Raw genomic sequence first — 57671 nt, 5'->3', positions numbered from 1 at the left:
AGAATCCACCCGTCGCAATAGCACCGCCACCTGCTATAACCTCTGCCCCCCCACCAGCACCAGCCCCAGCCCCAGCCCCCGTACCAGCGCCAGCACCAGCGCCAGTACCAGCCCCCGCACCAGCACCAGCACCAGCCCCCGCACCAGCACCAGCCCCTGCACCACAGGCCCAAGCACCATCGCCAGAACCGGAACGCATCGCAGCTAGGGAAGCGCTATCACCTGCGGAGTCGGCAATTAGTGCAATGGTGCGCGGCCAGCAAACCTATGTGGTTCGCAACCGCGATTTTCTCAATTCTGTGCCGTCGATCGCCAAAACCTTTAGTATTTTATTGCCGCAGGATTACAACTTTGCAATTCGCACCACTACCAGAGGCGCTTTTCACTACGCAATACCGAAATCTGCGGACATGAAAGCTTATGTCGGAGCAATTTTCTTGGAAGAAAACGCCAGTTTAAAGAATCCGACAACTGTCTCGATTGTCTGCGAAGCCACAACAGCAATCAATGTTCGCCCTTCCGATCCGAATTACGGCAGAAATAATTTAGCTTGCGGTGTGGGTACGCAGCTCAGAAATGTCAGCAGTTTGCCGCAGCAAAATGTAGTTACCCAGCCTGCACCTGCGACAAGGCCTGCACCTACTCCCGCAGCCAGAGTAAATCCACCTCAAACTAGAGCCGCAGGGCCGATCGGGTTTTTGAGTTTAGTTAATGTTTGCAATACTTACGACCTCAGCGGTCAAAGTCCTCACCAAGAGAGAGCTTTGGAGTGGTTGCAGGGCCGGATTCCGGCGCCAACAATGCAGAAATTTGCTGAAGAGTGGCGCACTCAATTAATAGCAAGAGTCGGTAACAAGCCGATTAATTTGGTCGATGTTTGCAAAGTGTACGATCGGGCCGGCCTTCACCCGCACCAAAATCGGGCTTTGGAATGGTTGCAGCAGCAAATTCCCAAGGAAACGCTGACAGATTTCGGCAAAAAGTGGCAAAATCAAGCCGGTTCGTAGTAAGGACTGAAGTCCTTTCGTAAGGACTGAAGTCCTTTCCAGGTTCGTAGTAAGGACTGAAGTCCTTTCCAGGTTCGTAGTAAGGACTGAAGTCCTTTCCAGGTTCGTAGTAAGGACTTCAGTCCTTTCCAGGTTCGTAGTAAGGACTTCAGTCCTTTCCAGGTTCGTAGTAAGGACTTCAGTCCTTTCCAGGTTCGTAGTAAGGACTTCAGTCCTCTCTCCTCTGATAAAATAAGGACTAAAGTCCTTACTACAAACAATAGAATTAGTTTATCTCAAAGGAATTCATCATATTTTCAGCGGTTTTCAAATATTCCGAATACTCTGATTTCTCCGCAGTGTAAGTAATCACGTAAGCTTTGTTATTCATCAAAGTCCAAGTTTGCATTTTTTTTGTATTGGTTTGTCCGTCTTTATCATCAAAAACAACTGTATAACCTCGATGATTGGCAATAGTTTTAGGAGTTTCTTCTAAAATTTTAACATCAGTAAAATTTGTTTTAATTTGCTTGAGAGACGATTGATTGTATTCATCGAGAGACATCGGTTTTGGCAAATCTTCTATGCTGACAGTAATTTGTTCTTGATAAGCATCAGCGGTGTTCTTTTTGGGGGCTATGAATACAACCACATCGTTAATTACTGGATTTTGTAACTCTTGTTTTTCCCACTTTTCAGGGTATTTGATTTTAAACTGATGGGCCGAACTTTGATAACTTAATAAATTTTCAACTTGAGTTTTAGAGAAATGTTGGATTGCGAAGGCGGAAATGGCGATCGCCCCAGCAACTCCGAGTCCCATTAAAGCCGGCTTCCATCCCAAAGCAAATCTAGGAGTTCTGCGATCGGGAGATGGCGATGGCGGGCGATCGCTCAGTTTACCAAGTCGCTGCAAAAGAACTTGAGTATCCTTCGGCCTGTCTTTCGGAAAATAAGCCATCAAATCATCAATCAAATCTGCTAGTGGCTTCGATGTTTGAGTCGCCACATTCCGCCAAATCAATTTACCCGATCGCGGATCTTCCTGCAAATTTCTCGGTTCTTGAGCCGTCAGCAAATACACAAAAGTCCGGCCCAACGCAAAAAAATCAGAACGCGGCTCAGCCTTGCCCTTTTTTTGTTCTTCGGGAGTGTAACCCATGGAAGAAATGCGAGTTACTTCTCCAGTTGCTCTCTGAATAGTTTCTGTAACTTCCCGCACCGCCCCAAAATCAATTAATACTAATTTCCCATTCGACCGGCACATGACATTTTGCGGCTTAATATCCCGGTGAAAGTAATTTTGATTGTGAACGAGATTCAAGATTTCCGTCAGTTGTGTCAACCAGTCAATAGCCTGTTCCGAGGAAATAGGTTGATAGTTATGAGCTTCCAGCCACTGCTGCAAATTTTTACCTTCAATTTTCTCCATTACCAGACAGTGCAAAGGTTTATCAGTACCCTTAACCCTGAAAGTAAAATAGCCCTCAGATTCAACTGTGGGGAGTCCCGGATGCTTCAGCCGCTGCAAAACGTTAGCTTCTCTCTGAAAAAGTTCCACGCCCAGAGTATCGTTGTTCATCAGAACTTTCAAAACTTTCTGAGTACCGTCTCTGTCTCTGACTGCAAAAGTTTTACCAAATCCTCCTTGTCCCAAAACAGTAATTACCCGATAGCGTGCGTTGATTAGCAACTCAGATCCGCAAGATTGGCAAAAATTGATAGTTTGAGGATTTTCAGGATGCCGGCAGTTGGGATTAATGCAGTAGCTCATGGTAGGGAGAAATTAGTTTGGTAAAAATAGTATCTAGTGCCACAGCAGCTTGATGATAGCTATCTGAATTAGCAAATAGCTTGGGATTAGTGGGGTGCTTGTCAGCATTGATTATTAAACATGGTATAACATTACTCATGTTTTGAATACTGAGTAAGAGAATCTCATTTTTGTAAAAAGCATTTTTTTTGTTGGAGTGCGAGCTGGGACGCTCGGGAGTCTTATATCACCGGGAGCATCTGAGTTTTGTAAAAAGCATTTTTTTATTGTAGTGCTGTCCCCGCTCGCGTATTGTACAATACGCGAGCGGGGACAGCACTACTGTAAATGCAAAACTGAGATGCTCCCTATATCACCTGTGCGATGGCGGACGATCGCACTAAAAAAGCTGGCACGCTGGATGCTGGATAATAAATTCTCGCACAATCTAAAATTCTTCAATTCTTCAATCTAAAATCCTATGACAGGTCAAACCCATAAGAAAACAAACTTAATCGCCAGCCCCTATTTAGAAATCGACTATCAAGGCGAAGTGGTACGCTTGGAACTGACCAAGACAGAACACGTACTGGGGCGGAATCCTGACAAAGCTGACTTGCTGGTTCCCCAAGATTGGGGAAAGCTGTCCAGATGTCAAGCAATTTTGCGCCAAGAAGGAGACGACTACCGCATCTATGACGGCGATGGCCTCAAAGCCAGCAGTAGCGGGTTATTTGTACTTCCGAATGAAACTCCTGTAACTCCGACTCAAGGCTGCATTTTGCGGCACGGAATCGAGTTGCGCGTCGGGAAAGATTTGAGGAATCCGGTGCGGGTGACTTATTTCAATCCCGGAAGTCCGGCGCTGGCGAGTTTGCGATCGCGGGAATCTGTGTCTCTGAGAAATCGATCGGTCGTCTTGGGGCGCGATCGCAATTCTACGCTACAGTTAAATTCGCCGATCGTCTCCCGCAGCCATTGTGCGATCGACGCCAACAAACGCGGAGACTACGTTCTCACAGACAAGAGCGCTAACGGCGTTTTTATTAACGGCAAACGAGTTAAAAATGAAGCTATATTGACCGAAGGTGCAAAAATTCGCATCGGCCCTTTTCTGCTAATTTATCAAAATGAAGAAATAACAGTTATCGATCCGGGAAATGCGATCGGCTTGGAAGCCATTAACTTAAACCGACCTTTCGTCAACGATATTTCCCTAGTAATTGAACCCGGACAATTAGTGGCGTTAGTCGGAGGAAGCGGCGCAGGCAAATCTACATTAATGCGAACCTTGCTGGGAATTGAAACCACAAATCGCGGGATAGTTTACGTCAACGGCGAAGAACTGCGGAAAAACTTTGAATGCTACAGTTCTTTAATCGGTTACGTGCCGCAAGATGATATCGTTCACGGCGAATTGACAGTTACAGAAGCCCTAACTTACGCAATTAAATTGCGCTTGCCGCCGGATGTCGATGTCGAGCAAGTTTTGACAAAAACTCTGACCGATATTGAGATGTTGGACAAGCGAAAAACCCTTGTAAAAGACCTTAGTGGCGGACAGAGAAAGCGGGTTAGCATCGGCGTCGAATTGCTTGCAGATCCGAAGTTGTTTTTCTTGGACGAACCAACTTCTGGACTAGATCCGGGGCTGGATAAAAAGATGATGGAACTGCTGCGGAATTTGGCAGATAAAGGTCGGACGGTGGTTTTGGTGACCCACGCTACGGCAAATGTCAGTTTGTGCGATCGCCTAGTTTTCCTCGGCCGCAACGGCTACCTTTGCTACTTCGGGCCGCCCGCAGATGCCGCCAATTTCTTTGGAGTGAATCAAGCAGACTTTGCCAACATTTACAACGAATTAGAAATCGGCGAAAAGGTCATCAAAGAATGGGCGAATACATACCGCAATTCCGCTTATTACCAGCGGTACATAACCGCGCCCCTGAGTCCAAAAGCACCGCAAAAACAAGCACCTCCCGTCAAACTTACCCAACCAGCCCGAGTTTCTCCAATCAAACAACTGTTCATCCTCGCTCATCGCTATTTCCAGCTAACTTTACGCGACCCAGTTAACGTTGGCTTAGGACTGTTAACTGCCGCCGTTTGCCCGATTTTGCTAGCGGGAATCAAAGATATAGAACCGCTAGTTACTGGAACAGCAGACGATCCAGCGCTGGCTTTTTTAGCCCTGCGAATTTTGTTTGTATTTACATCGGCAGCTATTTGGGTAGGTTTGTCAAGTTCTCTGCAAGAAATTGTTAAAGAATCAGCCGTTTACCAGCGAGAAAGATTGGTCAATTTAGGTTTACTGCCCTATGTCGGTTCCAAGTTTTTAGTCCAGGCGGGATTGGCATTGCTGCAAACGCTGTTAATGACCGCAGTAATTTTAATTGGTTTTAAACAGCCGTCACCGGATCTAATCGCTTGGCCGCTGGGTTTAGGAATTACAGTATTTTTAACGCTGCTGGCTAGCATGAGTTTGGGGTTGATGGTATCGGCATTTGTGAAGAATGGCAGTCAAGCGAACAGTGCTTTGCCTTTGCTGTTGGTGCCGCAAATTATTTTTTCGGGAGTTCTGTTCAGTCTGGGAAGCTTGTTTAAAATCGAGAAAATCGGTCAGTATATCTCGTGGTTGACGGTAAGCCGCTGGTCTGTGGGTGCTTACGGTAGCTTGGTTAACGTGAACGCGATGGTTCCGAAGCCGATCGAATTGCCCGATCGAACAATCTTACCGCAGTTATTCGAGAAAAGCGCCGTCTACGAACCGACTTGGCAAAACTTGGCTTTGAATTGGGGAATTTTAGGATTGCACGCAGCAGTTTATTTAACTGCAACTTTGCTGCTGCAAAAGCGGAAAGATATTATTAAATAAGTAGGTCATCTAGCTACGGAGATTACGCGAAAACCACAGCTACGCGAAAACCGGCGAACGGGGAGCGAAGGCCCACCCAACCCATGGCACGATAGGCACTGCGGCAAAAGATCGCAGTATTGAACCAGGAACTGCCACGCCCCACTCGACCATCCCTTATGCCGTCAGTTTCCCAGGAACTTCCGTCAGTTGGTCCACCGTTACAGTCTTGGTGCCACGTATCGCTGCACCACTCGAAAACATTGCCGTGCATATCGCACAGTCCAAAGGCATTGGAGGGAAAACTCCCGACATCGGTTGTTTGTTGACGGGAAAGTCCTGTGGGGGCCTTTGCGTAGGGCCCGTATCCGTTATAGTTGACTAATTCCGGGGTAATGGTTTCCCCAAAATGAAATGGGGTTGTTGTACCCGCACGACAGGCGTATTCCCATTCTGCTTCACTCAATAGGCGATATTTTTTTCCGGTTTGTATCGAGAGTTTGCCACAGAATTCGACGGCATCATCCCATGATACATTTTCTACAGGACGTTTTTCACCTTTAAAATCCGATGGGTTGTTTCCCATGACTGCTTGCCACTGTGCTTGAGTGATGGGGTATTTTCCTGCATAAAAAGCCGGTACTGTGACTTGATGCTGGTGACTTTGCTGATAATTTACTCCCTCTTCGTCGTTGGGGCAACCCATCATAAATGTGCCGCCGGAAATGTAAACCATTTCTAGTACAATTGAGTTACCTAAGTCTTCAGGAAAAAAGTGAGCAAATGACTTAGTGCGGCTGTTTTCTCTGCCATGCGAATCGACTGTGATGACATCAAATTCAAAGATAGGAAAATAGTTTTGTAAACATTGTTTTGTCTTCTCCTCATCCCTATCTTTCAGCAGTAAAAAAGCAGCAGATTTCACCTGCATTGACTTATCCTGCAATGCTCCAATTATCAAATCTACCCCTGCTTCTCCATATTTCAACGCTTCAGAGAGTGCGGCGATTCTAACTTCGATCGCGGGCGCAGCCAAGCGACTTTTAACGCCGGATATGCCTCCGAGTACCGCAGCATTGAGAGGAATTGAATTTTGACCGCCCTTGACTGCATCGTATTGTCTAGGTTCATTTTGATTGTCTGACATAATTTCAACCAAGGACTTTTGCTAGTTTATCCGGCGACAAAGGAGGCATCGCCAGCAATTCCTCAACAGAGAAAGGTTGGGGTTGAGGAATTGCAGCTTCAGAGTCCATGAGTTCTTTGATTTTATCAAAAATCAAAACTGCTTCTGCTTCGCCGTCAGTTAGTTTATCGTAAAAATAAGGTATCGAAAACCAATGCTCAAAAGCAATCTCTAACAAACCATTAGTTGCTAATTGCACGTGCCAGTACCGAGAATATCTGCCATCAATTATCTCAAATAACGGCGCTGGATTCTCTATAGGATAATAAGTATAGCGCTCATCGCAAATATAGTACCCTAAATTTCCTTGCCATTGGGAGATAGCATAGACAGTATACTCTTTACCGACTATCAGTTTAAATTCAGTTTCTTTGGTAATGTCTAGCGGTGGATTTAGGTAATTATCCGGCAAGTCTGCTCCTTTGTTGGCAATGCAGCGAATTTTCATATTATATTAACCTCACTGGTTTTTAGGTGCTGTTTTAGGGTATGTGCGTTTAATTTTGTACTCCACATTTTGGAGAGTGCAGGCATTTCTATACCAATGGATTTCAGCCACATATCCCTCGATAATTGCGGTTTGGTTACTAGCCATTTTATACCAATCTTCAGGCTTGCCGCCATAGTGGGCAACCAATCTGGGAGCATCTCCTAGCGGTCTCCTAGAGCCACCTTGAATCATGATGGCAGGTTGAGCCTTAGCGTCTTGCAGCAGTATTTGTTCTTGTAAATTGGTGGGAATATCATCTGGAAGCGCACCTCTTATCATGTTGTTATTATTGAAAAATATTTAATCTACCAAATCATCTAAGGAAAGCTTAAAAAGGTCGCACAATGCTTTCGTCTGTTCTAGATACAGCTTTGGAATATGTCGGCCCGCTTCCCAATTTTTCACCGTCGTTACAGTAACGCCCAATCGATCGGCAACTTGCTGCTGCGTCAAAGACAGCGATTGCCGTCGCTGTTTGAGTTTTTCGCCCACACTACTCATTCACTGTACCGATTTCAGAATTTTTATGGTTAACTTGACTTAACCCAAGATTGTCCGTAGTATGAGAGGAGAACATTGCGTTCGTCAGAAAGCCAGTGCATCCCGGCTACCAACCTATCAGCACTGGCTCTGGCTCCCATACGTATGGAGACAAGTTAATTATGCCTTACAAAGAACGACTTTATCCTTGGGTTATGGTTCGTTTGCTTCCCAAAATGCAGCGGTTGACAGTTGGTCAGTTCCGCACTCGATCCGATGCTGACGGTCATCTAGAGATTCTCCGTCGCTTGGTTCCGGGCGCGAAATTCGTGGTGATATTTAACCCCGACTTGCTAGAGTCCCAGCAACCTGAGACTTGCTACAGAACATTCGATCGCTAATTCTCAAAAAAAGAAATCCCCTGAGTCAGGGGATTTCTCATATTCAAGCCATCGCTAAATCTACTTAGTCTCCGGCATCAAACACTTATCAGAATCGCATCCCGCAGGCCCGGAATCCATCATTTCACCCATGTCATAACGCCTCAAAGCTACGTGGAAAACTTCACTTTCGCGGCGCGCTAAAGCCTCTGCAACCATCTTGGTGTAAGTTTCCTTGTTTATCGGTTCAAAGGGCAAGCGCGGGAAGGTTTCCAAAGCATCAAACCGAGCTAAAAGTGCTGCGGAAATGTAGCCTTCGTCATCGCGAATTGCTTCGTAAATCCGAGTTCCCAAACTTTCGACTTCATTTTCCCGCAATTCAATCGTGGCTGAAGTATTGTGTCTGACATAGAACTTTTGCACCTGCATATAAAAGTCCATTTGTGCCGCCGCCGAGAATTTGTTAATGTCAATTTCATCGGCACCGGGTAAGTCAGCCCAACTGACAGCAACGGGTATTTCTACCAGCCATTCCGTGCAGCGTTCATCGAAGGGATTGTTGAGCAAATTGCCGTTTTCATCTTTGTCAGATTGAGACGGAATTACGTTGTATCCGTAATCGATGCAGGCGAGGGCTACGGGGTCGCTCTTGCGGAAAGTGATTCGGCGAATAAAACGCTGGGCTTTCGGCGGATGCCACCCCGGAGAAGCGCCTGTGAGCAGAGATTTGGTACCGGATGGTTGGACGGTTGTGCAGCGATTTGGGCGTTTTAATGAATGGCGATCGCAATAATCCCATACTACCCGATTCACAATCTCCCGCCAACCAGTCAAATACTCTTCTTCCCGCCGTTTAAACGCGATTCCCTGGGGAGTTTGCGGGCGGCCTTCCACCCACCAGCGCAGCCACTCCACGCCGAAAGCGTGAACGAAGAAATCGAACAATCCAGTAAATGATACACCGACGATCGGGTCTAATTCGCGGCTGTATTGGTAGCGCGGTTCAAGAAATTTGTGATTGAGAAGTACCGCGACAGATAGAGCTCCGGCCCTGAAAGCTTCCTCCTGTTCTTTGAAATTGTAAGGGTCAAGTTGATTGAGGTGAACCTCCGAAAGGTTGCAGTGAAAATTCGAGCCGATGATTTCCCCACAATTGTGAGTAATACAACCATTAGCAATGAAAGAGTGAGTTAAGGGAACATGGAGGTCATAGACTGGTTCTTCTCCGAACTCTTCTACACTTTTAACTTTTGAAGTATAGCGCTGTTTGACAACTGCTTCGCTGTAATTCCTGGTTTGCGGTTTGATAGCAAGTTGCTCTAAACGCTGCTGTTTTTCTGGTACAAGTGGGAAACCAATCAATTTACAGAAGTTTTTGGCTCCATCTCCTGAGTAAATTATGATTCGCCAACTCCCTCGGTTATTACTGACTTTCTCAGTGCCATCCTTTAAAGTATATGGAACTCCTTTGCCACCTGGTTTTTCCTTGATTTTTAAACTGCTTTTGATTCCCAAGTTGAGCAGCAATAGTTGAACTTGTTTCAGTAATTCCTGAGAACGGTTGCGAAGTTCTATGTGCTTTGCTTTAATACTCACGCTACCGTCGGAACAAAACAATCCCTGAAGGAAACCAATGATTACCTCTTTTGATTGAGATAGAAATGTATTCGGCAAACAGTCTTTAGACTCAATCCCTAATTCTTCAAAGAATGAGTGCATCAAAGGTGAGCCACTGTGAAAAGTATAGACTCCTTTAACTATACTGGGCTTGTGGCGATAGCCTGTCAAAGATTCAACGGCTTCAAATAGAACAGGAAATACAGTTGAATATTCCTTTTGATTCATGTAGAATACTGCGTCTAAGCCTTTAGCTCCTTGGTAAATTGAACCATCTCCATACAACCAACCTAACATTTGAGCTTGAGTGACTGCGATCGTACTTTTGCCAAAACTCCCTTCTCCTCTCTGGATGAAGATAGCGCGATCGGGGGTTAAGTCTTTGGTTGCTACCCAACCTAGATCGGTAAAATGTTGATGGTCAGCAGTACATCTCATCTGAAGCCCATTTTCTAGTGTGATAGAGTAGGTATTCTGTACACCAGTAGAGAAGGCGATCGCATCAGTTAATTTCAACCCATCTAGTCCCACAGACCGCAAATCAACTAAGGCTTTAAAATGCTTGCCAACTAAATCTTTGATAGGGACTAATCCTTGGTCAGTTGAAACTAATGTGTCGCCCGAATGACAAGGGTTTAAACCATAGCGAGCCAAACGGTGATTGATTTCAGTTTCAGAAATGTGAGGATAATGCTTTTGCAACCAATGCTTACTGTTGCCAAGAGCGTAGGCTTTGAGAAATTCATCCTTGAGTTCAGGACTTGTTAAGATATCACAGTTAGATCTTGCTATGGCTTCCCCAGACCATTGAATCGCACCTTCTCCGCTGTAATACTGTTGGCGAACGGCATCAATACATTCTTCCCGCGTCGGTTTGTGATGAAAAACGCGAGAGTGATTTGCCATTCTCAAAGCATCTCGCTCGGGGTCGATTTTCCAGTTGCCATTTTCATCTTGCTGCCACAGATTATTTTTAGCATTTGCGCCCAGTTCATCACTAGAATCAAATTGACGAATCCCCGCGCTGCGCCTAATATTTCCGGCAACGATCGTGACCGCCGCTTCGTCAATCAATACGCAGCATTCAACTGAATTCAACTGCCGCCCTTGAGCTTTATTCAAAATTGCCGCGCACCGCTGATAAAGGTCGGGCAATTTCACCGGATTTGCTACTCCGCCAAAGCCTTTTAAAGGCTCTCCCACCGGGCGAACGTCACTCAAATCGATGAAGATTTGAACTTCTTTGTCAAATCTTTCATCTGTGGATAATTCGAGCAAAGCTTGATAGGATTTCACCCAACCTTGGCGGGAATCTCCGACATAAATAGTGGCGGTTTTTTCGTCTATTTTTACTTCTGTTTCTTGGCGGCGTTCTAAAGCTGGTGTAGAGCCAATTTCTCCTTGGACTGTCACGGTTAAACGGTTGCGGATCGGCGGCAATTGGTTGATATATTGTGGTTCCAAGACGGCGCCCGTGCCGCAGCCCATCATTGCCAAATCCATCAACAAACCAAAGGCGCGCCAGTCGAGAATATTGGTTGAGGAACAGTTATAGGCGCCGGAAAAGTTCTCTGGTTGTTCGATCCATTTGCTGCCGCCTACCCACAGCCAGCGGCCTGAAGCGAGGGTTTTGAGCTCGTTTTGCATCCGGTGCAGCAGTTGTGTTTCTTCCGGGGTGAGGTTTCCCAGCTTTTGTAGGCCCTTGACGGTTCGATCGCACACATCGGCCCAAGTCTCCCGCCCTGTCTCGGTACGGCGGCTGTACGTCCTGAAAAATACTGGATTGGCTGCGGGTGCTGTGTCGGGAAAATCGGACAGGTTGCGTTTTTCGCTGGCACTCGATCGCTCTAATTCTCGAACCATAGGTTGTGTACTGACGTGTCGGAATATATCAAACTACGAATATACAACAGGATTCAGATTTAGGGTAAAAGCTTGACAAATTTCACAATTTGCACTAAATATGGGGCTTCGGACTCGGGAAGGTCGATCGGGCGATCGGCCCAAAACTTCAGCAAAAAACCCGATTTATTCTAGAAACCGGGTTAAGCACAACTATTGTAAAACGTCAATTATTTGTCAATAAAAACTCTATATTCGGCAGCAGCGGGTCTTGAACAACCCCCACACCGTTAAAGCCCCAACGTTCTAGCAGCTTTTTCACCGATGAACCAGAAATCGATTCTACCCCGAATCGATCGGCAACATCAGCAGCGTGGGCATTCAGATAACTCAAAGCGTCATAGTCTTCGCGAAACATCAGCAGGTAACTAACTGCCGAATCTGGATTGGGATTGGCCGAGAGATATTTGCCATCCGCTCGGGAACGTAGCAAGTAAAAAACTTGGGATAACATCTTATCTTTGTTGTCAAAATAATATGTTACCTCAAATTGGGAATGGGGAATTGGGAATGGGGAATGGGGAATTGGGAATGGGGAATTGGCAATTGGGAATTGGGAATTGCCTAAACGATTAGACTTGCATTCCATAAATTTTTGATGCGAGCCGATCAACCGCAGATGCAAGGTAGATCAACGCAGATCGACACAGATAATTTCAGGGAGCATCTCAGTTTTGCATTTACAGTGCGAGCTCGCGACAGCTCGCACTACCATAAAAAATGCTTCTTGCAAAAGTGAGATGCTCCCTAATTTCAAGACAAGAGAGGGAATAAATGCAATGCAAGTCAATCTAAAATCGCTCTTAATCTAGCAGTTAAATCAAAGTCAGTGCCAAACCTTTAATCGACGATCGCCCGTCGCCAATTTGACCGACGATCGAAGCCCGACCGGTCGTTAAATTAATATTGTACAGGCTCGAAACTCCCCCAACATCGATCGCAGCCAAAGCCGTCTCGTTACCGCCCACACTCCTAATATCAAAGCCGAGAACGCTAGAAGCATCAACTCCCAAAGGCCCGATCGTATTCAACACTCCATTATTCGGCGGATCTTGGCGCACCAAAACATCTAAATTGCTGTCAATTACAAACAGCGTTGTCGAAGTTGCTCCCGCAAAGTTATTCACATACCCAGCCCCCACAGCCGCAGTCGGATTTCCAACATTTGGATCGCCCGCCCGGTAAGCCAAATTCCCGTCGAGTTGAACTCCCCCCGTCAGCGTGTCAGAATCGACAATTGCACCGGTATCCGGGTTGAGGCGGACGTTTTGACCCGCTTGATTGACCAACCGAATGCGATCGACTGTCGGATTGAAATCAAAACCTACAGCCCCCGGAGTCAAAGGAACCGCAAATTGTCCGCTACCGACTTGACTTGCAGCGCCAGTTACGGGGTCGATCGCATACAATCGATTGCTACTTCCTAAACCGTACAGCAAACCGTTAGCGGGGCGAAAATCTATCCCCAGCAAACTTTCTCCCGGCTGCAATCCCGTAACTGCTGTATCGCTGAGAATCGCCCGCGGTGCCGCCTCATTAAAACCGACAATTGTTTCAGCGCCATTTCTGACAGTTAAGGCGTAAGCTGTAGGCAAAGGCAAAGCCAAACCGTTAATCTGTCTTCCGCCGGCAATTTGACCGGCGAAGGAAGCTTGACCAGTAGTTAAATTGATATTGTACAAGCCCGAAACGCCCCCGACTTCCAGTGCCGCCACCGCAACTTCGCGGCCGCCAATACTCCTGATATCAAAGCCGAGAACGCTAGTAGCATCAACTCCCAAAGATCCGATCGAATTTAACACTCCATTATTCGGCGGATCTTGCCGCACCAAAACATCAGAATTGCTGTCAATTACAAACAGCGTTGTCGAAGTTCCTCCCGCAAAGTTATTGACATACGCAGCCCCCACAGCCGCTGGAGAACTTCCAAAATTGCGATCGCCCGCCCGGTAAGCCAAATTCCCGTCGAGTTGAACTCCCGCCGCTAAAGTGTCAGCATCGACAATGCTTCCCGTATCAGGGTTGAGGCGACCGTTTTGACCCGCTTGATTGACAAACCGAATGCGATCGACTGTTGGATTGAAATCAAAACCTACAGCCCCTGGAGTTAGGGGAACAGCAAACTGCCCGCTACCGACTTGACTTGCTTCTCCGGTTCTCGCATTGACAGTATACAAGCGATTGCTAGAACCCACACCGTAAAGTACGCCGTTAGCGGGCCGATAATCAATTCCCAGCAAACTTTCACCCGCTTGCAATCCCGTCACCGGGAAATCTGTGATGACGCTTTGCGGATTGGAAAGGCTAAAACCGACAATCCGATTGTCGGGAGTTAAAGCATAAGCCGTTGTCCGTGCTGGAGGCGGAGGATTGGGAACAATGCTGCTAATATTAGTAGTGAAATCTGTTTGGTCGATCGCATTTCGATTAACACCTCTGAGGATAGCCAGAAATTCTCCAGTTACCCGGTCTTGAATAACAGTATCATTTCCAGCGTCCAGAATATTCAAGTCGCTAAAATTGAGACCTCCTGCCAAACCAATTACATCTGTGCGATCGGCAAAATCTGCGATCGTATCAGCATTTCCCAAACTCGCACCACCGCTAGTACGGAAAGGCTCGGCAGCAGCATAGCGACTCAAAACAAATACATCTCCACCATCTCCGCCTGCCAAGATATCAGCACCTCTGTCCCCCGACAAAACATCATTGCCAGAGTTGCCAAAAATCAAATCATTATCTTTGCCACCAAATACAAAATCGTTGTCTTCACCGCCGTTAACAGTATCGCTCCCTAAATCTCCGAAAAGAGAATCTCTCCCAGAATTGCCATCAATTAAATCGCTATCTTTTCCACCAAAAATGCTATCACTTCCAGCATTCCCAGCAATGATGTCATTGCCCATCAAACCAAAAATAATATCATCTTCAGGAGAGCCTGAGAGCGAGTCGGCTTGTACAGTACCTCTAATTTCTGCCACGATCGAATCCCCTATAAATTTGATAATTCAGTCCCATAAAGGCGACTTGATTCTCCGATGCAAGAATCAAATGTTCGCACTGTCAGAATATTTTTCCCACTCTAGACATCTCCAAACAATCAAATTTTGGGCAGACTGGATGCCTGCACCACAATAATTATTAGAGAGGTCTCTTAGTAAGATACGCTGAATTTATAATTTTGGATCTGTACCTTGATAAATTACTTTTCACCACGATCTCATCTATGACTAAAGCCCCTGTCACACTGCTTCTGATACCAATTTAAAAAAAGAATGCAACAGTATTCTTCCCCCGCAATACAGCGGGGGGGGCTAGGGGGGGTCGAAGAGTGTTGCACGATTTTAAAAAAATGGTATAAATTTGCGCGATCGGGCTTTAATCGATGCAAAAAAGTATTCATAAAGAGTGATGACGAATGACTAAATCTACCTGATAAAGGGTATATCTTCTCAAACTAGAGATTTTCCCGTACCCACTGTCTAAAAGCTTGGATAGTTTGGCTGCTACCGGAAACTTGACTTTGCTGAGCGTAACGATTCACTAACTCTATAATGGGGATATCTGGAAAAGTGGGACTAGAATCGGACTCTACATATTGTCCGCCTTGCAAGACATTAATTTGTAGCCCTCGCCGTGCGTAGCGCCAAAGTTCTGGCACTCCTAGAATTTGATAATTATCCAATTGAGTGCGAGAGGTGAGGTCAATTTCTATGGCTAAATCCGGCGGCGGATCGACACTCATATCCAGGCGATTTTTACCGATAATCGCCGCTTGATTTTGAATGTAAAAACAGGTATCGGGTTCAACGGCTTGAGTCATGCGTTGATTTTTCAAAGTTGTCGAACCCAAGGACTCATAATTAATGCCTCGTTCGCTCAATAAAATTTTTACCATATCGCCAATAATTTCTTTGGCTTTTTCATGTTCGGGCAGGGGAACCATAATTTCTAACCGTCCGTTACTGTAGGAAAGTCTGGAATTGCGACGCTCTCCCAATTCGGTTAAGATATTTTCCAATTGCTGCCAACTAACTTCCTCAAGGAGTAATTGCTGACCTGGTTGAATCCTTAATTGTCTTAACTCCAATAGCATAATTGTTAGTCCCTAGTTTGGCGCATCTTTCAAAGTGGCTGGGGTATTTCTGAAATAGGTTCCCAATGAAGTGTGAATCTTCATCGCCAGTAAAAGGCTGAATGTAGTTGATCATTTCAAATCTTCCAACTTAATCCGAGGATCGATCGCCTTTAGTAACAAATCCGCAAACAAATTACCAACAATCAACATCGTAGCGCCCATCATCAAACTCGCCATTACTAAGTACAAATCTTGATTGTTCACCGCCTCCAAAGTCAGCTTACCCAAACCAGGCCAATTAAAGAAAAATTCCGCAATAAACGCACCGCTCAACAAACTAGCAAACTCAAAACCCAATAACGTCACCAACGGATTAATCGCATTCCGCAGAGCGTGAATGTAAATTACTCGATCGTCCGGCAAACCTTTAGCCCGTGCTGTGCGGATATAATCTTGACGCAGCACGTCTAACAATTGTCCCCGCATCAATCTTTGCAAACCAGCAAAACCCGTGACACTGAGGGCGACTGTTGGCAAAATTAAGTGCCAGCAATAATCGAGGATTTGTCCCCACCAAGGTAAGTCTGCATGATCGATGCTCGTCATTCCTCCGACTGGGAAAAGAGGCGAAGTATTTTGAGCGAAAAATAGCAGCAGCAAGGCTGTGATAAAGCTGGGAAATCCTTGTCCGGTGTAGCTGACTACTTGCAAAATGCGATCGACAGTTTTATTTTGATTGACGGCGGCGACTATTCCCAAAGGAAGCGCGATCGCCCAAGTTACAATCAAAGATGCGATCGCCATCAACAACGTCGCCGGTACTCTTTCCCACAGCAGCGACGCTACGGATCGCTGATACACAAAACTGGTGCCAAAATTTCCCTGTGTCAGAATTTGTTTCAGCCACAGCCCATATTGCACAATCGCTGGTTTATCCAAGCCGAATTGCTGTTCGAGTTGCTTGAGTGTCTCCGGCGAAATCTTCGGATTTTGACTCAAAGTATCCAAGTAATTTCCCGGTGCGAGTTCAATAATTGCAAAACAAAGAGCCGATGCTAAAAATAGGGTTAACAGGGCCTGCAACAGTCGCTTGACAACATAGCTAAATGTCTCGTTGCCAAACAGAGAATTGAACATTCGTAAATTTCGATTAGACTTAATAGAAGTCATTAGTTATGAGTTATTAGTTATTAGTTATTGGTTATGAACAAGACTTAAGAATAACCTCTATTATCTGTAGGGTGCGCACTGCGCACCTTACCACAACGAGTAATCTAACAAGACTTAAGAATAACCTCTATTATCTGTAGGGTGCGCACTGCGCACCTTACCACAACGAGTAATCTGTAGGGTGCGCACTGCGCACCTTACCACAACAAGTAATTAACAGTTAACGAACTAATACTCAACTAGCGTGACGATCGGCACATCGGGCAATTTCTGCCTGCCGCCCAAAGCCTGCAACTCGATGACAAAAGCAAAACCGACAAGCTCGCAGCCCGCTTGCTGCAACAAATTAGCCGTCGCGGCCGCTGTTCCGCCAGTGGCGATTAAATCGTCCACCACCAGCACCCGGCTGCCGGGTTTCATGGCATCTCGGTGCATCTCCAGTCGATCGACACCGTACTCCAACTCGTACTCAGCAAAAAGAACTTCTCCAGGCAGTTTTCCCGGTTTTCGGACAGGAACAAAGCCCACTCCCATTTTATAAGCCAAAGGCGTGCCAAAGATAAAGCCCCGCGATTCCATGCCCACCACATAGTCAGCAGACATTCCAGAGCATTTTTCGGCTAAACTGTCAATAGTGTAATTCAGTCCTTGGGGGTTGCAGAGCAAAGTTGTAATGTCTCGAAACATAATTCCCGGCTTGGGAAAGTCAGGAATGTCGCGAATCAGAGATTTGAGATCCATAAGCTTGCAGGTCGGGGTTGAAGGTAACGAGTCATCAAAAATGCTACAATCATAACCTCAATCGATTTGAGATTTTAAATTTTAGATTTTAGATTCACTATATGTAAACAAATGTCATAATTTCCTAACGAGAGGGTTGAATATCAAGATTTGTCAACCTATGATCTAAAGTCAAAAATATAATATCTAAAATCCAATGATCAAGTTGGCAGCACGAGTGGGTGAGGTTCCTCCTTCTATAACCTTGGCGATCGCAGCTAAGGCTAAAGCCATGAGGGCAGAAGGGATTGATGTCTGTAGTTTGAGTACGGGAGAACCAGACTTTGATACTCCCGAACACATTAAAGCAGCGGCAAAGCAAGCTTTAGACGCGGGGAAGACTAAGTACGGCCCGGTGGCTGGGGAAGCGCAGTTAAAAGCTGCGATCGCCCGCAAACTACGCGACGACAACAATCTCAACTATCAACCGGAAAATATTCTTGTCACCAACGGCGGCAAGCATTCGCTCTACAATCTGATGATGGCTCTGATCGAGCCTGGAGATGAAGTAATTATTCCGGCTCCCTACTGGCTGAGCTATCCAGAAATGGTCAAACTCGCCAGTGGCAAGCCCGTAATTGTACGGACAGATGCTTCTACAGGATATAAAATTACACCGGAACAACTGAGTGGGGCGATTACTCCCAAAACCAAGTTATTTGTGCTGAATTCGCCTTCTAACCCGACGGGAATGGTGTACACTCCAGCGGAAATTAAAGCGCTGGCCGAGGTGATAGTCGATCGAGATATTTTAGTCGTTTCTGACGAGATTTACGAAAAAATTATATATGACGGCGCCCAACACGTCAGCATCGGTTCCCTGGGCCAAGAAATATTCGATCGCACGATCGTTAGCAGCGGTTTTGCCAAAGGTTACTCGATGACAGGCTGGCGGATTGGCTATTTAGCAGGGCAGATCGAATTAATCAAAGCCACCAGCACCGTTCAAGGTCACAGTACCTCAAACGTGTGTACTTTTGCACAGTACGGCGCGATCGCAGCTTTGGAAAGCAGCCAAGAGTCTGTGGAAAAAATGCGCTTAGCTTTTGCCGATCGGCGTGAGGTAATATTTGAATTGCTCGATGCTATCCCCGGAATTAGCTGCATCAAACCAGACGGCGCTTTCTATATGTTTGTCAATATCAGCAAGACAGGAATGACTTCTCTGCAATTTTGCGATGCTTTCTTAGAACAGCATCAAGTAGCAGTTATTCCAGGGATTGCGTTTGGTGCAGACGACCACATTCGCTTGTCTTACGCCACCGATTTAGGCACAATTAAAAAAGCAGCAGAAAGGCTCGATAAATTTGTTCGCAGCATCTAAAAATTAGTCATATCCTGTCCGATCGATTAACAACAATAATATTAGTTTGTAGTGCGGACTTCAGTCCGCAGTCTAAGAGCGGACTGAAGTCAATAATATTAGTTTGTAGTGCGGACTTCAGTCCGCAGTCTATAGTGCGGACTTCAGTCCGCAGTCTAAGAGCGGACTGAAGTCAATAATATTAGTTTGTAGTGCGGACTTCAGTCCGCAGTCTAAGAGCGGACTGAAGTCCGCACTACGAACCGCTTCAGTTCGCAGTCTAGGAGCGGACTGAAGTCCGCACTACGAACCGCTTCAGTCCGCAGTCTAAGAGCGGACTGAAGTCCGCACTACGAACCGCTTCAGTTCGCAGTCTAAGAGCGGACTGAAGTCCGCACTACGAACCGCTTTTGTTATGGTAATCGATCGGACATGATATCATGGGTCATTGGTCATTGATAGTAACTGACTACTGTCAACAGCCAACAGCCAACTGTCAACGGACTAAAGCTGTTTCGTCATAATTTCCTTCAGCAAATCCAGTCCCTTCTTCACTCGCCGAGAAACCGTCACCGCGCTGATACCCAAGCGTTCGGCCGTTTCCTTCTGCGTCAAATCGTACAGAAAAACAAACTCCAATATCTCCCGAGTCCGTTGTTCCAACATCGCCAAAGCTTGCTGTACGCGAATTTGATCTTCTTGGGCCAACTGAAAACTCCGATACTTGCTATCGGGCACCAATTCTCCCAGACAAGTCGCCCCCTCATCTTCATCCTGCACCGGCGCATCTAAACTTAAAGGCGATCGGTTGAGATGGGCTAACTTAATTTCTTGCCATTCTGCCACAGAAACCTCAAGCACTGCTGCTACTTCAGCATCCGTAGGTTTGCGGTTGAACTGTACCTGCAAATCCTTGATCGCTGCGACTGATTTGCGTTCCAGGGCCAGCCAGTGGCGCGGAACTCGCACAGAAGGGCTTTTGTCCCGCAAGTAGTGCTGAATTTCGCCGCGAATGTAGGGAATTGCAAAGGAACTAAAAGCGTGTCCCTTCGAGATATCAAATCGCTCGATCGCCCTAATCAACCCAATACACCCAACTTGCTGCAAATCATCGTAGCTTTCACCGCACTGATTGATCCAGTGGTAAACTTCTTTTCGCACCAGTCCAATATTCAGTTGAACTAACTGATTGCGGACTTCATTCGAGCCAGAATGTTGGTACTCGCGCAACAATTGCAAATTTTCGCTTTTTAGCTCGTTGGGGATTGTGGTAGACATGGTTGCATAAAGGTTGGTAGAGCAGGGGACTGATGTTGCTTTAGACCTAGTTTTTAATCTAGTCTAAAAAAATTAATCTTGCTGTGGTGTAATCCTAGCACTTATATATCTGTGACAGCAGACACACCAGTCAAAATTTGGGACTGTGCATGGATTTGAGGGAATTAGTCAATTTTAAATTTTAGATTTTAAATTTACTCCACCGATTAATTTAGGAGCTTCTATTTGGGTCTAAAATTTGGCGATCGACCCTAAGCGATCGTCAGGGCTTCCGTTTTTGGTCGGGGTCATCCCAGAAGTGTTCAGCAAAATCCGTATTTTTACTGATGTTTATTTTTCACACCATATTGTAGTCGGAAATTTGTTTAAAGGCAATACTTCAATTAATCAAAAATCCTAATTTAATAACTGGCAACTCAATAACACTTTAAGCATAGATTTAGTCATTAGTCAACAGTCTTCAGTTATCTTTCTAAAGACTGTTGACTAATGAAAGGCGAGCAGTAGCTTTAGGACAAAAAACTGCTCAAGTTCGTTGGCGAAGCCCTCGCAGAGGATCGATCCAGAAAGACAATTTTACGAAACTGAAGGCTCAATCCGAGCGTAAAACAAACCGCGAATTTTCACGTCGAGAGCAGGTCTAGCTCCCAAATCAGTATCAGAAGGCTGCGTGCTCTCAAAAATCCCGCCAATTTCGCCAGTGGCGCTGTTGACTTTAGCAATTTGGAGAGAAATTTTGCCCGCCTTGGTGCGGGTGTCAGCCAGCTTAACATTAGATCGATTCAGCTTGGAATTGTCAGTAGCCGGCAAGGCGACAGCATTGTCGTAGCCCGTCGATACACCGCGACCTTTAGGGTCTAAAAAGCCTGCGCTGCGGTAAGAAGGAACGTTGAAAATCCCTTGGAAATCGGTAGAAGTATTGATAGCAACGACTCCCGGATCGGAAGTAGCCACCAACTCTTTAATGGTGAACAAGAAGGGTACTTGCTCTCCACCCGGTAACTGCACTGTAATTGCTTGAAAGTCCAAGCCATCCTCTTCTGTAAAAGTCAGAGTGCCGTCATTACCAACCTTGAGCGTACCTTGAACTTGGTCAATGCTCGACGTGAACCGCGTCAACAATTTACCAGGAACAAATTCTGCCTCTTGGCGTTTGTTTGCTGCTTCTTCCTTCACAAAGTAAGTTGTGGGCTGCAAACACATACCAGCCAGTTTATAGGTGCCACCCGCTTCAATGGGGATCGATCCCCGAGAAGTTTCTGCCAAGCTAGGGCAGTTATTGGCCAATCCTGTACCTCTAATCTCGTCGTAGGTGAGCAACTCGGTAGTCGCCGCCGTCGTATCAGTAGGAGCAGAAGAACAAGCAACCAGCGCACTCATGCAAAATGCTAAAAGTGCAACAATTAAAGCACGATATTTCATTCCCAACCTCAATATCCAACATCGGATTATATTAAGAAAAAGCCCTAGTTCGAGCAAAATATAATTGCCCGCCGGCAGGCTAGGCCAGCGCCATAGCAGCATTTAGATCCCGATCGCTCGCTTCACCCACACTGGCTTTTCCTCAAAAAATCGAGCTAGTGCAGTGAAAATAAGCAAGAACTGATGATTTCTCAATCATGTTCGGATCGCAGCCCAATACACATGGTACGACGGGTTGTGCTCTTTTCCTGACTTGGACTGCAAATAAATCTTGCGATCGTCAACCCACTTAAGTTACGTTGCTTATTGGCCCCGAATGGCGATCGCCACTAGCTCGATTAGTCGGCTCACCAAAAGGCTGGAGACAAACGCCTTGTAGATTTCAAAGGAAGCAGCAGTATGGACAACGGCAAAAATTTAGAGTCAGAAAAGTTGCAGTCTCAACTGCAATCGCTGACAGAGGCGATTCGGACTTTAGCCGAAAGTTGTCAGGGAGACAGCGTGCTGCTTTTGACCCTGCTGCGGGCCCTGGAAGCTTCGCACCAGGAAATTCGGGACGGTTTGTTCCAAGCATCTTTTCCCGACAACCGCCAAGCAGTTTACAAACTTCTCAGGAATATTGAAGCCAATGGCGGCTGGCCTTACATCCAGCGTATGAAACTTCGATCGCTCTTGGGGTACGCCCAACAATTATCTCCCCTAGAAGACGATCCGGCCGAGTCGTTCTCAGACTCGGCCGGAACTGAGCAAGACCTTAAATAGTGATGAGTGATGAGTTTTAAGTTGGTGAGGTTGACATTAACTCAAAACTCATCACAGAAGGACGCTGTTGCACCTAGAACCCGAAAGGTGTAGGAGGTACGGGTATCGGACTCGGCAGCATCCCAGGAAATACCGGCGTCGGACCGGGCATTGGCAAAAGTCCCGAACTAGGCGTCGGGGCGATCGAACTAATTGATACCATTGAATCAGGTACCGTAACAGTCGGCGCAGTCGGAATCCTCGAAACCGTCGGAGTTGGAGTCGTAGTCGTCGGAGTTGGAGTCGTAGTCGTCGCGGAGTTGGAGTCGTAGTCGTCGGAGTTGGAGTCGTAGTCGTCGGAGTTGGAGTCGTAGTCGTCGGAGTTGGAGTCGTAGTCGTCGGAGTTGGAGTCGTTTCCGTTCCCGTAGTAGTCGTAGTAGTCGTAGTCGTCGTAGTCGTCGTAGTCGTCGTAGGTCTGGGGGAAAACGTCCCAGTCACACTGATAAAATCAGTGGCATCGATCAGCGCCGACGGAGTGTTGACCAAAATTGCTAACAGCTTGCCGTCGATCGTAATTACCGTATCTCTGAGATTGGCGCCATTACCTTGGCGAACTTGCAATTGACTGAAAGATAAACTGCTTGGCAGTCCAAAGAAATCCTCAGCCTCATTGTAATCAGTAATTAAAACCAAACTTCCCGGGCCAGCTCCCAATCCAAAAATATCACTGCCGCTACCGCCAGTTAGAGTATCGGAACCTTCACCTCCAACCAGAGAATCATTACCCTCAGCCCCAAATAAATTGTCATTACCGAAACTACCCAAAATTGTATCGTCGCCCAAACCTCCGGCCAAAGAATCATCGCCAAAACCGCCGTCGAGAACATCATTACCTTTGCCACCAAATAGGAAATCATTACCTTCATCTCCCATGAGGCAGTCGTCACCTTGATCGCCGCGAATGGTATCCAAACCGCTGCCACCAGAAAGTGTATCGTCAGCCTTGCCGCCGAATAGTTGGTCGTTGCCGGATTCTCCCAAGAGCGAATCTCTGCCAGCATTGCCATACAAAGTATCGTCACCGTCACTGCCGGCCAAATAGTCGTTGCCATCAAGGCCAAACAGTTGATCTCGCCCGCTACCGCCGTTGAGAGAATCGTTCCCAAAATCCCCGTAGAGATAGTCGTCATCACTATTTCCGAACACCGAATCGTCGCCGTCACTCCCTCTGAGGGTGTCGTTGCCAGTACCGCCGGCAATCACATCATTGCCTCCGTTGCCGCGAAGCAAGTCGTCCCCTGCATCTCCCAACAAGCTGTCTAACCCATCGTTGCCGTCAAGGGTATCGTTGCCCAAACCGCCGCGAATCGAGTCGTCCCCATTGCCACCGGAAAGAAAATCTCGGCCTTGGTTGCCAATGAGTTCGTCATTTCCTTCACCCCCAAGCAGCGAATCTCCTCCGTCGCCTCCGAGAAGCTGATCGTTGCCTGCGTCGCCTTCTACGGTGTCATCTCCATTCGCACCCAGCAGTGTGTCATCGCCATCTAAGCCGCGAATTCGATCGCTCTGCGGAGTACCTAGAATAAAGTCGTTGCTGTCCATGCCGATCAGGTTTGCCATAGGGAATACACCGCTCCTCAATAAAATAAATTGTTTTAAAGTATGTCAATCGCCTGCGTGACAAGGGATTGCTGCTTGCCTACGTTAGCATAGTTGAGATTTTGTCAATTTGCTGAAGGGGCGCGGGAAATTTTGCCAGTGTCTGGAGTGGCGATCGGCAAATACGTTTGTAGTGAGGACTTTAGTCCTTTGATGGATGCGGACTAAAGTCCTCACTACAGGTTCGTAGTGAGGACTTTAGTCCTTCTATGGATGCGGACTAAAGTCCTCACTACGAACCTATTTTTATTACAGGTAATTGACGGGATATTACAAATAACGAATGACGGATGCTTTTTACTTTTGTTCGCTAATCGGCAGCACGATCGCAAATTCAGTCCCAACTCCTAGAGTAGAATTCACCTCAATTGTACCGCCGTGTTTTTCTACAACTATTTGACGGGCGATCGCCAATCCCAACCCCGTCCCTTTACCCACTCCCTTAGTGGTAAACAGGTGGTCGAAGATGCGATTTTTTACCTCGGACGACATTCCCTTGCCGTTATCGGCGATCGTAATTTTGACGCTCTTATCTTCTAAAGAGGTAGTAATGACAATTCGATTGGGAGCCAGTTGAATATCGGCATAACTGCGTCCGAAATTTGATTCATCCAGAGCCTCGATCGCATTTGCCAAAATATTCATAAATACCTGGTTTAACTGTCCGGCATAGCATTCTACCATAGGAATTTTACCGTATTTTTTAACAACTGCTATTTCCGGGCGATTTTCCGACGCTTTGAGGCGATGTTTTAAAATTAAAATAGTGCTATCAATACCTTCAGGAAGGTTGAAAGGAATGGGGAGCTCGCTATCGGCACGAGAAAATGTCCGCAAGCTCGTGCTAATGTCTTTAATCCGGTGCGCTCCTTCTCGCATTGAATCAATTAACTTCGGTAAATCTTCGCGGATGTATTCAAGATCGATCGCTGCTATTTCTTCTTGAATTGCCTCGCTGAAACTACCAGATTCTTGCTTGACTAAATCGAGCAAGCCAAACAAATCTTTGATGTAGTCTAAAGCGTGTTGAATGTTGCCGCTAATAAAGCCAACCGGATTGTTAATTTCGTGGGCAACCCCAGCCACCAAGTTACCCAAAGCTGACATTTTTTCGCTTTGTACCAATTGTAATTGAGCAGAGTGAAGTCGATCGTATTGTTGTTTCAATTCTTGATTAGCTTGCTCTAATGCCTGATTCATCGACTGGAGTTGGCGATTCTGTTCCGCTAGTTGTTGAGCTTGTAGAGAATTTTCCTGTTTCAATAGTTTTTGTAAGCGACTGAGTTCTAAATGAGTAGAAATCCGAGCTAAAACTTCCTCTGCTTGAAATGGTTTCGTGATGTAGTCCACTCCACCTACACTAAAAGCTTTCACCTTATCCATCATTTCATCCAAAGCACTGATGAAAATCACCGGAATATCGGCAGTTGATTCGTTAGCTTTGAGATGTTGACAAACTTCATAGCCATTCATTTGGGGCATTTGAATATCTAACAAAATCAAACTAGGAGATGACTTTTCAATAACTGCTAAAGCTAACTTGCCGCTGGGAAATGCTCGCGTCAGGTAGCCCTTTTCCTTGAGAAGATTGACAAGCAGATGTAAATTGGCGGGTGTATCATCAATAATAAAAATTTGACCTTGACTCTCGTTCATATTTTACTCCTGTTCGGATATAGCAGCCGCAATTAAGTTCAAAATCTTCTCATATTCAAAGTTATGCAAACTCTTCCCGAGTTCCTCAGCTAAAAACCGATCGCGATTAGCTATTTGTTGCACCAACTCAGCCATCAACTCCTCATCTGAAAACATCACTGCCTCTTGTAGTTGAGCTAATATATCCCTGGGAATTTCTGCCAGCGTCTCTACATTTAAAATTACTTTGGGAGTTTTTATTTTCTCATTTTCATGACTTAAATCTTCATAAACATATTTCACTCCTATCTGCTTATTCATGGCAATAAATATTTCTTGCTCTCGAAACGGTTTTCTCAAGAAATCATCGCAACCCGCCGCTAGTACCACGGCTCTCTCTTCTTCTAATACGCTAGCAGTTAAAGCAATAATTGCCGTTGCTTGACCTTTAGTGTAAGATTTAATTGTTTTAGTCGCCGTGTAACCATCGATCACAGGCATCCGCATATCCATCCAAATTAAATGTGGCTCCCACTCCTGCCAAATAGCCACTGCTTCTTGTCCGTTACAGGCTTCCTGAAGTTCAAATCCCAAGGGAGATAGCAGTTTAATTAATAACTGACGGTTTGTCGGTTTGTCGTCCACAATCAGAATCCGATATCGCGGTTGATTTGGCTCTAGAGCTATGATGCGCCGAGTCGGTTGCTGGGCGACAATATCGCTGGCTTCTACCTCAGTAAGTTGAATATCAAACAGGAAATTCGTGCCTTGTTCTACTACACTTTTTACTGTAATATCTCCCCCCATGAGACGCACGAATTGGCTGCTGATAGGCAAGCCCAAACCCGTACCTTCTTGAGCTTGTTTTCCGGTTTCTGTTTGCGTGAAAGCTTCAAACAAATTCCCAATTTCTTCAGGCCCAATCCCGGCTCCTGAATCTTCGATTTCAAAATGTATGGTGTGGGTTTTGTCGGCAGTTTCTTTAACGGTTACTCTGACGAAAATACCTCCTTCTTGAGTAAATTTGATGGCGTTGTTAATGATGTTAATCAGCACTTGACGCAATTTCACGTCATCGGTACGGACGTAGCGAGGTAGATGGGGTGCTGATTCCATGAGTAACTGCAAACCTTTCTCTTCTGCCTTCATTTCAAACATATCGTGTATGTCCTCAAGTAGCCGATGCAAGTCGAAGTTTTTTTGGTTGAGAGTGGTTTTGCCTGCTTCGATTTTAGACAGATCGAGGACGTTGTTAATTAGGGTGAGCAGGTGTTCGCCACTGCGAGAGATGATGCCGACACTTTCTTGATGTTCGGGAGGCAGAGTTTGAGAGCGAGTCATGATTTGAGAAAAGCCTAGAATGGCGTTGAGGGGAGAGCGCAATTCGTGGCTCATGTTGGCAATAAATGTGCTTTTTGCCTGATTAGCTACGTCGGCTTTTTCTTTAGCTATTACTAATTCTGCTGTTCTTTCTTCTACTCGGTGTTCGAGTTCATTGAAAGAGGTTTTGAGTTGTCCTGCCATCTGATTGAATGAGATAGCTAATTCTCCTAATTCATCAGCGCGATCTAAATCTACAGCCTGACTTAAATCTCCTCGGGCAATAGCTTTAGATGCTTGATTGAGGCGGCGAATTGGTTGTGTCACCCATCGAGCAGTGACAAAACAGACCCCAGTTGCTACTATTAATGCTGCCATGCACAACAGTATAGTTGTCTGAGTATTGGAGTTAATTTGCTCCATGAAATCTGCTTCTGGAACTACTACAATTACTAACCAATCAAGTCCAAAATCATCTTGGAAGGGCATAACTTGAATAAATTGTAGCTGACCAGAGATGGTGAATTCTAGTTGTTGTTCCTGTTTTATATTACTCAAATTGTCAAATTTTTTGGTTAAACTTTGAGCAGTTGCGCTAATTAACTTATCCTTACTGTCTAATGCTTTAAGGCGTTGGGGCTTTGCATCCTTTTGATTTTCTAATGTAAATAGCTGCTGTTTGGTTGAACTTGCTACTAAAAATCCAGATTTTTCGATAATAAAAACCTGCCCTGACCGACCGATTTTGAGATTATTTAGAAATTGACTAATAGCTTTTAACGAAAAAGTAGTACCAATAAAATATTGAATTTTTCTGCTATCATTATAAACAGGCGATATAGCAGTTATCTGCGGTTGGAGGCTAATAAATTCAGGATAAATTTCACTCCAAGCCTGCTTTCTTTTCCGTTCGTCATTAATGAACCAAGGTCGGATATAAGGATTAAATTTTGTGGTACTTTTTTCTAGATTTTCCGTGCGATTTCCCCGAGCATCTATTTTGGAAAAATAAGGGTAAAAGCCTGTATTACTGTTACTCATATAAAATTGCAGTGAATTATCTTTAGCCCTCCGCTCAATTCCAAATAAATCTCCTTGCGCCGAACACAAAGAAATCCAGCTTACATAATCAAAAAACTGCATTTGTTGCCAAAGTAATCGATCGGCTTTTGGATTCTGTTTCTTCAAATCGAAACTCAATTCCCTGCGAGCAATCGCATCTGCATTCAGCCTGTTAATCAGAAAAGGTTTCTCTAGATAATTGTCCAGATACATTTTGACTCGATCGCTAACTTCGCTTCGCAGTTGAGCCGCTACATCATTAACAGCTTTCTGCCCGTTACGCAAGGACAGATAGCTAACCAATCCTACAGCAGCAAATATTTGCAGTACAAAAGGCACAATTAAGACTGTTCGCAGGGAAACTTGCCTGGAAGTTTGAGAAAAAATGTAATTTAACTTTTTGAGTGTCACGATCGCTTACAAGTTGCTAGGATTACTAATTTGATTTTTTTCAAGGATACTCTAAAATTTGGTATTTCGTTCTTGATAGCCAGCAGTTTTCAAAGCACCAGAAAACACAGACAAGTTAGTAGCGTTGTCATCCACGATCGAGATAAACGGTTGGGTTTGGCATGGCATGGGTTTCGGCTTCTATTAAGCGAGGTAGTTTTGGATAAATGTTCGCAGTTGTGGCTCTTCATTACCTTTTATGCTAATTTATTAATTAAACATCATAAATTGCCTGTAAAATCAACGATTCTAGTGGATGGTCGCGAAAGTCAGCACCTCAAATGATAGCCATAACGAATAGACTTATTGACCAGAAAGGGTTTCAGCCAACTTCACGGACACTTTTAGCATAACAAGTAATGAAGAGCCGCAGTTGTTTGAGTTCGCAAGCTTCAGCAAGGCGGATAACTTCTCGGCTAAAAGCCGTCGCATTTGCATCCTGAAGTTCCCCGGCGACTTCGATATCTTCGATCGCCTCGCCCGAACAATTTATATAGATCCCAACTCGATCGATATTTTAACTTGCGGTTGCTGGTATTGTAAACGATCGGGAATTACGCAGACGCGATGGAAAACTGGGTTTTTGACTTGACATTTCAGGACGCATTTCGATCCGCGATCTGCAGTAGATTGCTGGTTTCTGAAGTACATTCAATAGCCTGTAGGGACACGGCATTGCCGTGTCCCTACCTCTGGTATGTCCCGAACATACCTGAAAAATGCTGTAATTTACTTGATGTTTAACATTCTAGGCATCAACTTGTCAAAAATATTATCCCGCATAAATGGGAAGGGTAATGATAAATTCTGTACTTTGTCCTGGAGTAGAATTAACTGTGATATTACCGCCATGTTTTTCGACAATAATTTGACGGGCGATCGCCAATCCCAAGCCGGTACCTTTCCCCACAGCTTTTGTGGTAAATAAATGATCGAAAATCCGCTGTTTTACTGTTTCCGTCATCCCCGCACCGTTATCGGCGATCGCAATCAGGATGTGCCGATCGCTCTCCAAAGCGCTCCGCACCGCGATACAGTTAGGATTCGCTTCAATTTGGGCAAAACTCCGTCCTTGACTTGACTCATCTAAGGCATCGATCGCATTGCTGAGCAGATTCATAAATACCTGATTGAGTTGACCGGGAAAACATTCGATTTGAGGCAGATTGCCGTAGTCAGTGACGACTTCGATCGCGGGACGGTGTTCGTTAGCTTTCAGCCGGTGTTTGAGAATTAAGATCGTACTGTCAATCCCTTCATGGATATTAAAAGGAACTTTGTAATCTTTATCGGCTCTGGAGAAAATGCGGAGGCTGGTGCTGATGCCGCGAATGCGATCGCACCCCACTTTCATCGACGACAGCATCTTGGGCAAATCTTCTAAGGCATACTCCAAATCAATATCCTCAGCATCTTGTTCGATTTCTTCGCCGGGATTTGGCAGTTTTTCTTGATATAATTTCAAGTGGTTAATCACATCTGCGATCGTGTTCGTTGCTTCGTCAATATTGCCGCTAATAAAGCCGACGGGATTGTTGATTTCGTGGGCGACACCCGCGATGAGATTGCCCAAGGCGGACATTTTTTCGCTCTGTACGAGCTGTAACTGTGCTTGCTGCAAGTCAACGAGCGATCGTTCTAAATCTCGTGCGTAAGCTTGAGATTGTTGGTACAAGCGGGCATTTTCGAGGGAGATTGCGGCTTGGGCGCATAACAATTGGATGACTTGAGTGCGATCGCCAGTAAATGCACCAATTGTCAAATTATTTTCTAGATACAGCAACCCGATTAATTTACCCTGATGCAAAATCGGCGCGCACAGCAGACTTTTGGGCTTTTGCTCCATCAAATACGGCTCTGCCATAAAGTCATTTTGTGCTGCTGCATTATCCAAAACCACAGTTGTCAAAGTGCGCTTGACGTAGTTAACCGCAGCAGCAGGAACCTCTTCGCTGGCTGAAAGCGGTACAGACATTGAGATGACATTTTCCTTGAGAGATGCTACAGCTTCGACTGCGAGATTCCCATCCTTAACCAACAGCAGAACAGCTTTTGTGGCCCCGGCATTTTCGAGCAACACAGACATCAATGCCGCCTGCAATTTTTCTAATTCTATTTCACTCGATACAGCTTGGGAGGCTTTGAAAATAGTGTCGAAATCGAGGGCTTCGGAAATACTGCTGCTGCTAGATTGAGTTGTTTGGATGGTTTGATCTAAAATAGACGATTTATTGATGGTTTTTCGGCTGGTTTCGCTGAGGGCTGAACGGTTTTGTTTTGCCTGCAATATGGGAGCAAGAAGTTGGGGATAGCGTTTTTCTAAGTCATCAATTTTGGCTTTTGCACCCCAGCGAGCATAGCAATAATAAGCTTCTTGCATATAGCCAGCAGCAATTTTTATTTTTCCCCAAGCAAGCAAGAATTTAGCAGCTAGTTCATTAGCCAGAGCTTCTTCTTGGATAAAACCATTTTCCTTAGCTCCAGAAATAGCCCGATCGTAATATTCGATCGCCTCAACCTTATTGCCCAACACGCGCGATCTTTCTGCCTCCACCAAATCATATTTATGTTGAAAGTTCATTGGTGCGTGGTAAGCGCGATGGTGCAGTTTAGTCTGGTTTTCAGCAACGCGATCGAGGACTGCCGTTTTGTCTGTCACCTCTAAAAAATCAGCCAATGCAGTCAGAGAATCATAGAAGTAAAAAATGGGTACGCCAATCAGACCTGCCCCGGCTGCTAGGGTTTGGCGTGCTTGGGCCGCATCTTGTTTTGCCTCAACCATTTCATTGAGTAAGTAGGAAGCTGTGAGCCGATAAACCCAATAAAAATGTAACCCACTTAAATCATTAGAAACAGTTAAGGTATTATGCAACTCCTTTTGAGCAGTCAGTGCAGCCTCATTCCGAGTCGCTTGTAATCGCTGGATAGTTTGCAAAATAGCCAAACTATAGTTTGAGATTCCAATAACTTTTAGTTTCAAGAGTGTGGCGATATAAATTTCTATTTCTGTCAACAGCGTCGTTAATTCTTTGCCAACCGCATAGGAAGATTGACAAATATGGGCAGCACCGTAGCCCGTATATTCAAAATCACCCACTTCTAGTCCTATTTTGAAGGCTTCTGTCAATAGAGGCAAACTATTTTGGAGGTGGGATTTACAATGAATAGTAAAAGCTCCGACAATCACATTCACTTTTGTCTGAACAGGTGGCAATTTAAACTTTTCCGCCAGTTTTAATCCTAGTTGTCCAAATTCATAGGCTGGGTCTAAGTCTTCTAAAATACTGCTTAATAAAACAGCATAAGTAGTGTAAGTGAAAGCAGAGAGGGCTGTATTGCCTAGTTGAATCGATAGTTTGACTTGAGCCAAAACAACAAAGGGAAACAGCAAGGGGGCAGAAACGTAAGACGTTGCGATAATACTCGATAGTAACTGCATACTTGCCAAAGCTTCTGCGTCTGTCATTACGGGCAAATCAAGTAAATCATCGGCAGTTCTGCCATTGAGTAATTCAGCCACTTCTTGCATCGCTGGGACGATATCGGCGGGTGCTGGTTGTTTGGGTAGATGAATATTGAATTGCTCTAGGGCATTCTGTGCGATCGCAATCGCCTCTAAAAACTGACTCTGAGTGCTATGGGCTTGAATCTGGATTTCATAGGTTTTAACCAGGTCGAGTGTCTCCAGTTTTTGAGCTAAGATTGCGCTCACCCACTGCTCCATTTGAGCAAAATCACCGAAGAGATACGCCGCTGCTGCTGCACCTTCATGCAATGCCAGCATCAGGCTAGTTTGGTTCTGCCAGCCGCCCAGATCGTCTAGAAGTGCTAAACCTGTACTGCAATAAGTCAGTGCTGGTTCATAGGCATTCGCCGCTTTGGCTCTGTTTCCAGCCATTAAATTGAGTTGGGCGAGATTGGTTTTTTCCAGTGGATCGACTAGAAGGGCGATCGCGCGATTCCAGTGGTTGACAATCTCAAAAATATTGGATTCTAGTTCTGCATCTGGGGTGTTTTGCCGCAGCAAGCGAGCCATTGCTAAATGAGTTGACTGTTGTTGGTCTTCGGGAATTAGAGAATAAGCAGCTTGTTGGACGCGATCGTGCAAAAAGCAATAAGTGGGATTGGCTGCTGTTTCAAAAGCTGCTTCACCCTCAGCTTGAGTGAAGAATTTATAGATTTTGGTAGTAGGAATTACTAACTCTTCTTGCAATGCTTTCCACAAATATGTTGCTGTCATTCCTGCTGATTTCTCACTCACAATCATCAAGGTATGCAAATCAAACTTCGCCCCAATACAAGCTGCTAGTTTGAGCATATCCTGAGTCTCAGTCGGCAACTTCTGTAATTGCAGCGCCATAAACTCCACTACATCATCAGTAAGTGCCCAAGCTCTAACCTTAGCAATATCACACTGCCAATGTCGAATATCCCAATTAAAACTAATTAACTCATCATCGTGTAAGGCTTTCAAAAATTGGGTAGCAAAAAAAGGATTTCCTTTGGTTTTTTGGTACACCAATTTTGTCAATGGTTGAGCTAGGGATAATTCACAATTTAGGGTATCAGCCACCAATTGATTTGTATCTTCCAGACTCAAAGGTTGCAGAGTAATTGTCTGCACTACTGCTCCAGTTTTGATAATTTCATCTACTGTCAATATAAATGGGTGGACTGGGGAAACTTCATTGTCTCGATAAGCCCCCAAAACCAATAAATATTTGGTGTCCTGCATCAACAGTTTTAGCAAGTTCTGAGAGGCAGAATCAGACCACTGCAAATCATCAATAAACATCACCAAAGGATGTTCTTGGCTAGTAAATACTTTAATAAAGTTCTGGATCAACAAATTGAAGCGATTTTGAGCAGAAGTTCCTGATAGTTCTGTAGCTGGGGGTTGCTTGCCAATAATCAGTTCCAGTTCAGGAATCACATCCACTAAAACTTGTCCATTGTCGCCCACTACTTCCAGAATCTTGGTCTTCCAGATGTTTAATTGACTATCTGATTCTGAGAGCAATTGTCCCATTAAATCTCGAAAAGCTTGGACAAATGCTGAAAACGGAATATTGCGGTTAAATTGGTCGAATTTGCCTTTGATGAAATAACCCCGCTGCCGCACAATTGGTTTGTGGACTTCGTTAACTACAACTGTTTTCCCAATCCCTGAAAAACCAGCTACTAGCATCATTTCGACCCCCCTGTGTTCCTCCTTGGTAAGGGGGCTTGCAACGCGCTCAAAGGCTTCGAGTAGGGTTTTTACTTCGGTTTCTCTCCCGTAGAGCTTCTCTGGGATAATGAAGCGATCGCACAAATCCCTCTGGGCTATTTCAAAATCATATATTGTACCACTTTCTTGTAATTGACGCAAACAAAATTCTAAATCAAATTTCAGCCCCAAAGCACTCTGATAGCGATCTTCGGCATTTTTAGCCATCAATTTGTTGACAATCTCGGAAAGTACCTGCGGGATTTGCGGATTGATGTCATGCAGCGATGGCGGTTGCTTGGCAATATGACAGTGTACCAATTCCATCGCATCGTTGGATTGAAACGGCAACTCTCCCGCTAGCAATTCGTAAAAAGTCACGCCTAGCGAGTAAAAGTCTGTGCGGTAGTCAATGCCGCGATTCATCCTTCCCGTTTGTTCGGGTGACAAATAGCCGAGTGTCCCTTCCAACACGTTAGGATTCATCAGGATTTGAGTTTCTCTCGGCAGCAAAGATGCGATGCTAAAGTCAATTAGTTTGACTTGTTTTGTTTGGGGATTAATTAAAATATTGGCGGGTTTAATGTCTTTGTGAATGATGCGGTGGCGGCAGAGTATATCTAATGTACTGCTGATGTCGATCGCCATTTGCAACAATTCACTCAAATTCGGCGCAGTTTCCCCTTGTTGCGTCCACTCTTTCAGAGAGATTCCCCCGAAGTCTTCCATTACCAGCGCATAGCTGTTTTGATAAGTTTCTAAGCTGTATGTTTCGATAATTCCGGGTAAATTGAGGTTTTTGGCGATCGTGTACTGATTGCGAAATTGCACGAGTTCAGTGAAGCTGGGATACTCGCTCCGCAAGACTTTGATGGCGACGGGCTGTTTGTCCGAGAGGCTGCGGGCGCGATAAACTAGGGTGCGAGTGCCTAAGTAAATGCGATCGAGTGTTTGATAACCTGTCAATGTAAAATTTTGAGTTTTCATATTTTTATTATTCGCCTCATCCGTGGGCTATCTGTAGCTTAACAGAAGGGAATATAGTTTCCAACTCTAGTGATTGTTAAGAAAAATAACATGACATAGATCGCTCAATACTTGTGATTTATGTCACCCAAACAAGGCATTTTTCAAACTGAACAAATTATCTTGTAATTAAAAACTAAATAGCCTCATCCATAGGGGAATAGTGAACAATAGACTAAGGCAGCCGATGCCGATCGCAGTTACGGTCAATTCGCGATCGAGATTAAAAACTTCTGCCAGCAAAGTAGTACCAAAAGCCGGAGGCATTGCCATTTGCAGCACTAGCGCAAGTCGCGGCGCACCCGTAATGCCAACAAACGTTAAACCCGTGCCAAATACCAAAGGAACTAACAGCATTTTAATTGCCAGACAACTCAAAACTTGTTTGAGATTGTGCAAAGAATTCAACTTGCTCAACTGCATCCCGATCGTAATTAAAGATAAACTAATTACAGCCCAAGCACCAGTTGTTAACAATCCTTCCATTGGTGCCGGCAGCGGCCAACTGCGCGAGACAAATCCCGCACCGAGAGCCCACAGTGCCGGATTCTGCAAAATTGCCCGCAGGGGACTTAACCAATGCTGGTGTAGATTGCTGTTACCGCAGCCAGAGGCGATCGCAATTCCGAGTAAATTGATGGCCGTACCAGTGCCCAGCAAGTCGTAAAACAACCCCCAAGCAAAGTGTTCGGGCCCCAACAAAGACAAGGTGATGGGAATGCCTAAAAAACCCGTATTGCCAAACATCGCCGCTAATAAGAAACTGCCTTGAGCCGGCAAACCCCAAGCGGTTTTAAGTTCCGAGGTATTTTGGCCTGGATTAAGAGTATTGAAACGTTCCTCGGCCAAGCCGAAATGTATCGCAATCCAAGCAATTCCGCCACCTGCTATAATTGCCGCCCAAGCTATCAGCGGTGCAATCAAAATAGGGCCAGATAAATTGGCGCGGCGGATAAAAGCAACAATGCTCAGCGGTGTGCCAAAAAAGAACAGAGACTTGGCTAAATATGTAGAATAACTTCTCGGTAGCAGGCGGCCGAGAATGAATCCAAACGCTACCCATCCGATTAAATTTAAATAGAGTTTGAGCAGCGGATTTGCTGAATTAAGCATTATTGATTCAATATTTTAGGACTGGCGCAAAAAGTGGTTTGACGCGCTTGATAAATCTCGCTTATAGCAAGCGTCTAGATCCCCCTAAATCCCCCTTAAGAAGGGAGACTTTGAGTGCTTCCGGTTCCCCCCTTCTTAAGGGGGGCTAAGGGGGATAGCAAGCGTCTAGATCCCCCTAAATCCCCCTTAAGAAGGGGGACTTTGAGTGCTTCCGGTTCCCCCCTTCTTAAGGGGGGCTAGGGGGGATCAAGAGCGATCGCACTTTCCCTACTGTTACTAAGTATTAATGCTTATTTAGCCTAGCAGAGAATTTTCCCGACAGGCCTTGACACGGACAAAAGCGCGTGTAAAGATAGTGTTGAGGAATAAATCAACATAGGTGAAAACTATGGCACGGCACGCAAAACAATCATCTCAGGTCAAAAGTTCCAGCAGCCAAGCAGCCTCGAATAATCGCACCAAATTTACCCTCTACAATTTTGCCGGAAATGAAAAGGCATTCTATTTAGTCGATCGCACAAATCTAGAAAGAACACCAGGCGATATCCCCGAAAAATCCGTCGCCCACAGCATCATCATTATCGATCGCTCCGGCTCAATGTATTATGACTTAAAACCGCTGAAAGAAACCCTAGTCAAGCTTTTGACCTTAGACGAATACAACAATTACCAACTAATTGTCAGCCTCATTTCCTACGCTGACCACGGAGACGTAATTAGTCACTTTCAGCGAATTTCCATTCAAGAAGTGACGAAGATTGACTCTCAATACATCAAACAAATTAAAAATATCCAAACCGCTGGCTGTACCTGCATATCCCAGTCGATGCAGCTTGCTAAATCTCTGGTAAAAGCGGGAGAAGTGACAGCAATTAACTTGCACACAGACGGCTATGCAAATGACCCGAGTCCTAATGCCGAAGCGGCGAAACTAGCGGAAATTTGCAACGAACTTAAGGACATGGATGTGTTTGCAAACACGATATCCTATGCTTCTGCTGACTTCAAACTGCTCTCGAAAATCGCCAACACTTTATCGGGAAATTGCATCCGCGCTGGCGAAGTCAAAATGGTTTATGATGCTCTGTACGACAGCACAAAACTGTTAGGTGATTCCGTTGCGCCTGCGCTGGAAGAACCGTTAATTAAGGAATACGATTATCAAGTTTTTGTTTCCAAAACAGGCAAGAAAATCAGCGGTTCATCGAGCACGCTGAAAATCTGCGGGCTGAAAGCAGACGATGCGGGACTGTTTTACAAGTATCAGCAAGTCACCAAAGATGAGTATGACAAATTAGAGGTTCTGGTTGCTCAAACTGATGAGTCGGTGTTTGCTTTTGCGAAAGCTAACCTCGCTGACGGCAATTTGAATACGGCGAAGTACGCGCTGGCGAGCACCTTCAACGCTACTTTGACGGAAAAACACGCTAAAGCCTTGACAAATGCTCAAATAGCCGAGTTTACGGAGGATTTGGAACGGGCTGTGTTTGCGCCTGATGGGTTGCAAAATCATCAAATTGGCGATCGGGTAAAAGTCAGCGACAAAATTTCCCTGCTGGAGTTGATCGAGATATTGGAGGAAAACAGCAACAGCATCATCATCAACTTGAAACACTTGCAAGAAAACTATCAGCGCAAAGGTTTGAAGCGAGTTGAAGGAAAGCGAGACGAAAACGGCAACCTTGTCAAGCCTTGGCTGAAAACAGAATTCTTAGATGGCGGCGAATACGCGCGCATGGGTTCATTTGCGATCAATCAAAATACCGCTACCATCAATATGCTGATTACCAGGAAAGTTAAACTGGTAAAAGTTGAGGATGGAAGTGCGATCGCAGAAGTTGCAGGAATTCTAGTGACAGACCTGAATACTTTCAACAACTATACCATTGTCAGCGACGGCGAAGTTAATATCAAGTCGCTGCGCCTCAAAATCAGCAGCAAAGCAGTGTTTGATTTGCTCAAAAAATGCGGTATCCTCGAACAAGACGGCTCGCCTGCGGGAGATTTTGACTTCCATTCGGAGTACGATATTAAGTTAGACAGTTTGCCGCTAGTGCCGTTTGACGGGCGTTACGGCAGCCTTGACGGAGTGTTTGAGGAACTCGCAAACATTAAAATTCTTTCCAGCATTCTCTCGGCTCATTTGAAGGAAGCATCCGAGAGTTATACGGCTCAACAGTTGGAAGAGTTGAAACAGCACTATCTGTCGAAAAGCCTTTACCTCAACTTTCCCACGACTACGGAGTACACAGAGTTGAAAAGTGCGATCGCCAACGGTACAGTAGATTCGCGAGTCAGCTACAAAATCGACATCGGCAGCAAAAACATCCTCAACTTCGGCAAATTGCACTCAGCCAACAAATTTCTCGATCGCCTTTACGAAGTTTACCACAAAAACACGGGCGAAAAGCTAGCAAAACCGACATTTGACCTCACCTTAGATGAGCCTGTCGTCTTCGCACACAAAACAGTTTCATCCCGCACCAAAATCACCAAAGTTGACGACTTAATGAAACAGATTTTCGATGACTTTTTAGGGTTAGAAAATAACGGAATTGTTAGCGCTACCTTAGCAAAAGTTGGTGCAGACAGTTTGCTGAGGCTTCTGCAAGCAAAATGGCAGGAAGAAGATGTCAAGCGAGACGAATTTGTCGCTGCTTTAGCCAGTGCAAACGAGCAACTGGAAACCTACGCCGAAAAAGTCTACAGCGAGAAAGTTTCGCCCCTAGTTTTCTACATCGGTTCCACCGGACTTATCCCCGATGAAATGGAAGCTAAGGCGGCGACTGCTGAGGAAATTAATGCTAAATACGGCAACTTGCAATTCTCTAAAGATGAGCAAGAAGGGATGTTTTTTGAAGTCGGCGACTGCATTATTAGCGTCTACGCTAAGAATGAGTATTTCACGGTAGGGAAGTAGGAATTAGGGTGGGCATTATTTGCCCACCTTGCTCAAATATGGCGGATTGAAATGAACCGCAAAGGCGCAGCGGCGGTGACCAGGAAATAGGTAGATGGGACAAGTGTTAGGTTGCCAAGACGAAAGGAGCGATCGCAAATCTTCTACGAGCGCAATTCTTCTGGCTCGTAACTTTCCTTTGGTGTTGCTTTTGCAAAATTTATCCTATGGTATGATAAAGATCTACGCTCTGTCACAAAAAATAGTAGCTAAATTATTTGCAATTAGGTTAGAATGATATTAAGCAAATTCTCAGACGGAGGGCAAGCCAATGACACAAACATTATCAATGTCTGTTCTCTATAAAAAACTCTCGGCGATCGGTTTCCCAAAACGTTTCGTTCAAGAAAAAGGCTTGCCCAGTTGGTGGAATGAAGAATTAGACAATAAACCCGTCGCCGTCCTAGAGGGCGCTGGTCATATTGCCCAACGTCTGCACCTAGACCTCAAAAGTCTTTTAGCTGAGAATCAGGCCCCTCAGTTTAAGCCCTTACTCCATACCAAGTTCAAGTACCATCAACAGGATAAAGCAGACGTACCTGAGGTTGCTCATCAACTTGCCTCACGGGTTGCGGAAGTAGTCGCTGATACTATAAAGCTCGAATTTAAACCCATCCCATCTGACCCTCATCAAGTCCGATCAGAGATTGTTGCCAAACATCCTCAAGTCACTTTGTACAGCTTGCTCGATTACTGTTGGGAACATGGTATCGCTGTTGTCTATTTTAAGAATTACCCTAAAAATACCCGCAAAATTACAGGCATGATCCAATGGCAATATGATTATCCCGTGATTGTCTTGAGTAGTGGTAAGACACAGCCCGTATGTCTAGCATTCGATCTTGCCCATGAAATGGGTCATCTCGCCCTTGGTCATATTAAAGAAGGTATTTTGATTGATGATGATATTAAGCAAGACTCTGACGATCGAGAAGAAATAGATAGCAATCAGTTTGCAGTTAAACTGCTAGTCAACAGTTTTGATAACTCCCTCGGCAATAAAAAGTTTAACAATGCACAAAACCTAAAAAATAAAATTTTTCAACTTCTTGAAAATGACTCTACCATCGATCCATCTGCATTAGCTTTAAATTATGGCTGGTATAATAAAAAATATTTTGCATTATCTATGAAATGTGTAAATTTAATTAATGCTCCTAAAGAAGGACAAAAAACTATTAACAAATTTTTAGGGCAGCATCTAAATTGGGATGAATTAGGTGACGATAATGCTGATTACTTAGACCAAATTTTAGGAGAATAGCTTTGTCTAGTTGTATCTATTGTATCGATAATGACATTGTCAAAAAGCTTGCTACATTCCAGCTATTCGATAATACTCTTAAATTATTTGATGCTAGTTATGAGCAAGTTAATATCCTAGAGACGGCAAAATATAAATTTGAAAAGGATTGGAAAAATCTTGAAGCAGGTAAACGTCAAAAAACAGAAGATCGTGTTATTAATTATAAACAAGTTCTTTACCTTACTAGAACTTTAGAAAACATATCTGAAGCCGATATTGACCAAGAAATTTTTATCCAATTATCCAGTATTGAAAATATCGATCAAGGTGAGGCAATTATCACAAGTCATGCTATCAAACTTATCCAAAAAAATAAATCTACTCAGATTTTTACTGGAGATAAAAGATTCATCAAAGCCTTAGCAAAAGTTAACTTACCTATCATTCAACAATCTCTAAGTAATCGATTATGGTGTTTAGAACAGCTTGTTCTCAAAAATATTCAAGCCTACGGATTTGAGACTATTCGAGATTTGATTGTTCCAGTTCGAGAATGTGATACACAAATTAAAGCTGTTTTTGGTTCAGGGTTACAATCAGCAAGTGACAACTCCCTAGCTACTTTAAAAGATTCTATTCAGAAGCTTCGAGAGGAAGCAGGCAATCTACTAAATACTTACAATTAGATGTAAGATAGGACGTACAGTTGAAACCGCCCTGTCTTCTTAAAACGGGATTTCCTCATCTTCATCTTCCACAGTCTTAGCCGTCATCCGCCAACTGGTAATATACTCAATTTGCACATCAATTGTGTTAATCGCATCCCCCAACTGCTTTTGAATGTATTGAGTCAGCGTCACCATAAAATCCAACTCAACTCCCGCAGATTGCACAAGTTTAGCCAAGCTAGCAAAATCTACCTTCAAAATCGAAGAACTTGACAACTTAAAATGAGGAGTATTGCCCTTATTTTGCACCAACATTGCTTTTTTAATCCGCTCTTTCAGATGCTCAACTTCCGAATCCAGCAACTTCCATTCTGGCAAAATTTCTTGATACCTTTTCCCCAACGCTGTTAAATCCTCACTCTCGGGTTCCGGCACAATTTTCTTAGTAGTAGATTTTCGCCGCTGCTGTACATTAGAATTCAACCGCCAACTAGCAATATCCTCAACTTCCAAAGATGGATGAGAGATGACTTCCCCTAACTGTTTTTGAATTTCTTTCGTCAGCGTCACCGGAAAATTCAACTCAATTCCCTGAGTTTGCGTCAGTTTCGCCAGCGTCATAAAATCAACTTTCATCGTTATAGAACTGGAAAGCTGAAAATAAGAACTATTTTTGAGCTTTTGCGCCATCATTCCAGCTTTAAATCGTTCTTTCACTTCAGAGATTTCTGAGTCAAGCGGCCTCCACTGAGATTCTATTTCCTGATATTTTTCCCCCAACGCGGTCAAGTTTTCCGTTGCGGGTTCGGGGTAAGATTGGGCAAGAATTTCTAGCAAGCGCTGATGCACTCTAGCTAAATAAACCGCGTCCATCTTGGCATATTCTAGCTGCTTATCAGTCAGGGGACGTTTTGCCCAATCGCCGCTTTGTTCTGTTTTATCTACATAAGCAATGCCGCAAAGTGTTTCTATTAATGTTTTGAGTTGTCGGTTGGGTAAGGGCAGAATGTAAGCTGGAATTTTTCTCGCCATTTGCAATGTGCAAGTGACATTTTGAGCGTCGTCATTACCGAGAAATCTGATGTCATAGCTGGCGTTGTGCAAGACTTTTTCAATATCTGGATTTACCATGATTTGGTTGATGAAATCTTTTGCCAATTCCGGTTTATCTAAGACATCTAGCAGAAAGGTGGCATTTCCCGTCGAATCTGTGGAGTCAGCTAATACTTGAATCAGAGATAATTTGGGGTTGGATTTATAGTCTGCTATTTCTGTGTCTACCCACAGGATTTTAGCTTGAGAAAGTTTAGCTATCAGTGCTTTGATGTCATTTGCTGCTGTTAAATAAGGCATTTTTACCGACTTTTGCTATTAATCTTACGCTTATATTATGCTATAGCAATTATCGTGTCAACTGTCAAGTTTTTTTGTACTTTTATTTCCTCTAGCTAGGGTAGAGTCAACATCCCTACAAATTGTGAATAATTAACACAAGATTGCCAGATTGAGATAAGATTGTCATAGGAAAATCGCACAATCATAACCCGATTAAATCCTAGCAAAATCAGCCATGTCTGAGCAGATAATTCTTGACCCCAGTCAATACCCCGATACGACACAACTCGTACAAGAAGACGATACTCCCTTGGATAGTTTCATTAACGAAAAACAACAGCGACTGCTTACGGAAGTGCTCTCTGGATATGAGTTAAATGGTGGTATTCCGTTCATTGTCGCAGCCAATGTGGGTATCTTCCGTACTGTTCGGCATCCGGCGATAGTTCCTGATATATTCCTCAGTTTAAATGTGACTGTTGCGGATAGTTGGGATCGGCGAGATGTTCGTTCCTATTTGCTCTGGGAATTTGGGAAACCTCCAGAAATTGCGATCGAAATTGTTTCTCCGGCTCCGGGGAATGAATTGGGTAGCAAATTTACTGATTATGCCCTGATGGGTGTAATGTATTATGTTGTTTACGATCCTCTGGGTGAATTGAGCGATCGCCCTTTACAGATTTTTCAACTACAAGGGGGGCGCTATGTGCCGAAAACCGATACTTGGTTTCCCTTAGTCGATTTAGGTTTAACCCTCTGGCGCGGTGTCTTTGAAAGCGTCAATGATACTTGGTTAAGATGGTGCGATGCTGAGGGGAATGTTATTGCTACTGTGGAGGAATTAGCCGCCAGTCTCTCTCAAACTCAGTCACAATTAACTGTATCTCAATTACAGTTAACTGAATCTCAAAATCAGACGAAACAGGCTTTATTACAAGGCATTCAGTTAGGTTTACAGCTTAAGTTTGGAAGTTCCGGGTTAGAGATTTTTGCAGAGATTGCTGCCATTGACGATCTGAATTTGCTGCAAACTATAACTTCTAGCTTGTTCACAGTTGAGAGTTTAGAAGACTTACGACAAATTTATTTGTCATAACTTACCCAAAAGATCTCGTGAAAGATTCTGATTCACGACTTACGCAGTAAACCTGAAGAAACTGGGTTTTTATACTAGAAACGATCGCAATAACGATACTTTTTCCTAGAAAAACTCGGTTTCTGGATGATTGGGTTGAAAACTCCAAAAGCTCGATTCACGCGATAGCTATGCCGCGCCTACTATTGAGGATTCCCGCGAACTTCCTCTAAAAACCAGCTACCTACTTCTGTATTGTCCGTCTGGCGGCTGCGGCGCAAACCTTCCTCTAACAAAGCAACTTTTAGCCCCGGCAAAATTTGAGATTCCGTCAGACGTTCGCTTCCCCGGTTAACAATTATTTTAAAAGCAATAACTTGGGCTTTTTGTACGTCTACTACCCAATATTCAGACACTCCTAATTCTTCATAAATCATTCTTTTTGTACCCAAATCATCAACGAGAGAACTGTCGGCAATTTCGATCGCCAAATCTGGGGCCGCTGCGCTATCCAAATTCACTACAGAACTACCGCGAGGCGCCGTTTGCACCCTCTCTCCGATGTAGTAACAAGCATCAGGTTGAGCGCCTCTGACACCCGTTTTGGCATAGCTACAATTGACCAGCAGTCTCATTTTGATACCTTTGGCAATGCCAAATAAATTGATTAAGATGACGATAATTCCGTTGTCATCAGCACGATCTGGCCCGACTGCTGCCATTTCAATCCTCAACAGTCCGTTGTAGTAATAGCATTTTGCGCGATCGTACTCCGGCTGTTTAATGATTTCTATGTATTCATCCCAAGTCGCCGTAACCCAGGTATCAGTTAGCAGTTTGCTTTGGACTTGACTCATAATTACCTCACCGAAAAAAAACTTTGACTTTTGAAGGAAGATTTCTGAGTAGGGCGATCGCACTTTGAGTATTCAACAGCAGTAAGGTGCGCAGTGCGCACCCTACAAACCATTAACCTAGGACTCTTCTGTCGCTTCCTCAGATGCCGATTCTTCGATCGACTCTTCACCCGCAGCCGGCACCAAAGCCACAGCTACGATCGAATCATCCTCATCCAACCGCTGCACCCGCACGCCCGTCGCAGTGCGCGATTGCGTCGAAATTGCACTCACAACCTGACGGATAATAATACCTCGGTTGGTAATAATCATCAATTCATCATTGTCATTGACAATTCGCAGCGCAGCTACCTCATCCTTACCTTTCTTTGACTTGAATTTAGTAGCAGTCAATCCCTTGCCTGCGCGTCTTTGGAGGCGGAATTGAGAAACTGGAACCCGCTTACCGTAGCCGTTGGTGGTGATTACCAACACCGAAGGAACTTCGCTGCTAGCTGTCGGAATTTCTTCAGCTTCTTCGCCTTCAATTTCCTCAGCTTGCGTGTCTAATTCTTCTTCCAATTCCAAATCTTCTGCTTCCAATTCCGAATCTTCTGTTTCTAACAGAGCAATATCTGTTCCTTCCAATTCTGAATCTTCTGTGTCAGCAATTTCGGCAACAATGGAACTCGGCAAGATGTCCATGCTGATCAGCTCATCGCCCGATCGCAATTTCATTGATTTTACACCCCGAGTCGCGCGGCCTACCGGGCGCAACTGTTCGTGATTGGTGCGGAAATGAATCGCCATACCTTGGCGCGTACCGATGATAATGCTGTCACCAACTTTTGCTCTCCGCACCCAGCGCAATTGGTCGCCTTCTTCGAGAGAAATCGCGATTAAGCCGTTAGTGCGGATGTTCGCAAAAGCGGAAAGTGCAGTTTTCTTGATGTAGCCGCTGCGAGTCAGCATCACCAAGTATTCTTCGCTGGTAAATTCCGTGACTGACACCATAGAAGTGATTTTTTCTTCTATAGGAATCGGCAGAAGTTGTACTACGGGAGTGCCGCGGGCCGTCCGGGAACTGACGGGAATTTGATAAGCTTTGAGAGAGTAAACTACGCCCCTGTCGCTGAAGAACAAAACGCTGTCGTGATCGCAGCAGGAAAGGAAATGTTCTACTCCGTCGTCTTCCTTCATTTTCGCGCCTGCTTTGCCCCGAGTAGCGCGGCTTTGGGCCTCGAAAGTGCTGACAGGCATCCGCTTGATGTAGCCTTGCTCTGTGATCAGAATAATTGCTTGTTCGTTGGCAATTAAATCTCTTTCATCGATTTCTCCTTCGGCGTGTTCGATGATACTGCGTCTAGGAGTGGCGATTTTAGTTTGAATTTCTACCGCTTCAACTTCGGCGATTTCTAAGATGCGTTCCCGGCGCGCCAAGATATCTTCCAAGTCGGCGATTTTTGTTCGCAGTTCTTCGTGTTCTTGCTGGATTTTTTGCGCTTCCAAGGCTGTTAAACGCCGAAGCTGCATTTGCAAAATTGCGTCGGATTGCTGTTCGGAAAGACCGTAATTATCCATCAATTCTTGTTTGGCTGCGGCGGAGTCGGCAGCGGCGCGAATTAGGTGAATAATTGCATCTAAATTGTCTAGGGCAATTAATAAGCCTTGCAGGAGATGGTCGCGTTCTTCTGCTTTCCGGAGTTCAAATTGAGTCCGGCGAGTAATTGTCTCAATGCGGAAGTCTAGGAAGACATTGAGGAATTGTGAGAGCGTCAGTAGTTGGGGCTCCCCATTTACTAGCGCTAACATATTGGCTCCAAAATTTGATTGGAGCGGTGTTTGTTTGTAGAGGTTGTTGAGTACGACGCGGGGATAGGCGTCGCGTTTGAGTTCGATCACGACGCGCATTCCGTCTCTGTCGCTTTCGTCGCGAATGTCGGAAATCCCATCTAATCTTTTGTCGTTTACCAGTTCGGCAATTTTCTCTATTAGCGCTGCCTTGTTTGTTTGGTAAGGCAATTCGGTGATAATAATTGCTTCTTTGTCGGGGCGGCCGACGTGTTCGATGGTTTCAATGTTGGCGACTCCGCGCATGGTAATGGAACCGCGCCCGGTGGTGTAAGCGTCGCGAATGCCGCCTTTGCCGAGAATTTGCCCGCCGGTGGGAAAGTCCGGGCCGGGAATGTACTGCATCAATTCCAGATCGGTAATTGCTGGATTGTGGATTAGCGCTACCAAACCGTCAATTATTTCGCCCAAGTTGTGGGGCGGAATGTTGGTGGCCATCCCTACGGCAATCCCGGAGGAACCGTTGAGCAAAATTTGGGGGATGCGTGCGGGGAGTACGAGGGGTTCTTGTTGGGAACCGTCGAAGTTGTCGCCGAAATCTACTGTTTCGCAGTCGATGTCGCGCAGCATGGAGTCGCTAGTCAGGGCTGTGAGGCGGCATTCGGTGTACCGCATGGCTGCGGGCGGGTCGTTGTCAACGGAGCCGAAGTTGCCGTGGCCGTTGATCAGGCGTTCGCGCATGGAGAAATCTTGAGCCATCCGCACTAGGGCGTCGTAAACTGCTGTATCTCCGTGCGGGTGATACTTGCCCAGCACCTCCCCGACGACGCGGGCGCATTTGCGGAATGGTCGATCGGGACTTAAGCCCAATTCGTTCATGGCGTAGAGAATGCGTCGGTGAACGGGCTTGAGACCGTCCCTGGCATCTGGTAGCGCCCGACCGACTATGACGCTCATGGCGTATTCCAAGTACGATCGGGACATCTCACCACCCAGATCCGTCGGGATTATCCGCGACTCAGAGATACTCATAGGTTGAAAAACTCCGCTAAAACTTTAAATTTGACCGCTATAAATCCCAAAAATGCGATAAAATCGATCTGGATTCAGTTGAGCTGCCAAATATTGCAAATTACTCCTAAAATTATATCACAATTTGCCCTTAACTTTATGGGAAAGTTGCTAGAAAAATTAAGGGACGAAACAAGGGAAATTTGTAAGGAAAGCAGTTGGTGATTTAGTCATCAATTGGCAAAAGCTAGAAAGGTTTTTTTAGGCGGTCGGGTTTCATGCTTTGGTGAGTTTTTTTGGGGGCTATATAAAAAATTAAAATGGTGGCCCGATCGCAATTTTAATTTCACCAAACCGAAGGCCTTCTTAAAGCAAACTAAAAATCTAAAATATAAAATATTAACTCTAAAATCTGCCGATGCTACCCGTCATCTACTCCCCCGATTTTTTGCTGCACAAAACTGGAATGCTTCACCCAGAGCGACCAGAACGTTTGACGGCGATCGTCAATGCTCTTTTAGCTGCTCCCTGGGCCGATCGCATTGAGTGGCAACTGCCCACCCCAGTGGCCGAGCGCGAACTAGAACTGTTGTCAGCGATCAAAAAAGTTCACGCGCCAAGATACATCAAAGAAGTCGAACATTTGGCTCATCGCGGAGGTGGCTACCTGGACGGTGACACGCCAATTTCTGCTGAAAGTTACGATGTAGCGCTGCTGGCCGCGAGTGCTTGGCTTGATGGGGTCGATCGAGTTTTAGCAACCAACGAACCAGCTTTTACGATCGCCAGGCCGCCGGGACACCACGCCGAAAACAGCCGCGCGATGGGATTTTGCTTGTTTTCCAACGCTGCGATCGCCGCTCACTACGCTCTGGAACAGCCAGGCATCAACCGCGTCGCCATCCTAGACTGGGACGTGCACCACGGCAACGGCACTCAATCTTTGGTGGAAAACAGCAGGCAAATTGCCTACTGTTCCCTGCACCAATCTCCCTGCTATCCAGGAACCGGAGATGCTGACGAGCGCGGCGCCTACAACAACGTGCTGAATATTCCCCTGTATCCGGGCGGCGGCATAGCTGAATACCTGAGCGCCTTTGAATCTCTCGTGGTGCCGTTTTTGTCAAATTTTGAACCGGATTTGTTGATTGTCAGCGCCGGTTACGACGCAGTAGCCTCGGATCCGCTGGCTAGCATGAATCTGGCGCCGTCAGATTTCGGTACTTTCACGGGATATTGCCTGCAAATCACCCGCTGCATCGCCTTCGGTTTGGAGGGCGGTTACGCGCTCAAAGAGTTGGGCGAGTCGGTGGTGGCGACTATCGATCGATGCCTCAATTAGCTGCTAAGGATCGCTCCTGTAAATAACTTACAATTTTAATTGTTGTGGGATGGGCGTCCCGCCCGTCCTTTATAGACGGGCGGGACGCCCATCCCACTTTCAAGAGTGTGGGTTATTTAATTCTCATTCCTAAATTGGCAGACGGGAAAATCAGGTTGAGAACCGATTAGGAGGGGGTTGACAGCAATGGCGGGCGATCGCGAAACTTGAGATTTGCCGATCGCGCGGCACGGCCTTCTGCCCTCCAACCTCAAACCTTGTTCTGACTTCCCTCTTCCTCCTTCACATCGATCCTCTTCCTTCTTCCTTCTTCCTTCATTCTGTGACAAGCGTCACGAATTTAAAAGATCCGAGTCACTCGGCGTCTAAGTCTCGGTCACAAATTTTTAGCCTAAAAATCACACCGTGTCAATGTTTTCGATCGCAGGAATGGGCGATCGGACAGAGCATAATAGGATTACAATCAACCTGTAAAATTTTAAGATCTCTCAATCAACTAGGAGGTTTATCATGTCAGTTTCCCAAATGACACTCGAAGAATTATTTGGTCAAGTCATGTTTTCTAGTGTTGTGACTCGCCACGACCGGAGACAGCTAAGATCCGCACTCTTAGAAAGAACCCTGAATGAAGATGAGTATGCCATCATCAACCGACTGCTGTACAATGTGCGTCGCGGTTGGGTAAAAATTGTCGATTAAAGACGCGGCACCCTACTCCCGAGCGAGAAAGAAGTTCATGGCATTTTCAATTTTCGCTGAAAGAATTGGTAATGACTGATGATTATCGGGGTATAGAACACGGGGCTACAGTTACATTGTTTTGCAAGCTGGATAAAAGTAGAACTTGCCACCTAGGGAAGTTTTCCGTGTTTTTAAGCGACAGTTGAATGTGTTGGAGAGCGGTGTTAATGATTCAAATTGCGATCGACATCCGCCTAGAGGTAGAGATAATTATAAAATAACAGGTTTCGGGTGCATCTCTACTTGTTTAAAAAATGTGAGTTTTGAGTTGCTAACTTCCAAGTTAGAATTAACTCAAAACTCATAGTTTTTTGGAGGTAATAGAAGAAGTCATTAGTCCTTGGTCATTGGTCATTGGTCATCAGTCATTAGTCATCAGTCATCAGGAAGAATGAAGAAGGAAGTCGGAAGAAGCAATCGAACGTAAGGTTTTCAGTAATTAAAAACATCTTAAACGTCGAGCGCGGTTGCTAGAAAAGTTTATATTTGAGATTAGGAAAGACTGATGGCGATTCGGCTTACGAAGCGTCATCAAGTTGAAAATTTTTAAACCGTTATCAAAAATCAAAACAATCAGCAGTTTCCCGTTGAGTCGGAATGTACGATCGCCACAAGCACAGGAAGTCGGAACCTGCGATCGGCCATTCCGGCAAATTAAGCCCAGAAGTGTCAAAATATTAACAACCAGTTCATCCTTAAAATATATGGCTCCCGCCGTTTTAATTGAAAATCTTCAGAAACGCTACGGCAATGTAGAAGCCGTTAAAGATGTTTCCTTCAAGGTAGAACCGGGGGAAATATTTGGTTTGCTAGGCCCCAACGGTGCAGGCAAAACCACAACCCTGCGGGTACTTTGTACATTGAGCGCGCCCGATAGCGGACGCATTGAAGTATCTGGCATTTCAGCAGTCAGCCAGCCGAGAATGGCCAGACAGAAACTCGGCTACGTCGCCCAAGAAGTGGCTCTTGACAAGGTGCTGACAGGGCGCGAACTCCTGCAACTGCAAGCGGCGCTTTACCATTTACCGCGCAATACGATTAAAGGGCGGATTGATAAAATGGTGCAACTCCTCGGTTTGGAGGAGTGGGAAAATAAAAAAACGGGCACCTATTCCGGCGGTATCCGCAAGCGCCTCGACTTAGCAGCAGGATTGCTTCACCAGCCGGATGTTTTGGTGTTAGACGAACCGACTGTCGGGCTCGATATTGAAAGCCGGGTGGTAGTGTGGGATTTCCTGCGGCGGTTGCGGGAGGAAGGTACGACGGTGTTGATTACCAGCCATTATCTGGAAGAAGTGGATGCTTTGGCCGATCGCGTGGCGATTATTGACAAGGGTACGGTGATTGCACAGGGTACGCCGGAGGAGTTGAAAAATCGCGTTGGGGGCGATCGGGTGACTCTGCGGATTCGGGAGTTTTCGCCACTAGAAGAAGCCCAAAAAGCCCAAGCTTTAATGCAATCTCTCCCTTTCGTGCAAGAAGTAATTGTCAACACCGCCCAAGGAAATTCTCTCAATTTAGTAGTAACACCGCAAAGCGATGCGCTGGTGACTATTCAGCAAGCATTGAAAGATGCGGGACTTCCTACTTTTGGGATTGCTCAATCTCGGCCGAGTTTGGATGATGTGTATTTGGCGGCGACTGGTAAGACGCTGTTGGATGCGGAGTTGGCGGCGGCTAGCAACCGCGATTTGAAGGCGGAGCAAAAGGCGGCGATGCGGTCTTAAATTATACCCATTGGTGAGCCGAAAAACCGCCTGGGGTTAAAACCCCAGGCTAATAGCGAAAGTCCTCTGAAGAGGACTGTTAAACTCATCAGTCCTCTTCAGAGGACTTCTGCTATGAGGCGGGGGTTTTAACCCCTGCCGGACTGAGCGGCGCGCGGGGTGAGAAACCCGGTTTCTTCACAGATTTCTCGCCGCTAAACCAGATATTCCTCAGAAACCGGGTTTCTTTTTTTATACATCTAAAACTTGCTCTGCTGTCAGCGCTAATTCTGGGAAAGTTCGGGAAATAATTCGCTCAGTTCCTCGGTAAGCAGTCATTTGATAAACCCCATTTTCATCGAGCAGGTAAACAAAAACAGTCGCAACTTTCGGATTGCCCAAATAATCGCGACTTCCCAAAGCTAAATAATCGACAATCCAGTATTCAGAAATTCCCAGCCGCTGATATTCATCGAGCTTGTCGATATAATCATCTTCCCAATTTGTTGAGACAACTTCTACCACTAATTGTGGTGGTTCAGTTAGGGCTGAGGGGGCGAAAGGCTCCGATTCCCAGAGGGTTTTGTCTACTACAGTAAGATCGGGATGGCGGCCTTGTTCTCGATCATTTGAGGTTAAAGTCCTCACCATAATTCTGCCAGATACTCTGTAATTCAGGTTGAAGCTTTTCACCTCGTATTGGAACGTATTTTCAATAAAATCAGCTACATTTTCGTGCAGTCTGATTGTTGGTAAGATTTTGACAATTTTTCCATTAACAAGTTCATAACGTCCGTCTTCATCTGGAAGTTGCTTGATGAATCGCTTAAAAGTGAGATTCTGCTTAATTGGGGTAGGAGTTGCGGTCATGGTTGATTCTCATTTATCTATATTTTTAAGACTATTCTGCAACCATTTTAACATACTCTTTTAACACAGGTGGCATCGTGAAAACGGTTTCAGCTTCACCGAGCGATCTTGCTATCATTCCCCGTCTTTCTAAGGATTGTATTGCTTTAAATGATTCGGCTTGCGACCCTTGACATTTTGCCATCAATTGGGTAAGCGAGAGAGGTTCGATTTCGTTGCTGATTTGAGCGATCGCCTGTTTCTAAAATAATCAGACAGTGGCGAGCGCTCTTGGGGTTTGGGATTATAAAATTTACTAACCTGCGTCAGATTGTGTTATTATTTGAATGCTCAAGCCTCTCACAGCTAGTCAAGCATCTTCTCACATAAAACTTAACAAATAGAATTTATGAGTTTAACATCAATCTTGTCAGATAAAAAAAATCAAGAACTTAGAGACAAATTCAAGACAGAATTTTTAACACCATCTTTTAATTTAAAGGCGAAACTTAAAGCACCGCCATTGACAACTAATTATGCAATTGTTGGGACAGCTTTTGACTATTTACTTCGCTTTTATTTAGAGTGCCACAATAAAGACACTTTTATTCAAAAAGACTTTTGGGTAGCAGATGGTTCGTTTGAAAAGCTATGTTTATATTTGAATTCAACAACTAAACAAGAATTATCGACAGGCTTTCGTGGTGATAAAGTATTCAAAAAACAAGACTTTTTAGAAATTATCACCAACCAATATAAAGACACCAAAATTAATTATAACAATTATATTGAGAATGGAGCGATCACTGATGAATTAATTTGCAATACAATTTTTCTTGCGAAACTTGATGGATTTTATAGAGCAGGTCTTATCGATGAAAATTTCGACAATTACAACCATGAAGATATCAAAGATCTAAAATCACTCATTTCACTTGTTGACAATAAAAACTTCCAAGCAAAAGAGAAATATTATTTGAATCCAACGTTTGGCGCAGGCTCAAGCTTAGTTCATGGTGCAGACGCCGATCTGATTATTGACAATACTCTAATTGACATAAAAGTAACTAAAAATCTTAAACTAGATAGAAATTATATTAACCAAGTTTTAGGGTATTATATTTTATCACTTATTGGTGGTGTAAATAGTAATCCAGATGACAAACCAATTGAAAACATCGGAATATATTTTGCGAGACACGGAGAATTGTTTACTATTCCTCTTGTTCAATTTGGCGACAAACAAAAATTTGAGATTTTCAAAGAATGGTTTATTTCTTATCTTTCTAGCCCGAGAGGAAAGTTATTAGATATGGCGCTACGGAAAGAAGAAACACAACAAGAAGATCGGAAGACAAAATCTGAGGCAAAGAAAAAAACTCAAACTAAAAAAACATCAACTGAAAGCAAAAAAACTAAGACAGTGACCAAATCAAAATCAGCGATCGCAAAAAAAGAGGACAACAACGAAAAAGAAAGTAAGTAAAACTTTGCCAAATTAGAACAAGCCGTATCCCTGGGAGACGGAGAGTTAGTAGTCAATTAAGTCTCCTGTCTGTAATTCTTGCCATTCTCTATCTTCCTGGTAATGACTTAACATCACCTCAGCCTGTTCTGCTAAAATGCGCCGTCTCTCTTCAATGGGCAATTTCATAAACTCGCGACGGCTGGGGTATTGAGCAAGTGAAGGTATTTCTAAAAGTTGAGAATTAGACTGTATTTGTGTCTGACACTGATACAGTGGTTCTAATAGCTGTGACTCTCTTTCAGACTGTTTTTCGCGGCGCACTTCCCGGACAACTTCACAAATTTCTTCGATTGTCATCGGATTTGGATCGGGTGGCAATGAATCTATACGTCGCCGCCATTCCTCCTAATTAAAACCCGCTTTCACCTTCTGAAAAACCATGCTATCTTCTGTAACTGTAACTGTGTATTTATCGCCCGACTTTAGTTGACTTTCAATCTCGACCGGGATTTCCAGCTTACCGTCGGGACTCACAGCAACAGTAATATTAAATTTCCGAATGTATTCTTTCAAGTGTTCAACAACTATATCTTGCACAGTTGGCGGCAGAGATTCCATGATTTTGACCAAAACGGCGATCGCACTTGATGACATCAACTTATCCTCCAATCTCGTTAAAAATTCCGAAACTAAATTATTAATATGTACCGTTTACCAATTTTAGCACAATTCGATCCTTTCATGCTACCAATCCCACGAACAGCGATACCAGCCGCTACCAAAAGCCGTGAAGCGAAGCTATCCCGTAGGGAATCGCCCTCTCAACTCCCAATAGCCTGCGATCGAAGCAGGCTGCAAAAAATGTGTTAAGATTAAACTGGCGATCGGCTTGAGGACTATATCTGATGACTGTAGCTAACGAACAAATTGCTGAGAGTAGCAGTAAGGGATTATTAAACTTCAGGATTACTGTCGAACGTCTGATCGAACTTTTAGATTTAGAAGACGAAGACGAATATGGAATTTTGAAACCCACAGAATACGCTTTTAGGACAGCGATGAAATGGGTGGTAGAAGCCTATGATGTTTTGCGTGAGAATTTCCCTAAAGCATCGGTTTCTACAGACGAGCTAGGTAGTATTAGACTTGCTTGGCAAAATACAAGTGCCGATTGTAGAGTCAGGTTGTTCTGTCCATCTAATGCGGACGATCGAGCTTACATTTATCATCAGAAGCATGAGGAATATAAATCAGAAGATATCATTGCCGCGTCAACGTTAGTTCATTGGTTGGAGTGGTATAACCAAGCATGATTGAGACATCTTCTAGCAGTAATTCTGAGTTTGAGCCTTTAGCTGAAAATGCTATTGTTTATAGAGCTTTACTCCGCAGACAATGGATTGACGAAGCAAATAATTTAGTTTTCCCTGCAGCTTATTTACTGCGAGCCAATGAAGCGGGCTTGTCGGTGACAATTGCCAGTATTCGTTCGCCCGAACAATGTGCAGCAAAATTCAAAAATTGTTATGGAGTTGCTAGTCTCCAAGTAGGGCTAATTCGTGAATTAGGTTTAGATGCAGTACCTGATTCAGCCTTCCACGCTTTGATTGTCGGTTTACCTCATGTGAAAGATGACCGAGACAAAGCTGAAAGATTAGCTGATTTATTAGCGGATAGGTCTATAATTGTATGGCAACCTTCGCAACCGTAATTCAATAAGTTTTGGGGTCTGACCTACTTACTTGTCTATACTGCGATTGCTTCGCTATTCACTCGCAATAACACCAACAGATTAATACTTCGATCGCATTCTTTCGGATCGCGAAAGCTAATTCTATTCCCCCTCTCAACTTGAAATAGCCTATAATCAAAGCAGACTGCCAAAATCCCATTCACCATATTTCTTGTAAAAATAATCACAACAGTCAAAATCAACAAGCAATTATGAGCGGTACTGTCACATCCCCCAACAACCTCAAGCAGCAGCGATCGCCCTCAACAGCGATTACACCCCCCAACAGTTCCCTGCTGGGCGACTTCATCCAAGAAACACTCGCCCTAACCAAGCGCCTGTTTATTCAATTGCAGCGCCGCCCCTCCACGCTAGTTGCAGGAATCATTCAGCCACTGATGTGGTTGGTTTTGTTCGGTGCTCTGTTTAAAAATGCACCCGCCGGCTTGTTCGGCGAAAGCCAGAATTACGGACAATTTCTCGGCGCCGGCGTCATCGTTTTTACAGCCTTTGCAGGGGCGCTGAATGCCGGTTTGCCGATAATGTTCGATCGCGAATTCGGATTTCTCAACCGCCTGTTAGTCGCGCCGCTGGCTTCCAGATTTTCGATCGTCCTAGCTTCGGCTATTTTTATCGTCACCCTCAGCTTTATCCAAACCGGCGCAATCGTTACAGCGGGAGCCTTTTTGGGATCGGGATTCCCCGGAATTGCCGGACTCGGGGCGATCGCCCTAATTGTCTTACTATTAGTTTTGGGCGTCACGGGCCTCAGTCTCGGTTTAGCTTTTGCTCTCCCCGGCCACGTAGAATTAATCGCAGTAATTTTTGTCACCAACTTGCCGCTATTATTTGCCAGCACCGCCCTCGCGCCGCTGTCATTTATGCCAGACTGGCTGCAAGTTGTCGTCACTCTCAATCCTCTGAGTTACGCGATCGAACCCATCCGCTATTTGTACCTGCACGGCGATTGGTCGCTAGCTAGCGTCGTCATGCAAGCTCCTTGGGGTACAGTCACCTTTGGAGGAGCGCTATTAGTGCTGCTAGCGTTTGATTTGGTAGCGCTCCTCAGCATTCAACCGCTGTTGCGGCGCCGGTTTGCTTAGGGCGATATGCACCGTCAATTGTAGGGACACTGCAATGCCCAGTGCAGTCAACAAACACGTCAAACCACAAGTCCGGCAAGGACTTAAGTCCCTGCCTCAAAGCTGAAGTCCTCTAAAGAGGACTGATGAGTTCGATTAATTCTTGAGTCCTATGCAAGAGGACTTTCGCTTTGAGGCAGGGGTTTCAACCCCTGCCGGACTCCGGGTGTAACGTTAAGTAATTTGGCGCGAATGAGCAATGCCTTGTCCTTACCCGGCTCTAAACTTTTAAGAAGTAATATAATATTTAGCCGCCAGTCAGAATATTGTTGAGATACAATTGTTTTTTTGAAGATTCAACTAATAAATTATGAACACCAAAACTTGTAAATCTGCCAAATTGATGATTCGGGTTGCTGCAAGCGCGATCGCCACCAGTGCTCTTTTCACGCCACAACCAACCTTCGCTCAAGCCAGCGGTTTAAATAACAATAACGCCCAACCGCTGCAAGACTTTCAAACCAAAGACAATACCGACCCTTTTTCCGGGCGCAGCAGCGGAGGCGGATTATTTGATTTAATTCACAGATCCAGACTCGGAGGCGGCCGCAGCATCGAAGAATTCAACACTGAACAGCGCCAAAATTTGAACGACGCGGCCGCCGAATTTCGGAACAAACAGCGCCAAATGCTGGAAAAACAAGCAGTACCTGCACCAGGGGCGATCGCACCTACAGAAATTACCGCCCCCGTCCCTTAAATTTCGGTTTGTAGTAAGGACTTTAGTCCGAATTGAAGGTTTGTAGTAAGGACTTTAGTCCGAATTGACAGGTTTGTAGTAAGGACTTTAGTCCGAATTGACAGGTTTGTAGTAAGGACTTTAGTCCGAATTGACTAAATTTATCCGATCTCAAAAACTGAAGTCCGAACGATAGAACCTTGAAGAAGGACTGAAGTCCTCACTACAAACCATCGCCCTTAATCCCGTTCCAACCACGCCCGCATTTTACCAGGATTCAGCAAACCGTAAGGATCGACCAACTCTTTAAACTGCAACTGTTCCACATTAATACTCTTCATCCCTCCATCTTCCAAAATAAAAGTATGGGGATTAGCAATCAGTGCGCCTTGCTCTTCGTGATAGCGAATAATTTCATTAAGCCGCGCTTCCGTAGTGTAGCGAACTATTTGCAAAGCAGCCGCGATCGCCCTCCCGTTCATCCGCAAAAACTCCAGGTGTACCATCACCTCATCGCCATAATAATCATACAGTTCCTCAACTAATTTCAAACCTTTATCTGCCGGAAAAAGAGTCTGCAAATAAGTCAGAGATGGGTCCGCACTGCGAGCGTGAAGAGTTGTATGATTCCAAGTATATTCAGCAATTGCCGCACCTTTGCTCGCTTCTTGCGCGCTTTTTTGATAGCAAATCGTGCCCCCATATTCCCGCACCAAATCTTGCAGCGGTTCCAGACAAGATTCAGCTACCATTAACAAAGCGCAGTGCTTCCCTTCAGGAATCTCATCGCGGAAAGCAGCAAAATAAGCAGGAATCGGCCAAGCACAAACACAAATTAGTTTTTTGATAATTCCGTCAGCATCGCCCAAAGCTTGACCGAACTTTGCCGAAGTCATAAAATCATCAAAAGCCACGATGATTTCCGCCCAAGGATAAGCAGGGGCGAGGGGGATTTCTAACTCAGTAATAATCCCATTTGTGCCGTAAGCGTGATTGACTTTTTGCACTTCATCGCCCCGCAATTCCATAACCCGCGGCTCATCTTCCATTGTAACTACTCGCACCGCATGAAGATTTCCGCGATCGCGCAACTGGCCGTAAGTAGGGCTTGCTGAAAAAGTCAGAAAACAGCATTTAGAAAGATGAGTGAATTTGAGCTGGCATCGGCAATATAAGTTTTGTCAATCTTGTGATGGC

Annotated in this window: 43 protein-coding genes and 2 pseudogenes (1 of these 45 running past the window's edge); 18 read left to right on the top strand and 27 right to left on the bottom strand. The window is 45.0% G+C overall.

The window, feature by feature from the left end; translation table 11 throughout:
- On the top strand, window positions 1-1007 hold the 3' portion of the coding sequence (locus JGK39_RS19095; RefSeq protein WP_293258190.1) for a trypsin-like peptidase domain-containing protein. Its footprint begins 691 nt before the window's first position; the window shows 1007 of its 1698 coding nt (coding positions 692-1698); its start codon lies beyond the left edge, outside the window; it ends in the stop codon at window positions 1005-1007.
- Window positions 1008-1272: 265 nt separating this feature from the next.
- On the opposite strand, the gene JGK39_RS19090 is transcribed toward JGK39_RS19095, so the two are convergent.
- Window positions 1273-2679: a serine/threonine-protein kinase gene (locus tag JGK39_RS19090; RefSeq protein WP_293258192.1), complete on the bottom strand. Its 1407-nt coding sequence runs from the start codon at window positions 2677-2679 to the stop codon at window positions 1273-1275.
- A 9-nt stretch (window positions 2680-2688) separates the two neighbouring features.
- Window positions 2689-2760: pseudogene (locus tag JGK39_RS33650) on the bottom strand (4-Cys prefix domain-containing protein); the annotation flags it as partial.
- Window positions 2761-3220: 460 nt separating this feature from the next.
- Here JGK39_RS33650 and JGK39_RS19085 point away from each other — a divergent pair.
- A complete protein-coding gene (locus tag JGK39_RS19085) occupies window positions 3221-5614 on the top strand; it encodes an ATP-binding cassette domain-containing protein (RefSeq protein ID WP_293258194.1) in 2394 nt (797 codons plus the stop codon).
- Between the two features lie 22 nt (window positions 5615-5636).
- Here JGK39_RS19085 and JGK39_RS19080 read toward each other — a convergent pair whose 3' ends face one another.
- Genes JGK39_RS19080 through JGK39_RS19065 form a run of 4 tightly spaced genes read right to left on the bottom strand, consistent with a single transcriptional unit; the run spans window position 5637 to window position 7770 of the window.
- Window positions 5637-6740: an SUMF1/EgtB/PvdO family nonheme iron enzyme gene (locus tag JGK39_RS19080; protein ID WP_293258196.1), complete on the bottom strand. Its 1104-nt coding sequence runs from the start codon at window positions 6738-6740 to the stop codon at window positions 5637-5639.
- Between the two features lie 4 nt (window positions 6741-6744).
- Window positions 6745-7227 carry a hypothetical protein gene (locus JGK39_RS19075; protein WP_293258198.1) on the bottom strand — a complete coding sequence of 161 codons (483 nt, stop codon included), beginning with the start codon at window positions 7225-7227 and terminating at the stop codon, window positions 6745-6747.
- A 12-nt stretch (window positions 7228-7239) separates the two neighbouring features.
- A complete protein-coding gene (locus JGK39_RS19070) occupies window positions 7240-7548 on the bottom strand; it encodes a hypothetical protein (RefSeq protein WP_293258200.1) in 309 nt (102 codons plus the stop codon).
- 21 nt (window positions 7549-7569) lie between these two features.
- On the bottom strand, window positions 7570-7770 hold the full coding sequence (locus JGK39_RS19065) for a helix-turn-helix transcriptional regulator (protein ID WP_293258202.1): 201 nt from the start codon (window positions 7768-7770) through the stop codon (window positions 7570-7572).
- Window positions 7771-7931: 161 nt separating this feature from the next.
- Here JGK39_RS19065 and JGK39_RS19060 point away from each other — a divergent pair, with 161 nt between their 5' ends.
- A complete protein-coding gene (locus tag JGK39_RS19060; RefSeq protein ID WP_293258204.1) occupies window positions 7932-8150 on the top strand; it encodes a hypothetical protein in 219 nt (72 codons plus the stop codon).
- 60 nt (window positions 8151-8210) lie between these two features.
- Here JGK39_RS19060 and nrdJ read toward each other — a convergent pair whose 3' ends face one another.
- From nrdJ to JGK39_RS19030, 6 genes are all read right to left on the bottom strand, one after another.
- Entirely contained in the window at window positions 8211-11609 is a 3399-nt protein-coding gene (gene nrdJ, locus JGK39_RS19055) for a ribonucleoside-triphosphate reductase, adenosylcobalamin-dependent (protein ID WP_293258206.1), read from the bottom strand.
- A gap of 205 nt (window positions 11610-11814) precedes the next feature.
- Window positions 11815-12102 carry a hypothetical protein gene (locus tag JGK39_RS19050; RefSeq protein WP_293258210.1) on the bottom strand — a complete coding sequence of 96 codons (288 nt, stop codon included), beginning with the start codon at window positions 12100-12102 and terminating at the stop codon, window positions 11815-11817.
- Window positions 12103-12463: 361 nt separating this feature from the next.
- A complete protein-coding gene (locus tag JGK39_RS19045) occupies window positions 12464-14629 on the bottom strand; it encodes a DUF4394 domain-containing protein (RefSeq protein WP_293297060.1) in 2166 nt (721 codons plus the stop codon).
- Window positions 14630-15105: 476 nt separating this feature from the next.
- Window positions 15106-15744, bottom strand: a complete 639-nt coding sequence (locus JGK39_RS19040; protein WP_293262383.1) for a Uma2 family endonuclease — start codon at window positions 15742-15744, stop codon at window positions 15106-15108.
- Window positions 15745-15855: 111 nt separating this feature from the next.
- The gene (locus JGK39_RS19035) at window positions 15856-16896 is read right to left on the bottom strand and encodes an ABC transporter permease (protein WP_293262386.1); all 1041 of its coding nucleotides are present in this window, start codon (window positions 16894-16896) and stop codon (window positions 15856-15858) included.
- 228 nt (window positions 16897-17124) lie between these two features.
- Window positions 17125-17637, bottom strand: coding sequence for an adenine phosphoribosyltransferase (locus JGK39_RS19030; RefSeq protein WP_293262389.1), 513 nt, complete (start codon window positions 17635-17637; stop codon window positions 17125-17127).
- Window positions 17638-17833: 196 nt separating this feature from the next.
- Between JGK39_RS19030 and JGK39_RS19025 the strand changes: the two genes are divergently transcribed.
- Entirely contained in the window at window positions 17834-19000 is a 1167-nt protein-coding gene (locus tag JGK39_RS19025) for a pyridoxal phosphate-dependent aminotransferase (protein ID WP_293262392.1), read from the top strand.
- A gap of 483 nt (window positions 19001-19483) precedes the next feature.
- Here JGK39_RS19025 and JGK39_RS19020 read toward each other — a convergent pair whose 3' ends face one another.
- Together JGK39_RS19020 and JGK39_RS19015 are read right to left on the bottom strand one after the other, a co-directional pair.
- Entirely contained in the window at window positions 19484-20257 is a 774-nt protein-coding gene (locus JGK39_RS19020) for an RNA polymerase sigma factor SigF (protein WP_293179764.1), read from the bottom strand.
- A 576-nt stretch (window positions 20258-20833) separates the two neighbouring features.
- On the bottom strand, window positions 20834-21679 hold the full coding sequence (locus tag JGK39_RS19015) for a photosystem II manganese-stabilizing polypeptide (protein WP_293255304.1): 846 nt from the start codon (window positions 21677-21679) through the stop codon (window positions 20834-20836).
- A 399-nt stretch (window positions 21680-22078) separates the two neighbouring features.
- On the opposite strand from JGK39_RS19015, the gene JGK39_RS19010 reads away from it, so the two are divergent.
- Window positions 22079-22441: a hypothetical protein gene (locus JGK39_RS19010; RefSeq protein WP_293255301.1), complete on the top strand. Its 363-nt coding sequence runs from the start codon at window positions 22079-22081 to the stop codon at window positions 22439-22441.
- Window positions 22442-22492: 51 nt separating this feature from the next.
- Here JGK39_RS19010 and JGK39_RS19005 read toward each other — a convergent pair whose 3' ends face one another.
- The 3 genes from JGK39_RS19005 to JGK39_RS18995 all read right to left on the bottom strand — a co-directional run bounded on the left by JGK39_RS19005 (window position 22493) and on the right by JGK39_RS18995 (window position 28507).
- Window positions 22493-24040 (bottom strand): calcium-binding protein, encoded by a 1548-nt coding sequence (locus tag JGK39_RS19005; RefSeq protein WP_293322338.1) that lies wholly within the window; start codon window positions 24038-24040, stop codon window positions 22493-22495.
- A gap of 336 nt (window positions 24041-24376) precedes the next feature.
- Entirely contained in the window at window positions 24377-25735 is a 1359-nt protein-coding gene (locus JGK39_RS19000) for a response regulator (protein WP_293255296.1), read from the bottom strand.
- Window positions 25736-25738: 3 nt separating this feature from the next.
- Entirely contained in the window at window positions 25739-28507 is a 2769-nt protein-coding gene (locus JGK39_RS18995) for a hybrid sensor histidine kinase/response regulator (RefSeq protein WP_293255293.1), read from the bottom strand.
- Window positions 28508-28919: 412 nt separating this feature from the next.
- Here JGK39_RS18995 and JGK39_RS18990 point away from each other — a divergent pair, with 412 nt between their 5' ends.
- Window positions 28920-29138 carry a hypothetical protein gene (locus tag JGK39_RS18990; protein WP_293179744.1) on the top strand — a complete coding sequence of 73 codons (219 nt, stop codon included), beginning with the start codon at window positions 28920-28922 and terminating at the stop codon, window positions 29136-29138.
- A 180-nt stretch (window positions 29139-29318) separates the two neighbouring features.
- On the opposite strand, the gene JGK39_RS18985 is transcribed toward JGK39_RS18990, so the two are convergent.
- Together JGK39_RS18985 and JGK39_RS18980 are read right to left on the bottom strand one after the other, a co-directional pair.
- Window positions 29319-34742 carry an ATP-binding sensor histidine kinase gene (locus JGK39_RS18985; protein ID WP_293255289.1) on the bottom strand — a complete coding sequence of 1808 codons (5424 nt, stop codon included), beginning with the start codon at window positions 34740-34742 and terminating at the stop codon, window positions 29319-29321.
- Between the two features lie 168 nt (window positions 34743-34910).
- Window positions 34911-35894, bottom strand: a complete 984-nt coding sequence (locus tag JGK39_RS18980; RefSeq protein ID WP_293255286.1) for an AEC family transporter — start codon at window positions 35892-35894, stop codon at window positions 34911-34913.
- A gap of 388 nt (window positions 35895-36282) precedes the next feature.
- On the opposite strand from JGK39_RS18980, the gene JGK39_RS18975 reads away from it, so the two are divergent.
- The 3 genes from JGK39_RS18975 (at window position 36283) to JGK39_RS18965 (ending at window position 40785) form a co-directional block, all read left to right on the top strand.
- Window positions 36283-38814, top strand: a complete 2532-nt coding sequence (locus JGK39_RS18975; protein ID WP_293255283.1) for a VWA domain-containing protein — start codon at window positions 36283-36285, stop codon at window positions 38812-38814.
- 310 nt (window positions 38815-39124) lie between these two features.
- A complete protein-coding gene (locus tag JGK39_RS18970; protein ID WP_293255280.1) occupies window positions 39125-40117 on the top strand; it encodes an ImmA/IrrE family metallo-endopeptidase in 993 nt (330 codons plus the stop codon).
- A 2-nt stretch (window positions 40118-40119) separates the two neighbouring features.
- On the top strand, window positions 40120-40785 hold the full coding sequence (locus JGK39_RS18965) for a hypothetical protein (protein ID WP_293255277.1): 666 nt from the start codon (window positions 40120-40122) through the stop codon (window positions 40783-40785).
- 39 nt (window positions 40786-40824) lie between these two features.
- On the opposite strand, the gene JGK39_RS18960 is transcribed toward JGK39_RS18965, so the two are convergent.
- The gene (locus JGK39_RS18960) at window positions 40825-42120 is read right to left on the bottom strand and encodes a ribonuclease D (RefSeq protein WP_293255274.1); all 1296 of its coding nucleotides are present in this window, start codon (window positions 42118-42120) and stop codon (window positions 40825-40827) included.
- Window positions 42121-42337: 217 nt separating this feature from the next.
- Between JGK39_RS18960 and JGK39_RS18955 the strand changes: the two genes are divergently transcribed.
- Complete coding sequence (locus JGK39_RS18955; RefSeq protein WP_293255271.1) at window positions 42338-43198, top strand: Uma2 family endonuclease; 861 nt, start codon at window positions 42338-42340, stop codon at window positions 43196-43198.
- A 182-nt stretch (window positions 43199-43380) separates the two neighbouring features.
- Here JGK39_RS18955 and JGK39_RS18950 read toward each other — a convergent pair whose 3' ends face one another.
- Both JGK39_RS18950 and gyrA read right to left on the bottom strand, forming a co-directional pair.
- Window positions 43381-44034: a Uma2 family endonuclease gene (locus tag JGK39_RS18950; protein ID WP_293255268.1), complete on the bottom strand. Its 654-nt coding sequence runs from the start codon at window positions 44032-44034 to the stop codon at window positions 43381-43383.
- A 117-nt stretch (window positions 44035-44151) separates the two neighbouring features.
- Window positions 44152-46836, bottom strand: coding sequence for a DNA gyrase subunit A (gene gyrA / locus JGK39_RS18945; RefSeq protein ID WP_293255265.1), 2685 nt, complete (start codon window positions 46834-46836; stop codon window positions 44152-44154).
- Window positions 46837-47233: 397 nt separating this feature from the next.
- On the opposite strand from gyrA, the gene JGK39_RS18940 reads away from it, so the two are divergent.
- Window positions 47234-48157 carry a histone deacetylase gene (locus tag JGK39_RS18940; RefSeq protein WP_293297054.1) on the top strand — a complete coding sequence of 308 codons (924 nt, stop codon included), beginning with the start codon at window positions 47234-47236 and terminating at the stop codon, window positions 48155-48157.
- A gap of 116 nt (window positions 48158-48273) precedes the next feature.
- On the opposite strand, the gene JGK39_RS18935 is transcribed toward JGK39_RS18940, so the two are convergent.
- The gene (locus tag JGK39_RS18935) at window positions 48274-48486 is read right to left on the bottom strand and encodes a hypothetical protein (protein ID WP_293297051.1); all 213 of its coding nucleotides are present in this window, start codon (window positions 48484-48486) and stop codon (window positions 48274-48276) included.
- 181 nt (window positions 48487-48667) lie between these two features.
- On the opposite strand from JGK39_RS18935, the gene JGK39_RS18930 reads away from it, so the two are divergent.
- Together JGK39_RS18930 and JGK39_RS18925 are read left to right on the top strand one after the other, a co-directional pair.
- Window positions 48668-48856, top strand: a complete 189-nt coding sequence (locus JGK39_RS18930; protein WP_015175516.1) for a hypothetical protein — start codon at window positions 48668-48670, stop codon at window positions 48854-48856.
- Between the two features lie 746 nt (window positions 48857-49602).
- Entirely contained in the window at window positions 49603-50625 is a 1023-nt protein-coding gene (locus tag JGK39_RS18925; RefSeq protein ID WP_293255307.1) for an ABC transporter ATP-binding protein, read from the top strand.
- A 231-nt stretch (window positions 50626-50856) separates the two neighbouring features.
- Here the strand turns inward: JGK39_RS18925 and JGK39_RS18920 are convergent, their stop codons facing one another.
- On the bottom strand, window positions 50857-51474 hold the full coding sequence (locus JGK39_RS18920; RefSeq protein ID WP_293255256.1) for a Uma2 family endonuclease: 618 nt from the start codon (window positions 51472-51474) through the stop codon (window positions 50857-50859).
- A gap of 388 nt (window positions 51475-51862) precedes the next feature.
- Here JGK39_RS18920 and JGK39_RS18915 point away from each other — a divergent pair, with 388 nt between their 5' ends.
- Complete coding sequence (locus JGK39_RS18915; protein WP_293255254.1) at window positions 51863-52939, top strand: hypothetical protein; 1077 nt, start codon at window positions 51863-51865, stop codon at window positions 52937-52939.
- Window positions 52940-52984: 45 nt separating this feature from the next.
- Here JGK39_RS18915 and JGK39_RS18910 read toward each other — a convergent pair whose 3' ends face one another.
- Together JGK39_RS18910 and JGK39_RS18905 are read right to left on the bottom strand one after the other, a co-directional pair.
- Window positions 52985-53278: a hypothetical protein gene (locus tag JGK39_RS18910; RefSeq protein ID WP_293255251.1), complete on the bottom strand. Its 294-nt coding sequence runs from the start codon at window positions 53276-53278 to the stop codon at window positions 52985-52987.
- Between the two features lie 48 nt (window positions 53279-53326).
- The gene (locus JGK39_RS18905; RefSeq protein ID WP_293255248.1) at window positions 53327-53575 is read right to left on the bottom strand and encodes a hypothetical protein; all 249 of its coding nucleotides are present in this window, start codon (window positions 53573-53575) and stop codon (window positions 53327-53329) included.
- A gap of 251 nt (window positions 53576-53826) precedes the next feature.
- On the opposite strand from JGK39_RS18905, the gene JGK39_RS18900 reads away from it, so the two are divergent.
- The 4 genes from JGK39_RS18900 to JGK39_RS18885 all read left to right on the top strand — a co-directional run bounded on the left by JGK39_RS18900 (window position 53827) and on the right by JGK39_RS18885 (window position 56495).
- Window positions 53827-54234 (top strand): hypothetical protein, encoded by a 408-nt coding sequence (locus tag JGK39_RS18900; protein ID WP_293255245.1) that lies wholly within the window; start codon window positions 53827-53829, stop codon window positions 54232-54234.
- Window positions 54231-54632 carry a hypothetical protein gene (locus JGK39_RS18895; protein ID WP_293255242.1) on the top strand — a complete coding sequence of 134 codons (402 nt, stop codon included), beginning with the start codon at window positions 54231-54233 and terminating at the stop codon, window positions 54630-54632. The genes JGK39_RS18900 and JGK39_RS18895 overlap by 4 nt, the downstream gene beginning before the upstream one ends.
- 233 nt (window positions 54633-54865) lie before the next feature.
- Window positions 54866-55756, top strand: coding sequence for an ABC transporter permease (locus tag JGK39_RS18890; RefSeq protein ID WP_293255239.1), 891 nt, complete (start codon window positions 54866-54868; stop codon window positions 55754-55756).
- Window positions 55757-56105: 349 nt separating this feature from the next.
- Window positions 56106-56495, top strand: coding sequence for a hypothetical protein (locus tag JGK39_RS18885; RefSeq protein ID WP_293255236.1), 390 nt, complete (start codon window positions 56106-56108; stop codon window positions 56493-56495).
- Window positions 56496-56713: 218 nt separating this feature from the next.
- On the opposite strand, the pseudogene JGK39_RS18880 reads toward JGK39_RS18885, so the two are convergent.
- Window positions 56714-57577 (bottom strand): annotated as a pseudogene (locus tag JGK39_RS18880) (FAD-binding protein); the annotation flags it as partial.
- Window positions 57578-57671 lie beyond the last annotated feature (94 nt).

This window comes from Microcoleus sp. PH2017_12_PCY_D_A, assembly GCF_020738565.1.
In the GTDB taxonomy this organism is placed as follows: Bacteria; Cyanobacteriota; Cyanobacteriia; order Cyanobacteriales; family Microcoleaceae; genus Microcoleus.
This window is presented reverse-complemented; position numbering and strand designations above follow the sequence as displayed.

What these genes read in the sequence shown, in the direction of transcription:
- JGK39_RS19085 (WP_293258194.1), top strand. Translation starts at nt 3,221, where the DNA reads ATGACAGGTCAAACCCATAAGAAAACAAACTTAATCGCCAGCCCCTAT.
- JGK39_RS19080 (WP_293258196.1), bottom strand. Translation starts at nt 6,740, where the DNA reads ATGTCAGACAATCAAAATGAACCTAGACAATACGATGCAGTCAAGGGC.
- JGK39_RS19075 (WP_293258198.1), bottom strand. Translation starts at nt 7,227, where the DNA reads ATGAAAATTCGCTGCATTGCCAACAAAGGAGCAGACTTGCCGGATAAT.
- JGK39_RS19070 (WP_293258200.1), bottom strand. Translation starts at nt 7,548, where the DNA reads ATGATAAGAGGTGCGCTTCCAGATGATATTCCCACCAATTTACAAGAA.
- JGK39_RS19065 (WP_293258202.1), bottom strand. Translation starts at nt 7,770, where the DNA reads ATGAGTAGTGTGGGCGAAAAACTCAAACAGCGACGGCAATCGCTGTCT.
- JGK39_RS19060 (WP_293258204.1), top strand. Translation starts at nt 7,932, where the DNA reads ATGCCTTACAAAGAACGACTTTATCCTTGGGTTATGGTTCGTTTGCTT.
- nrdJ (WP_293258206.1), bottom strand. Translation starts at nt 11,609, where the DNA reads ATGGTTCGAGAATTAGAGCGATCGAGTGCCAGCGAAAAACGCAACCTG.
- JGK39_RS19050 (WP_293258210.1), bottom strand. Translation starts at nt 12,102, where the DNA reads ATGTTATCCCAAGTTTTTTACTTGCTACGTTCCCGAGCGGATGGCAAA.
- JGK39_RS19040 (WP_293262383.1), bottom strand. Translation starts at nt 15,744, where the DNA reads ATGCTATTGGAGTTAAGACAATTAAGGATTCAACCAGGTCAGCAATTA.
- JGK39_RS19035 (WP_293262386.1), bottom strand. Translation starts at nt 16,896, where the DNA reads ATGACTTCTATTAAGTCTAATCGAAATTTACGAATGTTCAATTCTCTG.
- JGK39_RS19030 (WP_293262389.1), bottom strand. Translation starts at nt 17,637, where the DNA reads ATGGATCTCAAATCTCTGATTCGCGACATTCCTGACTTTCCCAAGCCG.
- JGK39_RS19025 (WP_293262392.1), top strand. Translation starts at nt 17,834, where the DNA reads ATGATCAAGTTGGCAGCACGAGTGGGTGAGGTTCCTCCTTCTATAACC.
- JGK39_RS19020 (WP_293179764.1), bottom strand. Translation starts at nt 20,257, where the DNA reads ATGTCTACCACAATCCCCAACGAGCTAAAAAGCGAAAATTTGCAATTG.
- JGK39_RS19015 (WP_293255304.1), bottom strand. Translation starts at nt 21,679, where the DNA reads ATGAAATATCGTGCTTTAATTGTTGCACTTTTAGCATTTTGCATGAGT.
- JGK39_RS19010 (WP_293255301.1), top strand. Translation starts at nt 22,079, where the DNA reads ATGGACAACGGCAAAAATTTAGAGTCAGAAAAGTTGCAGTCTCAACTG.
- JGK39_RS19005 (WP_293322338.1), bottom strand. Translation starts at nt 24,040, where the DNA reads ATGGCAAACCTGATCGGCATGGACAGCAACGACTTTATTCTAGGTACT.
- JGK39_RS19000 (WP_293255296.1), bottom strand. Translation starts at nt 25,735, where the DNA reads ATGAACGAGAGTCAAGGTCAAATTTTTATTATTGATGATACACCCGCC.
- JGK39_RS18985 (WP_293255289.1), bottom strand. Translation starts at nt 34,742, where the DNA reads ATGAAAACTCAAAATTTTACATTGACAGGTTATCAAACACTCGATCGC.
- JGK39_RS18980 (WP_293255286.1), bottom strand. Translation starts at nt 35,894, where the DNA reads ATGCTTAATTCAGCAAATCCGCTGCTCAAACTCTATTTAAATTTAATC.
- JGK39_RS18975 (WP_293255283.1), top strand. Translation starts at nt 36,283, where the DNA reads ATGGCACGGCACGCAAAACAATCATCTCAGGTCAAAAGTTCCAGCAGC.
- JGK39_RS18970 (WP_293255280.1), top strand. Translation starts at nt 39,125, where the DNA reads ATGACACAAACATTATCAATGTCTGTTCTCTATAAAAAACTCTCGGCG.
- JGK39_RS18960 (WP_293255274.1), bottom strand. Translation starts at nt 42,120, where the DNA reads ATGCCTTATTTAACAGCAGCAAATGACATCAAAGCACTGATAGCTAAA.
- JGK39_RS18955 (WP_293255271.1), top strand. Translation starts at nt 42,338, where the DNA reads ATGTCTGAGCAGATAATTCTTGACCCCAGTCAATACCCCGATACGACA.
- JGK39_RS18950 (WP_293255268.1), bottom strand. Translation starts at nt 44,034, where the DNA reads ATGAGTCAAGTCCAAAGCAAACTGCTAACTGATACCTGGGTTACGGCG.
- gyrA (WP_293255265.1), bottom strand. Translation starts at nt 46,836, where the DNA reads ATGAGTATCTCTGAGTCGCGGATAATCCCGACGGATCTGGGTGGTGAG.
- JGK39_RS18940 (WP_293297054.1), top strand. Translation starts at nt 47,234, where the DNA reads ATGCTACCCGTCATCTACTCCCCCGATTTTTTGCTGCACAAAACTGGA.
- JGK39_RS18930 (WP_015175516.1), top strand. Translation starts at nt 48,668, where the DNA reads ATGTCAGTTTCCCAAATGACACTCGAAGAATTATTTGGTCAAGTCATG.
- JGK39_RS18925 (WP_293255307.1), top strand. Translation starts at nt 49,603, where the DNA reads ATGGCTCCCGCCGTTTTAATTGAAAATCTTCAGAAACGCTACGGCAAT.
- JGK39_RS18920 (WP_293255256.1), bottom strand. Translation starts at nt 51,474, where the DNA reads ATGACCGCAACTCCTACCCCAATTAAGCAGAATCTCACTTTTAAGCGA.
- JGK39_RS18915 (WP_293255254.1), top strand. Translation starts at nt 51,863, where the DNA reads ATGAGTTTAACATCAATCTTGTCAGATAAAAAAAATCAAGAACTTAGA.
- JGK39_RS18910 (WP_293255251.1), bottom strand. Translation starts at nt 53,278, where the DNA reads ATGACAATCGAAGAAATTTGTGAAGTTGTCCGGGAAGTGCGCCGCGAA.
- JGK39_RS18905 (WP_293255248.1), bottom strand. Translation starts at nt 53,575, where the DNA reads ATGTCATCAAGTGCGATCGCCGTTTTGGTCAAAATCATGGAATCTCTG.
- JGK39_RS18900 (WP_293255245.1), top strand. Translation starts at nt 53,827, where the DNA reads ATGACTGTAGCTAACGAACAAATTGCTGAGAGTAGCAGTAAGGGATTA.
- JGK39_RS18895 (WP_293255242.1), top strand. Translation starts at nt 54,231, where the DNA reads ATGATTGAGACATCTTCTAGCAGTAATTCTGAGTTTGAGCCTTTAGCT.
- JGK39_RS18890 (WP_293255239.1), top strand. Translation starts at nt 54,866, where the DNA reads ATGAGCGGTACTGTCACATCCCCCAACAACCTCAAGCAGCAGCGATCG.
- JGK39_RS18885 (WP_293255236.1), top strand. Translation starts at nt 56,106, where the DNA reads ATGAACACCAAAACTTGTAAATCTGCCAAATTGATGATTCGGGTTGCT.